The 49,702-nt window shown below is 65.4% G+C and carries 61 protein-coding genes, 41 tRNA genes and 1 other RNA gene (2 of these 103 cut by a window edge); 12 read left to right on the forward strand and 91 right to left on the reverse strand.

All coding sequences use genetic code 11. From position 1 onward, the window contains the following. The 9 genes from fliF to IDT60_RS22300 form a co-directional block, all read right to left on the reverse strand. Positions 1-305, reverse strand: the 5' end (the start) of a protein-coding gene (gene fliF, locus IDT60_RS22260; RefSeq protein ID WP_191082172.1) for a flagellar basal-body MS-ring/collar protein FliF. The gene continues 1,303 nt to the left of window position 1, outside the view; only the first 305 of its 1,608 coding nucleotides appear in the window; the start codon lies at positions 303-305; the stop codon falls past the left edge of the window. Continuing rightward, the gene (locus IDT60_RS22265) at positions 305-610 is read right to left on the reverse strand and encodes a flagellar hook-basal body complex protein FliE (protein ID WP_191082173.1); all 306 of its coding nucleotides are present in this window, start codon (positions 608-610) and stop codon (positions 305-307) included. The genes fliF and IDT60_RS22265 overlap by 1 nt, the downstream gene beginning before the upstream one ends. Further along, a complete protein-coding gene (locus IDT60_RS22270) occupies positions 610-999 on the reverse strand; it encodes a flagellar basal body rod protein FlgC (protein ID WP_191082174.1) in 390 nt (129 codons plus the stop codon). Before IDT60_RS22270 ends, IDT60_RS22265 begins: the two co-directional genes overlap by 1 nt. Further along, positions 996-1,340, reverse strand: a complete 345-nt coding sequence (locus tag IDT60_RS22275; RefSeq protein WP_191082175.1) for a flagellar basal body protein — start codon at positions 1,338-1,340, stop codon at positions 996-998. Before IDT60_RS22275 ends, IDT60_RS22270 begins: the two co-directional genes overlap by 4 nt. 214 nt (positions 1,341-1,554) lie before the next feature. Next, entirely contained in the window at positions 1,555-1,857 is a 303-nt protein-coding gene (locus IDT60_RS22280) for a hypothetical protein (protein WP_191082176.1), read from the reverse strand. Further along, positions 1,850-2,278, reverse strand: a complete 429-nt coding sequence (fliS, locus tag IDT60_RS22285; protein WP_191082177.1) for a flagellar export chaperone FliS — start codon at positions 2,276-2,278, stop codon at positions 1,850-1,852. Before fliS ends, IDT60_RS22280 begins: the two co-directional genes overlap by 8 nt. Positions 2,279-2,287: 9 nt before the next feature. Then, positions 2,288-3,688: a flagellar filament capping protein FliD gene (fliD, locus tag IDT60_RS23465; protein WP_191082178.1), complete on the reverse strand. Its 1,401-nt coding sequence runs from the start codon at positions 3,686-3,688 to the stop codon at positions 2,288-2,290. Between the two features lie 99 nt (positions 3,689-3,787). Then, entirely contained in the window at positions 3,788-4,642 is an 855-nt protein-coding gene (locus tag IDT60_RS22295) for a flagellin (RefSeq protein WP_305072171.1), read from the reverse strand. Between the two features lie 164 nt (positions 4,643-4,806). Continuing rightward, entirely contained in the window at positions 4,807-5,616 is an 810-nt protein-coding gene (locus IDT60_RS22300; protein ID WP_191082179.1) for a sigma-70 family RNA polymerase sigma factor, read from the reverse strand. A gap of 272 nt (positions 5,617-5,888) precedes the next feature. On the opposite strand from IDT60_RS22300, the gene flgN reads away from it, so the two are divergent. From flgN to IDT60_RS22320, 4 genes are read left to right on the forward strand one after another with little or no spacing between them, the layout of a single operon-like run. Further along, a complete protein-coding gene (flgN, locus tag IDT60_RS22305) occupies positions 5,889-6,377 on the forward strand; it encodes a flagellar export chaperone FlgN (RefSeq protein ID WP_191082180.1) in 489 nt (162 codons plus the stop codon). Positions 6,378-6,379: 2 nt separating this feature from the next. Continuing rightward, on the forward strand, positions 6,380-7,804 hold the full coding sequence (flgK, locus tag IDT60_RS22310; RefSeq protein WP_191082181.1) for a flagellar hook-associated protein FlgK: 1,425 nt from the start codon (positions 6,380-6,382) through the stop codon (positions 7,802-7,804). Positions 7,805-7,806: 2 nt separating this feature from the next. Continuing rightward, the gene (gene flgL / locus IDT60_RS22315; protein ID WP_191082182.1) at positions 7,807-8,691 is read left to right on the forward strand and encodes a flagellar hook-associated protein FlgL; all 885 of its coding nucleotides are present in this window, start codon (positions 7,807-7,809) and stop codon (positions 8,689-8,691) included. Beyond that, on the forward strand, positions 8,688-9,071 hold the full coding sequence (locus IDT60_RS22320) for a flagellar assembly protein FliW (protein WP_191082183.1): 384 nt from the start codon (positions 8,688-8,690) through the stop codon (positions 9,069-9,071). The genes flgL and IDT60_RS22320 overlap by 4 nt, the downstream gene beginning before the upstream one ends. A gap of 77 nt (positions 9,072-9,148) precedes the next feature. Here the strand turns inward: IDT60_RS22320 and IDT60_RS22325 are convergent, their stop codons facing one another. The 7 genes from IDT60_RS22325 to IDT60_RS22355 all read right to left on the reverse strand — a co-directional run bounded on the left by IDT60_RS22325 (position 9,149) and on the right by IDT60_RS22355 (position 13,883). Then, on the reverse strand, positions 9,149-9,964 hold the full coding sequence (locus tag IDT60_RS22325; protein ID WP_191082184.1) for a hypothetical protein: 816 nt from the start codon (positions 9,962-9,964) through the stop codon (positions 9,149-9,151). 108 nt (positions 9,965-10,072) lie between these two features. Continuing rightward, positions 10,073-10,891, reverse strand: a complete 819-nt coding sequence (locus tag IDT60_RS22330) for a hypothetical protein (RefSeq protein ID WP_191082185.1) — start codon at positions 10,889-10,891, stop codon at positions 10,073-10,075. Next, positions 10,888-11,352, reverse strand: a complete 465-nt coding sequence (locus IDT60_RS22335) for a hypothetical protein (RefSeq protein WP_191082186.1) — start codon at positions 11,350-11,352, stop codon at positions 10,888-10,890. Before IDT60_RS22335 ends, IDT60_RS22330 begins: the two co-directional genes overlap by 4 nt. Next, positions 11,349-11,852: a hypothetical protein gene (locus tag IDT60_RS22340; RefSeq protein WP_191082187.1), complete on the reverse strand. Its 504-nt coding sequence runs from the start codon at positions 11,850-11,852 to the stop codon at positions 11,349-11,351. Before IDT60_RS22340 ends, IDT60_RS22335 begins: the two co-directional genes overlap by 4 nt. Beyond that, a complete protein-coding gene (locus tag IDT60_RS22345; RefSeq protein WP_191082188.1) occupies positions 11,849-12,628 on the reverse strand; it encodes a hypothetical protein in 780 nt (259 codons plus the stop codon). The genes IDT60_RS22340 and IDT60_RS22345 overlap by 4 nt, the downstream gene beginning before the upstream one ends. Further along, positions 12,625-13,467: a hypothetical protein gene (locus IDT60_RS22350; RefSeq protein WP_191082189.1), complete on the reverse strand. Its 843-nt coding sequence runs from the start codon at positions 13,465-13,467 to the stop codon at positions 12,625-12,627. Before IDT60_RS22350 ends, IDT60_RS22345 begins: the two co-directional genes overlap by 4 nt. Positions 13,468-13,517: 50 nt before the next feature. Next, entirely contained in the window at positions 13,518-13,883 is a 366-nt protein-coding gene (locus IDT60_RS22355) for a hypothetical protein (RefSeq protein ID WP_191082190.1), read from the reverse strand. Between the two features lie 96 nt (positions 13,884-13,979). On the opposite strand from IDT60_RS22355, the gene IDT60_RS22360 reads away from it, so the two are divergent. Next, positions 13,980-14,123 (forward strand): hypothetical protein, encoded by a 144-nt coding sequence (locus tag IDT60_RS22360; RefSeq protein WP_191082191.1) that lies wholly within the window; start codon positions 13,980-13,982, stop codon positions 14,121-14,123. Positions 14,124-14,179: 56 nt separating this feature from the next. Continuing rightward, positions 14,180-14,500 carry an Lsr2 family protein gene (locus IDT60_RS22365; protein WP_191082192.1) on the forward strand — a complete coding sequence of 107 codons (321 nt, stop codon included), beginning with the start codon at positions 14,180-14,182 and terminating at the stop codon, positions 14,498-14,500. Here IDT60_RS22365 and IDT60_RS22370 read toward each other — a convergent pair. The 11 genes from IDT60_RS22370 to IDT60_RS22420 form a co-directional block, all read right to left on the reverse strand. Further along, positions 14,497-15,537: an ATP-grasp domain-containing protein gene (locus tag IDT60_RS22370; protein ID WP_191082193.1), complete on the reverse strand. Its 1,041-nt coding sequence runs from the start codon at positions 15,535-15,537 to the stop codon at positions 14,497-14,499. The two genes, IDT60_RS22365 and IDT60_RS22370, sit on opposite strands and share 4 nt — an antisense overlap. Before the next feature lie 67 nt (positions 15,538-15,604). Continuing rightward, positions 15,605-16,267 carry a hypothetical protein gene (locus IDT60_RS22375; RefSeq protein ID WP_191082194.1) on the reverse strand — a complete coding sequence of 221 codons (663 nt, stop codon included), beginning with the start codon at positions 16,265-16,267 and terminating at the stop codon, positions 15,605-15,607. A 112-nt stretch (positions 16,268-16,379) separates the two neighbouring features. After that, the gene (locus IDT60_RS22380) at positions 16,380-16,910 is read right to left on the reverse strand and encodes a hypothetical protein (RefSeq protein WP_191082195.1); all 531 of its coding nucleotides are present in this window, start codon (positions 16,908-16,910) and stop codon (positions 16,380-16,382) included. A 184-nt stretch (positions 16,911-17,094) separates the two neighbouring features. Next, complete coding sequence (locus IDT60_RS22385) at positions 17,095-17,553, reverse strand: HNH endonuclease (protein ID WP_191082196.1); 459 nt, start codon at positions 17,551-17,553, stop codon at positions 17,095-17,097. A gap of 119 nt (positions 17,554-17,672) precedes the next feature. Continuing rightward, positions 17,673-17,744 (reverse strand) — tRNA-Gln (locus tag IDT60_RS22390). 8 nt (positions 17,745-17,752) lie between these two features. Beyond that, positions 17,753-18,712: a thioredoxin-disulfide reductase gene (gene trxB, locus IDT60_RS22395; protein WP_191082197.1), complete on the reverse strand. Its 960-nt coding sequence runs from the start codon at positions 18,710-18,712 to the stop codon at positions 17,753-17,755. 66 nt (positions 18,713-18,778) lie between these two features. Beyond that, positions 18,779-19,300: a hypothetical protein gene (locus IDT60_RS22400; RefSeq protein ID WP_191082198.1), complete on the reverse strand. Its 522-nt coding sequence runs from the start codon at positions 19,298-19,300 to the stop codon at positions 18,779-18,781. Positions 19,301-19,390: 90 nt separating this feature from the next. Then, positions 19,391-19,473, reverse strand: a tRNA-Cys gene (locus IDT60_RS22405). Positions 19,474-19,512: 39 nt separating this feature from the next. Continuing rightward, positions 19,513-19,903: a transfer-messenger RNA gene (ssrA, locus tag IDT60_RS22410) on the reverse strand. 31 nt (positions 19,904-19,934) lie between these two features. Continuing rightward, a tRNA-OTHER gene (locus tag IDT60_RS22415) sits at positions 19,935-20,021 on the reverse strand. Between the two features lie 71 nt (positions 20,022-20,092). Beyond that, complete coding sequence (locus IDT60_RS22420) at positions 20,093-20,791, reverse strand: hypothetical protein (protein WP_191082199.1); 699 nt, start codon at positions 20,789-20,791, stop codon at positions 20,093-20,095. A 126-nt stretch (positions 20,792-20,917) separates the two neighbouring features. Here IDT60_RS22420 and IDT60_RS22425 point away from each other — a divergent pair, with 126 nt between their 5' ends. Next, positions 20,918-21,271 carry a hypothetical protein gene (locus IDT60_RS22425; RefSeq protein WP_191082200.1) on the forward strand — a complete coding sequence of 118 codons (354 nt, stop codon included), beginning with the start codon at positions 20,918-20,920 and terminating at the stop codon, positions 21,269-21,271. Between the two features lie 16 nt (positions 21,272-21,287). On the opposite strand, the gene IDT60_RS22430 is transcribed toward IDT60_RS22425, so the two are convergent. The 6 genes from IDT60_RS22430 to IDT60_RS22455 all read right to left on the reverse strand — a co-directional run bounded on the left by IDT60_RS22430 (position 21,288) and on the right by IDT60_RS22455 (position 25,338). Then, on the reverse strand, positions 21,288-22,751 hold the full coding sequence (locus IDT60_RS22430) for a glycosyl hydrolase (RefSeq protein WP_191082201.1): 1,464 nt from the start codon (positions 22,749-22,751) through the stop codon (positions 21,288-21,290). 185 nt (positions 22,752-22,936) lie between these two features. After that, the gene (locus IDT60_RS22435; protein ID WP_191082202.1) at positions 22,937-23,539 is read right to left on the reverse strand and encodes a hypothetical protein; all 603 of its coding nucleotides are present in this window, start codon (positions 23,537-23,539) and stop codon (positions 22,937-22,939) included. Positions 23,540-23,769: 230 nt separating this feature from the next. After that, entirely contained in the window at positions 23,770-24,852 is a 1,083-nt protein-coding gene (locus IDT60_RS22440) for a hypothetical protein (protein ID WP_223884040.1), read from the reverse strand. 84 nt (positions 24,853-24,936) lie between these two features. After that, positions 24,937-25,013: transfer RNA gene (locus IDT60_RS22445), tRNA-Thr, on the reverse strand. A 66-nt stretch (positions 25,014-25,079) separates the two neighbouring features. Beyond that, positions 25,080-25,152, reverse strand: a tRNA-Val gene (locus IDT60_RS22450). Positions 25,153-25,265: 113 nt separating this feature from the next. Beyond that, positions 25,266-25,338: transfer RNA gene (locus tag IDT60_RS22455), tRNA-Val, on the reverse strand. Between the two features lie 226 nt (positions 25,339-25,564). On the opposite strand from IDT60_RS22455, the gene IDT60_RS22460 reads away from it, so the two are divergent. After that, positions 25,565-25,852: a hypothetical protein gene (locus IDT60_RS22460; RefSeq protein ID WP_191082203.1), complete on the forward strand. Its 288-nt coding sequence runs from the start codon at positions 25,565-25,567 to the stop codon at positions 25,850-25,852. A 22-nt stretch (positions 25,853-25,874) separates the two neighbouring features. Here the strand turns inward: IDT60_RS22460 and IDT60_RS22465 are convergent. Then, positions 25,875-25,948: transfer RNA gene (locus tag IDT60_RS22465), tRNA-Leu, on the reverse strand. Positions 25,949-25,991: 43 nt separating this feature from the next. Between IDT60_RS22465 and IDT60_RS22470 the strand changes: the two genes are divergently transcribed. Further along, positions 25,992-26,399, forward strand: coding sequence for a hypothetical protein (locus IDT60_RS22470; protein WP_191082204.1), 408 nt, complete (start codon positions 25,992-25,994; stop codon positions 26,397-26,399). Positions 26,400-26,401: 2 nt separating this feature from the next. Here the strand turns inward: IDT60_RS22470 and IDT60_RS22475 are convergent. The 11 genes from IDT60_RS22475 to IDT60_RS22525 form a co-directional block, all read right to left on the reverse strand. Next, positions 26,402-26,478 (reverse strand) — tRNA-Met (locus tag IDT60_RS22475). A 12-nt stretch (positions 26,479-26,490) separates the two neighbouring features. Then, positions 26,491-26,564 (reverse strand) — tRNA-Arg (locus IDT60_RS22480). 11 nt (positions 26,565-26,575) lie between these two features. Then, positions 26,576-26,648: transfer RNA gene (locus IDT60_RS22485), tRNA-Glu, on the reverse strand. 28 nt (positions 26,649-26,676) lie between these two features. Continuing rightward, positions 26,677-26,749 (reverse strand) — tRNA-Glu (locus IDT60_RS22490). 13 nt (positions 26,750-26,762) lie between these two features. Next, positions 26,763-26,835, reverse strand: a tRNA-Arg gene (locus tag IDT60_RS22495). A gap of 10 nt (positions 26,836-26,845) precedes the next feature. Beyond that, positions 26,846-26,918, reverse strand: a tRNA-His gene (locus tag IDT60_RS22500). A 40-nt stretch (positions 26,919-26,958) separates the two neighbouring features. Then, positions 26,959-27,030: transfer RNA gene (locus tag IDT60_RS22505), tRNA-Thr, on the reverse strand. A gap of 12 nt (positions 27,031-27,042) precedes the next feature. Continuing rightward, positions 27,043-27,115: transfer RNA gene (locus tag IDT60_RS22510), tRNA-Arg, on the reverse strand. A gap of 24 nt (positions 27,116-27,139) precedes the next feature. Beyond that, positions 27,140-27,213 (reverse strand) — tRNA-Gly (locus tag IDT60_RS22515). A 13-nt stretch (positions 27,214-27,226) separates the two neighbouring features. After that, positions 27,227-27,298 (reverse strand) — tRNA-Gly (locus tag IDT60_RS22520). 179 nt (positions 27,299-27,477) lie between these two features. Next, a tRNA-Phe gene (locus IDT60_RS22525) sits at positions 27,478-27,550 on the reverse strand. A 73-nt stretch (positions 27,551-27,623) separates the two neighbouring features. Here IDT60_RS22525 and IDT60_RS22530 point away from each other — a divergent pair. After that, positions 27,624-27,776, forward strand: coding sequence for a hypothetical protein (locus tag IDT60_RS22530; protein WP_012622951.1), 153 nt, complete (start codon positions 27,624-27,626; stop codon positions 27,774-27,776). A gap of 17 nt (positions 27,777-27,793) precedes the next feature. Here IDT60_RS22530 and IDT60_RS22535 read toward each other — a convergent pair. From IDT60_RS22535 to IDT60_RS22675, 29 genes are all read right to left on the reverse strand, one after another. Beyond that, positions 27,794-27,867, reverse strand: a tRNA-Pro gene (locus tag IDT60_RS22535). 34 nt (positions 27,868-27,901) lie between these two features. Continuing rightward, complete coding sequence (locus IDT60_RS22540) at positions 27,902-28,063, reverse strand: DUF4236 domain-containing protein (RefSeq protein ID WP_191082205.1); 162 nt, start codon at positions 28,061-28,063, stop codon at positions 27,902-27,904. Between the two features lie 47 nt (positions 28,064-28,110). Further along, positions 28,111-28,197: transfer RNA gene (locus IDT60_RS22545), tRNA-Ser, on the reverse strand. A gap of 31 nt (positions 28,198-28,228) precedes the next feature. After that, a tRNA-Ser gene (locus IDT60_RS22550) sits at positions 28,229-28,317 on the reverse strand. Between the two features lie 14 nt (positions 28,318-28,331). After that, positions 28,332-28,405 (reverse strand) — tRNA-Pro (locus IDT60_RS22555). 13 nt (positions 28,406-28,418) lie between these two features. After that, positions 28,419-28,491, reverse strand: a tRNA-Thr gene (locus tag IDT60_RS22560). A gap of 28 nt (positions 28,492-28,519) precedes the next feature. Then, positions 28,520-28,594 (reverse strand) — tRNA-Asp (locus IDT60_RS22565). Between the two features lie 46 nt (positions 28,595-28,640). Beyond that, positions 28,641-28,715, reverse strand: a tRNA-Gln gene (locus tag IDT60_RS22570). A 49-nt stretch (positions 28,716-28,764) separates the two neighbouring features. Next, a tRNA-Asn gene (locus IDT60_RS22575) sits at positions 28,765-28,837 on the reverse strand. 21 nt (positions 28,838-28,858) lie between these two features. Then, positions 28,859-28,932, reverse strand: a tRNA-Ile gene (locus tag IDT60_RS22580). Between the two features lie 178 nt (positions 28,933-29,110). Beyond that, positions 29,111-29,182 (reverse strand) — tRNA-Lys (locus IDT60_RS22585). 30 nt (positions 29,183-29,212) lie between these two features. Continuing rightward, positions 29,213-29,285: transfer RNA gene (locus tag IDT60_RS22590), tRNA-Lys, on the reverse strand. Continuing rightward, positions 29,276-29,815 carry an HAD domain-containing protein gene (locus tag IDT60_RS22595; protein ID WP_191082206.1) on the reverse strand — a complete coding sequence of 180 codons (540 nt, stop codon included), beginning with the start codon at positions 29,813-29,815 and terminating at the stop codon, positions 29,276-29,278. Before IDT60_RS22595 ends, IDT60_RS22590 begins: the two co-directional genes overlap by 10 nt. 106 nt (positions 29,816-29,921) lie before the next feature. Next, positions 29,922-29,994 (reverse strand) — tRNA-Ala (locus tag IDT60_RS22600). A 49-nt stretch (positions 29,995-30,043) separates the two neighbouring features. Continuing rightward, positions 30,044-30,116, reverse strand: a tRNA-Ala gene (locus IDT60_RS22605). An 83-nt stretch (positions 30,117-30,199) separates the two neighbouring features. Continuing rightward, a tRNA-Ser gene (locus IDT60_RS22610) sits at positions 30,200-30,288 on the reverse strand. Between the two features lie 14 nt (positions 30,289-30,302). Beyond that, positions 30,303-30,393: transfer RNA gene (locus IDT60_RS22615), tRNA-Ser, on the reverse strand. Between the two features lie 21 nt (positions 30,394-30,414). Then, positions 30,415-30,497: transfer RNA gene (locus IDT60_RS22620), tRNA-Leu, on the reverse strand. A 181-nt stretch (positions 30,498-30,678) separates the two neighbouring features. Then, positions 30,679-30,762, reverse strand: a tRNA-Leu gene (locus tag IDT60_RS22625). A gap of 1 nt (position 30,763) precedes the next feature. After that, positions 30,764-30,837 (reverse strand) — tRNA-Met (locus IDT60_RS22630). Positions 30,838-30,840: 3 nt separating this feature from the next. Further along, positions 30,841-30,925, reverse strand: a tRNA-Tyr gene (locus IDT60_RS22635). A 181-nt stretch (positions 30,926-31,106) separates the two neighbouring features. Then, positions 31,107-31,179: transfer RNA gene (locus IDT60_RS22640), tRNA-Trp, on the reverse strand. A gap of 483 nt (positions 31,180-31,662) precedes the next feature. Further along, positions 31,663-31,734, reverse strand: a tRNA-OTHER gene (locus IDT60_RS22645). A 344-nt stretch (positions 31,735-32,078) separates the two neighbouring features. Then, positions 32,079-32,152: transfer RNA gene (locus IDT60_RS22650), tRNA-Asp, on the reverse strand. A gap of 230 nt (positions 32,153-32,382) precedes the next feature. Continuing rightward, positions 32,383-32,459, reverse strand: a tRNA-Phe gene (locus tag IDT60_RS22655). 210 nt (positions 32,460-32,669) lie between these two features. Next, the gene (locus tag IDT60_RS22660; protein WP_191082207.1) at positions 32,670-33,371 is read right to left on the reverse strand and encodes a hypothetical protein; all 702 of its coding nucleotides are present in this window, start codon (positions 33,369-33,371) and stop codon (positions 32,670-32,672) included. Positions 33,372-33,416: 45 nt separating this feature from the next. Next, positions 33,417-33,893, reverse strand: a complete 477-nt coding sequence (locus IDT60_RS22665) for a hypothetical protein (protein ID WP_191082208.1) — start codon at positions 33,891-33,893, stop codon at positions 33,417-33,419. A gap of 69 nt (positions 33,894-33,962) precedes the next feature. After that, a complete protein-coding gene (locus IDT60_RS22670; RefSeq protein ID WP_191082209.1) occupies positions 33,963-34,913 on the reverse strand; it encodes a hypothetical protein in 951 nt (316 codons plus the stop codon). Then, positions 34,910-35,440, reverse strand: a complete 531-nt coding sequence (locus IDT60_RS22675) for a hypothetical protein (RefSeq protein WP_191082210.1) — start codon at positions 35,438-35,440, stop codon at positions 34,910-34,912. The genes IDT60_RS22670 and IDT60_RS22675 overlap by 4 nt, the downstream gene beginning before the upstream one ends. Positions 35,441-35,499: 59 nt before the next feature. On the opposite strand from IDT60_RS22675, the gene IDT60_RS22680 reads away from it, so the two are divergent. After that, positions 35,500-36,030 (forward strand): hypothetical protein, encoded by a 531-nt coding sequence (locus IDT60_RS22680; protein WP_191082211.1) that lies wholly within the window; start codon positions 35,500-35,502, stop codon positions 36,028-36,030. A gap of 65 nt (positions 36,031-36,095) precedes the next feature. Here IDT60_RS22680 and IDT60_RS22685 read toward each other — a convergent pair whose 3' ends face one another. The 17 genes from IDT60_RS22685 to IDT60_RS22765 all read right to left on the reverse strand — a co-directional run bounded on the left by IDT60_RS22685 (position 36,096) and on the right by IDT60_RS22765 (position 49,390). After that, positions 36,096-36,722, reverse strand: a complete 627-nt coding sequence (locus tag IDT60_RS22685) for a hypothetical protein (RefSeq protein ID WP_191082212.1) — start codon at positions 36,720-36,722, stop codon at positions 36,096-36,098. A 75-nt stretch (positions 36,723-36,797) separates the two neighbouring features. Beyond that, positions 36,798-38,702: a glycosyl hydrolase family 28-related protein gene (locus IDT60_RS22690; protein WP_191082213.1), complete on the reverse strand. Its 1,905-nt coding sequence runs from the start codon at positions 38,700-38,702 to the stop codon at positions 36,798-36,800. Beyond that, positions 38,699-39,313, reverse strand: coding sequence for a hypothetical protein (locus tag IDT60_RS22695; RefSeq protein ID WP_191082214.1), 615 nt, complete (start codon positions 39,311-39,313; stop codon positions 38,699-38,701). Before IDT60_RS22695 ends, IDT60_RS22690 begins: the two co-directional genes overlap by 4 nt. Before the next feature lie 19 nt (positions 39,314-39,332). Beyond that, complete coding sequence (locus tag IDT60_RS22700; protein ID WP_191082215.1) at positions 39,333-39,752, reverse strand: hypothetical protein; 420 nt, start codon at positions 39,750-39,752, stop codon at positions 39,333-39,335. Positions 39,753-39,785: 33 nt separating this feature from the next. Next, positions 39,786-40,178, reverse strand: coding sequence for a hypothetical protein (locus IDT60_RS22705; RefSeq protein ID WP_223884041.1), 393 nt, complete (start codon positions 40,176-40,178; stop codon positions 39,786-39,788). Positions 40,179-40,326: 148 nt separating this feature from the next. After that, positions 40,327-41,208, reverse strand: a complete 882-nt coding sequence (locus IDT60_RS22710) for a hypothetical protein (RefSeq protein WP_191082217.1) — start codon at positions 41,206-41,208, stop codon at positions 40,327-40,329. A gap of 36 nt (positions 41,209-41,244) precedes the next feature. Further along, a complete protein-coding gene (locus tag IDT60_RS22715) occupies positions 41,245-41,385 on the reverse strand; it encodes a hypothetical protein (RefSeq protein ID WP_191082218.1) in 141 nt (46 codons plus the stop codon). Between the two features lie 41 nt (positions 41,386-41,426). Further along, complete coding sequence (locus IDT60_RS22720) at positions 41,427-41,852, reverse strand: hypothetical protein (RefSeq protein ID WP_191082219.1); 426 nt, start codon at positions 41,850-41,852, stop codon at positions 41,427-41,429. A gap of 73 nt (positions 41,853-41,925) precedes the next feature. Further along, entirely contained in the window at positions 41,926-42,561 is a 636-nt protein-coding gene (locus tag IDT60_RS22725) for a DUF2637 domain-containing protein (RefSeq protein WP_191082220.1), read from the reverse strand. Positions 42,562-42,571: 10 nt separating this feature from the next. After that, positions 42,572-42,961 (reverse strand): hypothetical protein, encoded by a 390-nt coding sequence (locus tag IDT60_RS22730; RefSeq protein ID WP_191082221.1) that lies wholly within the window; start codon positions 42,959-42,961, stop codon positions 42,572-42,574. Next, the gene (locus IDT60_RS22735; RefSeq protein ID WP_191082222.1) at positions 42,958-43,617 is read right to left on the reverse strand and encodes a hypothetical protein; all 660 of its coding nucleotides are present in this window, start codon (positions 43,615-43,617) and stop codon (positions 42,958-42,960) included. The genes IDT60_RS22730 and IDT60_RS22735 overlap by 4 nt, the downstream gene beginning before the upstream one ends. 52 nt (positions 43,618-43,669) lie before the next feature. After that, positions 43,670-44,674 carry a hypothetical protein gene (locus tag IDT60_RS22740; RefSeq protein ID WP_191082223.1) on the reverse strand — a complete coding sequence of 335 codons (1,005 nt, stop codon included), beginning with the start codon at positions 44,672-44,674 and terminating at the stop codon, positions 43,670-43,672. A 492-nt stretch (positions 44,675-45,166) separates the two neighbouring features. Beyond that, positions 45,167-46,156 carry a hypothetical protein gene (locus IDT60_RS22745; RefSeq protein WP_191082224.1) on the reverse strand — a complete coding sequence of 330 codons (990 nt, stop codon included), beginning with the start codon at positions 46,154-46,156 and terminating at the stop codon, positions 45,167-45,169. A gap of 137 nt (positions 46,157-46,293) precedes the next feature. Continuing rightward, entirely contained in the window at positions 46,294-47,796 is a 1,503-nt protein-coding gene (locus tag IDT60_RS22750) for a hypothetical protein (RefSeq protein ID WP_191082225.1), read from the reverse strand. Between the two features lie 39 nt (positions 47,797-47,835). Next, complete coding sequence (locus tag IDT60_RS22755) at positions 47,836-48,435, reverse strand: M50 family metallopeptidase (protein ID WP_191082226.1); 600 nt, start codon at positions 48,433-48,435, stop codon at positions 47,836-47,838. A 44-nt stretch (positions 48,436-48,479) separates the two neighbouring features. Further along, complete coding sequence (locus IDT60_RS22760; protein ID WP_191082589.1) at positions 48,480-49,028, reverse strand: dihydrofolate reductase; 549 nt, start codon at positions 49,026-49,028, stop codon at positions 48,480-48,482. Next, positions 49,028-49,390, reverse strand: coding sequence for a hypothetical protein (locus tag IDT60_RS22765; RefSeq protein WP_223884042.1), 363 nt, complete (start codon positions 49,388-49,390; stop codon positions 49,028-49,030). Before IDT60_RS22765 ends, IDT60_RS22760 begins: the two co-directional genes overlap by 1 nt. Before the next feature lie 92 nt (positions 49,391-49,482). On the opposite strand from IDT60_RS22765, the gene IDT60_RS22770 reads away from it, so the two are divergent. Further along, positions 49,483-49,702, forward strand: partial view of an AAA family ATPase gene (locus IDT60_RS22770; protein ID WP_191082228.1) — the beginning only. Its footprint extends 632 nt past the window's final position; only the first 220 of its 852 coding nucleotides appear in the window; the start codon lies at positions 49,483-49,485; its stop codon lies beyond the right edge, outside the window.

Here is a 49,702-nt window from a genome sequence, read left to right on the forward strand (position 1 = left end):
GCGGCTGCTGCCTTGAGCCGCTCGGCGTAGACCTTGTCGTCGGGGACGAGGATGGTGCTGCCGCCGTCGGTGAGGTCGTAGGCGACCCCGTCGGCCTTGAGCATGTCGGTGACCTTGGAGGCGTCTGCAGCCTGCAGGCCCGAGAACAGCGGGGTCATGGTGGGCTTGCTCAGCCAGGTGGTCAGCGCCACCCCGCCCAGGACAAGCCCGGCGACGGCCAGGATCGCGAGGGTCTTTTGTGCTGCGGAAAAGCCGGTGACGAAGGTTTTCAGGCGCGTCAAAGCTGCCTGCAGCTGTGGCGGCATCAGGCCTGCATCCTCATGATCTCGTTGATCCCGTCAACGCCCTTGTTCCTGAAGGCGGCAACCATTTCCAGGGTCACCTGCGCGCGGGTGGCTGCCAGGGTGGCTGAATGGATGTCGTTCAGGTCGCCGGTGACGGCTTTGACGGCGAGGTCGTTGGAGGTGGTCTTGAGCTGCTGGACGTTGTCCACGGCGCCTGCCAGGGCGGCCCCGAACGAGGACCCGTCGGTGGCGGCAGGGGCTTTCACGGCGGGAAGGTAGCCGGTGCCGGTCACGCCCGAAACAGGGGCGATGGCTGGGATGGTCATTATTTTCCGATCTGGAGTGCTGCTTCGTAAGTGGTCTTGGCCCGGTCCACCACGGCTGCGTTGGCCTGGTATCCGCGCTGGGCCATGATGAGCGAGCTCATCTGGGAACTCAGGTCCATGTCCGGCATCCGCACGTACCCGGCCTCGTCGGCCAGAGGGTTGGTCGGGTCGTGGACGAGCCTGCCCTGTTCATCACCGAGCGTGGTTCCGGCGACGTAGACTCCGGAATTCCCGGCACCTTCGACCGCCTGGACGTACCGGGCCTGGAAGGCAGGACCCGTGGTGGGCTTCGCCGTGTTGACGTTGGCGAGGTTGTCCGCAGTGGCGTCGAGCCATTTGCGGTGGACTGTCAGGGCGGTTCCGGCAATGCCGATGGCGTCGAATGTCATCCGTTGGTCCTCATTGCTGTCCGGACGGCCGTGAACTCATGGCCGGCGGCCTGGGTGGCGAACTGGTAGCGAAGCACCGTGTCGATATTGGACAGGGTTTCGGTGTCCAGGTTCACGTTGTTGCCGTTCAGCTGGGTCGGTTCCAGTGATTCGGCGGTTGTCGCGGTCACGCGGCCGTCCCCGGAGGCCACCGACCGGGCCAGCGCGTCCTCGAAGGCGACCCTGCGGGCCTGGTAGCCCGGGGTGTTCAGGTTCGCGATGTTGTTGGCGATGGTCCGCTGGCGCAGGGCCAGCCCGTCAAGGGCGCTGGAGAGCGCCACTGACGTCACAGAATCAAACACGGCAGCCTGCCTTTGAAAATACTGGCCGATCCGTGGCCGTACGAAGGAGCACTCCTTGCTCCACCAATACCGTCGGTGAACGACGGGCAGGTGTTAGCAGCCGGACTGGGAGTGCTCCGTCCGGACGGGCTGTATGGGTGATGGTCACAGGGTTACTATGCGGGCCGTGCCCTGACGGCCGTCCGTCCCTGGTTTTCCCGTGAAGGCGGGCCGCTCAGGCGCTGATGTCGAGGCGGCCGGCGCCGGCCGGGACCTCAACCGGAATGGAGCTGACTGCTCCCAGGTGTCGCCCGACCGTGACGAGCCGTTCGGCGAGCATCAGCTCGGCTTCACGCTGGGCGTCCAGCAGTCGCAGCGCCCGCCCGATCATCGCTTCGGGGATTGGACCGGGGTTGGCCGGGGCGGACCATTCGGGGTCTTCTCCGGCGAAGGCCAGGGCGATGGACGCTTCGATCCCGTCGAGGATGGCCTCCCACTCGGCCAGCGGGTCGCCGGGGCCGGTAGCGTCCTCAGCCAACGGCGAGCATCCCGCCCGGACGCGCAGTGGTCTGTGCCGGAAGCGTTCCTGCTGCCTCGTGCCAGGTCTGGCGGAGCGGTTCGAACAAGACGATGCACTCCTTGGTCCGCTCCACGTCGCGGTGGATGTTGGCGCCGATGAGGGCCTGCAGCCCGTAGTTGTAGATCCCGAGGAGGTCCGCGGCACCATCCCAGGCGTCGCCCTTCAGCGTGGCGGCGAGTTCGGTGACGATCGCCTGGGCATGCAGGAGGTTTTCCGTGGCAACGGTCCAGTTTTTGTTTTCCTGGGCGAACTGCGCCCGGCCCAGGTCCAGCATGAGCCGGTCGTAGAGCATGGTCAGCAGCCTGGCCGGCGGGGCCGAGAGGATCGCGTCGGTCGTGTACTGGTCGAGCTGGCTGGCGCGGAGTGCGGTGGCGGTCATCGGTGGTCCTTAGCTGTTCGAGGCGGGTGCGGTGAGGGAGGCGAGCTGGCCGGAGAGCCAGGAGGCCTGCGCCTTGAAGGTTCCGAGCAGGCTTTCCATGTTGTTGTACATGGCCCTGAGCGTCTCGCGGCGGTTGGCCAGCCGGGTGTCCCAGCTGGCGATCTGCTTGTTCAGGTCCGACACTTCGGAGTTGCGGCCCTTGACCAGCTGCGGAACCGTCCCACTAATGGAGTCGGTCATCTTCTTCGTGGCGTCAGCAACCCGGGTGGAGATGGTGCTCAGTGCGTTCTGCGTCGCGGCCGGGTCGGCTGCCATAGCGGCGGCGAACTTGTCCGCGTTGTAGGTGAAACTGCCGTCTTTTTCGATGATGATGCCGTACTCGGCCGGGGACTTGCCGTTGATGGGGGCGACCACGGCTTCGGTCACGGCGGCGCTGACGCTGCGGATGGCGTAGTTGCCCGTGAAGATTCCGCCCTTGGCGGCAGTGGTGCCGGCAGAGCTGGAGGTGGTCGCTACCGCGGCGCTGTCCGAGATGAAGCCCAGGACGTCGTTGACGGCCTTCACCAGGTCAGCGGCCTGCTTGGAGGTCCCGGCGGTGTCGCTGGTGACCGTGATGGTGGCCGGAGTGGTGGTGACGGCTGTCGCTGTGATGGAGAGGCCGGGCAGGACTTCCTTGAACGTGTTCGTGGACGAGGTGATGGTCTGCTGCGCGGCGGTGCCGGCGTACAGGACGGCGGTGGCGTCCTGCGCGGGTTTGATGACTGCGGCGGTGGGCTGGGCGAACATGTCCGGGGCGGTCCCGGCGGTGACCTCGGCTGCGGTGCCCTGGTAGGCCTTGAAGTCCCCGGCAGCCCCTGCCGTGGTGGAGGTCAGCTGGAGACGGTAGGTGCCGTTGCCGGCGGGCACCTTCATGGCGGTCGCTCCCCCGCCGGCTGCGTTGATGGCGGTGACGACGTCGTCCAGTGAGGTCGAGGACGGGGTGATCTCGGTGGCCTTGCCGGACTTGTCCACGAGGGTCAGGTGGACCGGGTTGCCGGAGGCGTCCGTGGGCCAGGAGGTGAACGCCTCGGTGACGCCGACCTTGGTGGAGGACAGCTGGGAGACCGTCAGGTCCACCGAGCCGGGGGCGGCGCTGGTGGAGGCTGTTGCCGTGAGGGCCGGGTTGTTCGTGACCACGGTGAAGAGGTTGGTGGCACCGGGTCGGGCCATGGCCGTGGCGGAGCTGTTGAGCAGGGTGAGCCGGGTGTTGAGACCCTGCAGTGCGGCGATCATCGACTGGTTCGCGGCGGCTTTGGCCTTGAGCTGCTGCTGGGGCAGCCCTTCCACGGCGATCAGCGAATCGATGATCGCGGTGGTATTCAGGCCGCTGGCGAGCCCGTCAATCGATGTTCCCACGGTGGTTTGTTCCAATCATCCTGTTGCTTGTTCAGACGCCAGTGGCGGTCAGGCGGGTATAGGGCCCGACCTGACCGCCACCGGCAGTTACTGCTTTTCTGCGACCTTCAGCGACTAGCGCAGGAGGGACAGCACGCCCTGACCGGACTGGTTCGCCTGGGACAGCATGGCGGTGCCGGCCTGGGACAGGATGTTGTTCTTGGTGAACTTCACCATTTCCTGTGCCATGTCGGTGTCGGCGATGCGGGACTGGGCAGCCTGCAGGTTTTCACCGGAGACCTGGAGGGTCTTGGTGGCGTGCTCGAGGCGGTTCTGGGTTGCACCCAGGTCTGCGCGCTGGGCGGAGACAGCCGCGATGGCCGTGTCGATCGTGTTGATCGTGGTCTGGGCCGTGGCGTTGTCCGTCACGTCGAAGCCCGCTGCACCGGCTGCGCCGGCCAGCGTACCCACCGCAGCGTCCACGTCGCCGAGGGTCACCGTGATGGTGTCGTTGGCGGTGCCACCGGTGCCGACCTGGATGTTCAGGGTTCCGCCGGCGTTGCCGGCAGCGCCCTTGAGCAGCTCGATGCCGTTGAAGTTGGTGCTCTCGGTGAGGCGGGCCAGCTCCTTGCCGAGCGCGTCGCCTTCCTTCTTGATGGCGTCGCGGGAAGCGGCGTTGTTCGTGTCGTTCGCACCCTGGACAGCGAGGTCGCGCTGGCGCTGCAGGATCGAGTGGACCTCGGTCAGGGCGCCTTCCGTGGACTGGATGACCGAGATGCCGTCCTGGGCGTTGCGGGCTGCAACGGCAGAGCCGGACACCTGGGACTTCAGGCCCTCGGAGATGGACAGGCCTGCTGCGTCGTCAGCTGCGCGGTTGATGCGCAGGCCGCTGGAGAGCTTCTCCATCGACTTGGACACGCTGTCCTGAGTCTGGCTCAGGTTGCGGTAGGCGTTGTTTGCCATGAGGTTGTTGTTGATTGCCATGCCCATGATGAATTCCTCCGTGATTGGGTCTTCGTACTTCCAGGCCGTCCGTGGCCTTCACAAAAGAGGTCGGTTAATCGGCCGGCGCGTGTCAGCAATTTCGGAAAAAGTTTTTTGGGCAGGCAATCAGCCCCTGTTTTGTGCAGACACTGTCTGCACAAATACCGTGACTAGAAGGCTCCCGCCAGTGCGGGAACGGGGCGGCGGGTGACCCCGCCAAGGGTGTTCTCTGCAACCCTTGCCAGGAAGGCGGCCCGGCGGTTCTGGGAGATGCGCCGCTGGCCCGGGGCGTCGGCCACGGTCTCGGTGTCGTAGTGGGCCTGCATGGCGTCGCGGAGAAGCCGGATTCCCTCGCTGCGGACCTGGGAGACGGCCGAGTGGGTGGACCCCAGTTCGTCGGCCAGGTCGTTGACACTGCGTTCCTCCAGGTACACCTGGGCGATGACGTAGCGGATCTTCTCGGGCAGGGATGCCACGGCGGCGTGGACGAAGGCGATCTGTTCCTGGACCAGAAGGGATTCCTCCGGTGAGGGCGACAGGGCAAGCAGCAGGTTCGCTGCGGCGTCGTCGAGAACGGTGACGGTGCGGTCCGCGTCGGCCAGGGCCGATTCCACGCTCTCCTTGTCCACCCCAAGGGCGGAGGCGATCTCGTCTTTGGAGGGGCTCCGGCCCAGCGTGTTGGTCAGGGTGTCCTGGATGGTGGTGACGTCGGTGATCCGGCGGCGGGTGGTGCGGCTTGCCCAGTCGTCGTTGCGCATTTCATCGGTGAACGCGCCGAGGATCCGGTGGCGGGCGTAGGCACTGAAGGGGACCCCGCGGGCGGGGTCGTAGGACTCGGCGCAGGTGATCAGCGCGAGGGTGCCCACAGACGCAAGGTCGTCCCGGTCAAAATGTTTGGCCTTCGCGGAAACTTGGGACACAAGGTAGCCGACGAGCGGAAGGTTCTTCAGAACGATCCGATCGCGATCAGCACGATTCAATTAGGTTGCCCCCTATAGGCGTAAAAACGGTCGCAGAACTGGTCATGCGTAGACATCCGGAAAATTGCTCACCGGCGGCACTCGTTGGCCGATCCCCCGTGGTTTTCTATGCGCACGGCGCCCCGACGGGCCGTTTGTCGGCGGGGACGGTTCACAGGCTCCGGGTGACTAACATCGGCGGCGGCGCCGACGACTGTTTTCATAGGGGCGAAAACGCGCCCTGAAGTGCGCTGTCTTTGCGCATCACAGACCTCAACCGGGGGGACCACATCATGGGGGCCGACAACCTGTCTTCCCTGCTCTGGCATGAGCGGGAACTGCTCGACATGCTGACCTTCAAGCTCGTCGAAGAGCAGCTGCTGCTCAAGGCCGGTGCCAGCAAGTGGCTGCACCACGCAAGCCTCGAAGTGGAGCAGGTCGTCAAGAAGCTCGCCCAGGCCGGGCTGGCCCGGACCGTGGCGAGCTCCGCCGTTGCCATCGAATGGGGTGTGGCCGAAGACGCCACCCTCGCCCAGCTCGCGGCAGCCGCCCCGGAGCCCTGGGATGACCTTCTGCGCTCCCACCTGGACGCGATGAGCTTGCAGACCGCCGCGATCAAGCAGCTCCGGGATGAGAACGAACAGTTCCTGCGCGCCGCAGCACGCTCAGCCCAGGAGACCGTTGCAGCCCTGCTGCCCGAAGCCGGCACCTATGACGCCCACGGCGCCGCCACCTACGCCGTCCCCGCAGGCCGGGGGCGCATCTTGGATAAGGAACTCTGAGCATGAGCACATTCGGTGCGCTGAACACCGCCTTCACCGGCCTCACTGCGGCACGGACCGCTATGGACACCGCCGGGCAGAACATCGCCAACGCCGGAACGGCCGGGTACACCCGGCAGCGGGTCGAGATCTCGTCCGCCGGCGCCCCCGCGAACGTCGGGCTGGCTGCCTCCACCCGTCCGGCCGCCGGCCAGGGCGTGAGCGTGGACTCCATCGCCCGGCTCGGGGACCTCATGGCCGACAACCGGGTCCGCTCCACCGCGGCCGAATCCGGGTACGCCTCCGTCCGCGCCGATGTGCTCTCCGCTGTCGAAGCGAACCTCGGAGAACCCGGCACCGACAACATTTCCTCCCAGCTGCACACCTTCTGGGCCAACTGGTCTGATGTCGCTAACGAGCCCAACACCGCGGCACCGGCGAACGTGCTGCTGCAGAACGCCAACGTCCTGACCGGGAAAATCGCCAGCGGGTACAAGGCCATGGACGATCAGTGGACCGCAACCCGGGCCAGTGTGGACACGATGGCTGCAGACCTGAACGCCACCGCTTCCCAGGTTGCGGTGCTCAACGGGCAGATCCGCTCCACCCTCGCCGCCGGGGGCAACGCCAACGAACTCATCGACCAGCGCAGCAAGCTGGCCACCGAGATCGCCACTCTGGCCGGGGGCACCATCCGTGACAAGGCCGACGGCACCATCGACGTCGTTGTGGGCGGCAACGCCCTGGTCTCTGGCGTGACGACCCGGACCGTTGCGGTCAGCGGCGCAGCCCGGATGTCCGGCGCTGCCGCCTCCCCGGTCACTGTCGAATGGTCTGACCAGCCGGGGCAGCCGATCAACCCCGGCGGCGGAAAGCTCGCCGGAGCTGTCTCCGTGCTGGCAGCAGCCAACGGCGGCCAGGGCGGTGCGATCGCGGAAGCGGCCGAGTCCTTCAACGCGCTGGCCCGCAGCCTCGCCGGCAGTGTGAATGCCATCCACCAGGGTGGAAACACCCCGGCCGGTAACGCGGGCGGAGAGTTCTTCAGCCTGACCGCCGGGGCGCCCGCCGCTCTGGGGCTTTCAGCGGTCCCGCAGGGCAAGGATGACCTCGCCACCGGCACCGTGGGGGCAGGGGCATACGACGGCAGCAACGCCGACCGGATCGCCGACCTCGCATCCTCCACCACCGGACCGGACAAGACCTGGTCGGACATCGTCACCACCACGGCCGTGACCGCCAAGGCAGCGATCCTGCACTCAAACCTCGCTGAAACCTCATCGGCCGCCGCCGTCAACGCCCAGGCCTCCACCTCCGGGGTGGACCTGGACGAGGAGAACGTGAATATCCTCTCCGCCCAGCACGCCTACCAGGCGGCTGCCAGGGTCATGTCGGCGATCGACCAGGCACTGGATACCCTCATCAACCGCACCGGAATCGTAGGACGCTGATCATGAGCATGCGCGTGACCAACCAGACCCTGATGGCGTCCGCCCAGCGGAACCTTCAGGCCAACAAAGCCCATCTGGCCAGCCTGCAGACGCAGGTGTCGGACCTGAAGCGGATCACTCGTCCCTCGGACGACCCGACCGGCACCGGCTCCTCCCTGCAGGTTCGGGCGCAGCAGGCTGCAGCAGCCCAGTACAGCCGCAACATCGACAACGGCCGGGGCTGGCTCACCACCGCCGACACGGCCATGACCAATTCCACGGACATTCTGCGCCGGGTCAAAGACCTCACCATCCAGGGTTCCAGCGACGTGCTGACCCCGGAGGCGAAGGAGGGCATCGCCGCGGAACTGGAGGGGCTCAAGCAGAACCTGCTCTCCCAGGCGAACGCCACCTTTATGGGCCGGAACGTCTTCGCCGGCAACTCGGACGCCGGCGTGGCTTTCACCAGCAGCTCACCCGCGGCCTACACCGGAACGGGCAGCACCGTGGACCGCCGGGTCGCCGATGGGGTCACGGTCCGGGTGGATGCCGACGGCGCCGCTATCTTCGGCACCGGGGCGGGATCTGCCTTCGACCTGATCGACAAGATCGCCGCGGACCTTCGCTCCGGCGCGAACGCCGCCTCCAATATCTCCGCCCTCGACAAGCGGATGTCCACCCTGGTCGCCGAGCACGCCGCAATCGGTGCCCGCGACGCCCAAATTCAACGAGCACAGGACGTGAACGTGACCCAACAAGGAAACCTGGAAGCCACACGAGCCGGAATCGAGGATGTGGACATGAGCAAGGCCATTCTTGACCTGCAGCTCACGTCCACCAACTACGAGGCGGCCCTGGCTGTTGCTGGCAGGATCCTGCCCCGGACCCTGATGGACTTCCTCCGGTGACCGGGCTGACATTCGCAGAGCCCCTGCCGGGACTGGGCCAGCTCATTGATTTCGAGCTGAACCCCGTGGCGGGCGCCGACGGCCTGTTCAGCCTGCACGCCCTGGACGCTCCCGAGAAGAGGTTGTACCTGCTTGACGCCGGCATGCACCTGCCCGACTACCAGCCGGTGATCAGTGACGCCCAGGCAGCCCTGATCAAGGCCGTCGGCCCTGATGAGGTCGCAACGTTCGTCGTGGCGAACCACCATGACGGGGCGCTTACCGTGAACCTGCTGGCCCCGATCGTGGTCAACACCGTCACTGACATCTGCGCCCAGGTAATCCTGGAAGGCCAGGACTACGCCATCCGGCACGAACTCAAGGTCCTCTCCCCCGCCTGATCGGCAGCGGTGCACAGCACCAGACAGAAGGCCCCTGGCACGTCGCCAGGGGCCTTCTGTCGTTCACTGTCCGGTGGTCAGCGGCGGTTGATGCCGCGCGGGTTGTAGCCGGGCTCCTTCTCGGCCCGGTCTGCGGCGTCCTTCATCATCGCCTTCCAGCGGATGTCGCCCGTTCCCTCGTCGTGGTCCTCGTCGAAGTCGTAGGCCAGGACATCCAGCTGGATGAACGGCAGCTGGAGGGGCTGGCCTTCGAGAGAGACCTCGACGTCGTCGTTGCCGCGCTGTACCAGTTCCCAGTACCGGCCGTCCTTCTCGACGTCGACGGTGATGATCCGGGTGCCGTCTTCGGCGTAGCGGACACCGAAGTCTTTGACATTCACCTCATCGCCGTACTGGAAGGTTTCCCCGTTGGGGTCCCGGCGCCAGGCCTCCTGGCATGCGGCGTCGTGGCGGGCGCTGGCCAGCAGGTCGGCGAGGACCTCGTGCTCGTTCTTTCCGGTCCCGTCGCCGGCCTGGGAGGTGAACGTCCAGGCGTCGTCCTCGTCGTCGCCGTAGCGGACCTGCGGGCTCATGGTGCCGGCGTGATGGACGGTCATGTTCCGGCCGTCGACCTCCAGGACCAGGGCGTCCAACCCGTCCTCATCCCGGTACTTCGTGTAGAGCGGCTTCACGGTTCCCTCAATGCCGGCCTCCTCCAGGAAGAAGGCTGCTTCCAGATACCGGCCCTGGTCTTCCGGGGAGTCCCACGCGATGTCGTTTTCCGCGCCGTCGATGATCGTCAGCCCGGACGGGCTTGGCTCCTGCAGGCTCACCCCGGGCTCGGCGTGGGCGGTGGCGGCGAACTGTCCGCCGGTGGGGATGCCCTCGGGCTGGCGCTTGGGGTCGGTGGTCATGATGCTCCTTCGGTGGGTCTTCCTGTCACTGGTCTGTGTGCGGCAGGCAACGGAAAAGCCCGCCCCTGCGCGAACAGAAACGGGCTTCTCCGGGAGACTCCGGCAAGGTCAGGTGCCGGGGTCGAGGTTGATGTAGAGGTCGCCGGTGGCATCGTCACAGTCGACGAAAGGGTCCAGGTGGACGTCCTGGAAGCCGTACTCCTCGAATTCGGTGAGGTCAACGTCTCCGACGTTGCGGTGGACGTCCTCCACCCGGTCCAGGGTGAACGTCAGTCCGGACTCGACGTCGGCCTTGCGGTTGACGTACAGCCGGCCGAAATCGGGGTTGACGGCCAGCAGTTTCGCGGAGATCTGCTGCACGTAGGCGGCCGTGGCTTCCCGGTTGAGCTGGGCGGCGTACTCCGACTGTGCCCGTGCCCGCTCCATGCCGGTCAGGTGCGCGAACGGGTCCGACTGCGGCTCCGGGGAGGACTGGAAGCCGTCCCAGCGGTTTTTGATCGAATCCAGGCTGAACATGTCGCTGTTGCCCGCATTGTCGTTCAGTTCGTCGCCGCCGTGGACCTCCATGTCCCAGTAGACGTTGAAGGTGTCCTCGAAGAAGACCTGGTCATCCTCGGCGACATCGAGCTCCTCACCGTCCGCCGCATACAGGCCCATGCCGGCGGTATAGCGCCCTCCGCGGTCCTGTGTGACGCCGACGTAGGCGAAGGCCGCGTCAGGGTACTTCCGCCGGACATCGGAGGCCCAGGCGTTCTGCTCGTACGCCTCGTAGCGGTCTTTCGCGGCGGTGTACTGCTGTTCGATGAGTTCGCCAACCGGGTCCCTTTCGACCACCCCCAGGGTGATGCCCGGCTCTTTGTGGCTTGTGGCAGCGAACTGGCCGCCGATGGGGATCCCTTCGGGCTGGCGGCTGGGTGTCACGGTCATGCGGTTGCTCCTTCGATCGCGCGGGCTTCACGCGCTGCCTTGTTCTGCGCCTGGTGGCGGTATTCGATGATCCAGTTCGCCTGGCGGGCGGCCTCGTACTGCCGGGTGCGGCGGGTGCGGTCATCCAGGGTGCCCTTGTCTGCCTCGTAGCCGGCGCAGAGGTCGACGTACTTGGCCCGGGCCTCGATCTCCGCCTGGCTCAACGGCAGCCCGACGCCGGCCAGGTAAGCGGCCGAGGCGTCATAGGCTTCCTGGATGCGCTCCGGGTTGCCGTACCGGTTGCGGCCGAAGCCCCGCCCGGCGGTGTAGATCGCGTTGATGGCGCCGCGTTCCAGGTGCCATTCGGCGGACTGACCTGCCCCGGAGGGCGACGTGAGGGTCACGGAGCCTTCCGGGTGGGCGACGGCGGTGAACTGGCCGCCGCTGGGCTGGCCGGCGGGTTTGTGGGCAACCGGGCTCATGCTGCCTGCTGCTTCAGGCCCTTGATTTTTTCGATGTCCAGGAACCACTCGTTCACGGCCGGGTCGAGCGCTTCCTCGTCCGGGACACGGACGGAAGCGTCCTGCCAGGGGCTCTCGTCGGCAGGCAGGTATTCGGCTGCCTCCAGCGGGGAGATGTCGGCGTCGCTGTCGTACTTCCAGCCGGTGAACTCGGTGTCATCGATCCGTTGGCCGTCCGGGGTGCGGATGCCGGTCAGCTTCATCCAGGTCGGGCGGTCCGGGTCCACGGAGAGGAAGACGCTGGACCCTTCCGGGTAGTCGCGTTCCAGGCTGGCCGAGAGCGACTCGAGGGCCGACTGTGCCATCGCGTCACGGGCGGTGGTGAACCGGCCCCAGTGTTCCTCCAGCTGGTCGCCGTAGAACCGTGCAGGAGTCACGGCCAGGGACGGAACCCCGTCCGAGTGGGTGGTGCGGGCGAACTGGCCTCCGGTGGGCTTGCCTGCGGGTTCGTGCTTCGTCATTTCCTGTCCTCCCAGGTAAGTCCTGCTGTGCGGTATTGGTGGATCCATTCGGGGCTATCGTCTTTGGCGGCGAGCACCCTGATGCTGCGTTCCATGTGCCAGGCCATCCGGCCCGACGGGGAACCCTCCGGTGCGTCCAGGTCGGAGCAGTCCGTGAGGTCTTTCAGGACCTCGTCGCGGTCCTTGTCTGAGGTCAGCTCAGAGCCGTCGTAGTAGACGCTGAGCTTCTGGCGGTCGACGTCGTAGTAGACACTCAGGTCATCGCCCGATTCGACGTCAACGAAGTCGGCGTTCAGGACGCCTCCGCCATCGTCATTGGAGCTGACCGAGACGGCCCGGAAGACGTAGTCGTCGCTGCCCTGGTTCAGGGTGAAGGCTTCGGTGGTCTGGGATTCGAAGATCAGTCCTGCGAGGTCCTCGCCGAGGTTGTCGGTGCGGGATTCGATCCGGAGTCCGTAGGCCGGGTCGTCGCTGTCTGTGCAGTCGTGGTTGTCGATGGCCCAGCCCGAGGTGCCGTCCCCGTCGAGGTGTCCGTCCTGCTGGATGTCGAAGCTCCGGCCGTCAACTGAGGTGAAGCGCAGAACGTTTCCGCGTCCGGACAGGGACCCTTTCAGGCCCTCCAGCTGGATCGATTCGACCTGGTCGGCGAAGTAGGTCGCCGCCTCCCGGTCCACGTGCAGGTCACCGCGGAGCCCGATGGCAGGGTCAGCGTGGGCGGCAGCAGCGAACTGGCCGCCGTCCGGCTGCCCGCCGGGTTTGTGGCTGACCGGGCTCATGCTTCGTCCCCTGGCGCCCAGGCAGCAGCCTTGCGGAGGTCGATGGTGAAGAGCTCGTCGCCGTAGCTACCGGTGGAGAAGGCACTTGCCCAGTGCGACTGCTCGGCGTTTGCACCCAGGGTCCTGAGCGTGTCGACGACGTAGTTGTCGTTCTCTTCCTGGTCGGTGGCTCCGTCGGTTTCGACGTACTCATAGAGCAGGTTGCCTTCGGCGTCGCTGACGCTCGCCCCGGACACGAAGTCGCCGTTGTCCCAGGAACCGACCTGGAGGTCGGCGAAGGCAGCGGTCGGGTGGTCTTCAAGGATTGCCCTGGCGGAAAGGGCAACGCTTGAAAGCTCGAGGTCTTCGTCTGCCTGGGTAGACGCCTTCAGGCTGTTGTCGCGGAACTCGTTGAGCTCCGCCGTCGTGACCTCACGCCGTTCTCCGGTGGCCTTGGCGATGACGCGGGCACGGGCGCGCTCGAAGGCGGCCCGCTGCTCCTCCCGGATCGCTCCGGCCATCGCATTGTGCTTGGTGTAAGCCCACGCCTTCGCGGCGTCGTACACGTCCTCCGGGACTGCGCTGTTCTCGAAGTCATCGGATTCGGTGTCGTGGATGTCGTCGGCCGGGTTCCAAATGTCGAAGACCTCTTCGCCGTTCACTTTCACCAGCGTGGAGATGGTTCCGCCCTCGCCAACCTGAACGTCGACTTCGGGCTCGGGCAGGCTCTCCGGCCAGCCCTCAAGCTCCGGCCGACGGGCCGGGGCAGCGAGGGAGGGCACGTTGTCGCTCTTGATCTTGGCGGCGAACTGGCCGCCGGTGGGCACACCCGCGTCAACGCGGTTCGGTTCAGTGGTCATGCCCCTCTGTGTGCGGCCGGCCGCAGAATGTGTCAGGGTGCTCACCGGCTCTACGACACGGCGTAGCGGCGGCCTGCGGACCCGGACGCCAGAAGCCCGACAGCCGCCTGGGCACCTGCGGAATATGCCCGGGGCCGGTCGTAGGGGCGCTCTGCCAGGGACTGGCCGCGCACCTTCCGGACTGTAGTGCCGACGAGGGTCCGGACCGAGGCGTAGACGCGCTGCGGAATGGCGATGACGGTGGACAGGTCCTGCCGGCGGTTCATCGCCAGGCTGATGACAGAGTCGCTGTGGCGCTCTGCGGCGAACTGGCCGCCGGACGGGACGCCCTGCACTACGCGGGAGCGTCCGTCAGCGGATCGGTAGGTACCGGCGGTAGGGGTGGCTGCCGGGTGATGGGGCTGGAAGCTACTCATGCCTGGTCAGTGTGCGGCTGCCGGCAAAAAGTGCGAGTGTCCTCTCTCACTACTGAAGAAGGCACCTGCGGATATGCCCGGCCCTAGGATTGAAGCATGGTGAAAGTTGTCGGCGTCATCCAGCCATTCGAGACCAAGGAAATCCGGGCAGAGGCCTCCGAATACGAGGAAGCCAGGACAGCACTGCAGGCTCAGGTGCCCGAGGGCTGGCGGCTGATCTCGGTCATGACGGAGCGTTGACCGGAAAAGGGGTGTCGGTCAGCATCTGCGCAGGTCAGGTCCTGTAACCTCTTCGGGTGGCTCAGAAACTCGTAGTAGAACTCATTGATGACCTTGACGGCAGCGAAGCGCACCAGACGGTGAAGTTCGCATTGGACAGCACCGCTTATGAGGTCGACCTCAGCGACACCAACGCCACCGAACTCCGCTCCATCCTGAGCCGCTTCACCGAGAAAGCCCGCCGCACTGGAGGCCGTAAGCAGGCAGCTGCCGAGACGCGCACCGCAGGGCCTGACACCAAGGCGATCCGTGCCTGGGCCCTCGTGCAGGGACTGGAGATCAACCCCCGCGGCCGGGTGCCCGAGGCCATCGTCCAGCAGTACCTGGCTGCGAACTAGGCGGACACAGCCCTCTCCCCCGCGGCCATGGCAGCGGCCACCAGCTCCGGCCGGCTGGCGTACAGGCCGGAGTTGAGCAGGCCGTTCAGCTCCACAATCAGGGGCTGGCCGTCGGCGCCCAGCGCAACGTCGATGACGTAGTCCGTCAGGGCCGGCACTTCCAGCGCCAGTGCGTCCACGGCGTCGCGGGCAAACCCTGTGAGGACGCCTGCGATGGCGGGCTCAACCTCGACGGGGGTCTTCTCCTGCCGGTTCCGACGCAGCTGGTTGTCAAACCTGTAGCCGTTGTTGTCCAGGGGTGTGAACTCCTCGATGCAGCCTGCGGCCGTGACCACGGTCTGGCCGACGACGAAGACACGGTATTCGTATTCCATGGGCACAAACTCCTGGGCGATCAGGTTCTCGGACCTGCCCTCCAGGTTCATGGCGCCGTAGTCCAGTACGTCGTCGACGGCCCTGCCTACATCACCGCGGGCGAAGCCTTCGGGGAGGTCCAGGGGGAAGGCGGCGTACTTGATCTGGGTGGTCTTCAGGAAGGCCCGCCGGATGCCGTCAGTGGCGAATCCTGCCAGGACATCGCGGAGGTCAACGGCAGCCGGGTCATCGGGCATGAATCCGCAGAGCTGGACGCGGCGTCCGGCCCGCGCCAGGAAGGCGTCGTAGAGGTAGTAATCGGCGGCCAGCCGGGCCTGCTCCATGTCCACGTCCTGATGGCGCTGGCTGGGCTGGGCGCCGTAGCGGGGCAGGTGCCCCAGGACCACTGCCGGGCGGCGCTCCCCTGTTCCGGCGTTCACCGCGGTGTCCCGGTCGGAGGACAGGTGCAGCCAGACATTGTCGGCACCGAAGGCGTTCAGGGCAGCCTGCAGCCGGACTGCCTGCTCGTAGAAGTCCTCAAAGTCGCCGTCCCCGTGGCCGGTCACCGGCCGTACGTGGCGTGACCAGAGAGCCAGCAGCTCATCCTTGCGGGCCTGCACGGCGGGCGGGGCAGGGCGGTGTACGGGGTCGGCCCGGTCAACGATGCTGACGATCCAAGGCATGGGTTCCTCCAGTGGCAGTGGTACTTTCTGCCCGTCATGTGTGCGGACAGGAGCTGCCAGGTCCCCGTCAGGCGGCGGCCGTCTCCAGAGCAAGCCGTGAGGCCGCATGGGCGCCCAGCAGGCCGGCGAGGCGTGTGATGAAGTCTTCCGGCCCGAAAGGGTGGTCCGCGACGTTGATGAGCCGGGGCACGAGCTCCAGCTGGATCGCGTCCCCGTCCTGGCTGGCCGCGAACGACCGGACCGTGCGCGGCGAGGTGGCGTTCAGCTTCCCGCCGGCCACGACCTGGTATTCGGAGAACTCGTAGACGATGGCGTCGGCCAGGTCCAGTGCTTCCTGGCTGGGGGTGGTGCCCAGCCCGATGAACATGTCTGCGCCGTAGCGGGGGCTCAGGCCGTTCAGGTCGACGATGAAGTGCCCGTCCGAGACGCCCTGGCGGACTGCCTCGCTGAAAGCGTCACGGCGTTCCTCCCAGTACTCCCATTCCGAGGCAATGCCGGCGGATGCTGCCCAGCTGCCGCCGGTGAGGTCGCCGAGGGTCTCGGCCAGGGCGCCTGTGTAGGGTTCGGCGAAGCGCCGGCGTCCGTCCTGGAGGTAGTTGGAGGCGTGCGGGGCAGTGAACATGAAGTGGCCCGGTCCGGTCCCGGAGCGCAGCGCGTCAGGATGGTCACCGTTGTAGAAGTTGCGGGCGTAGGACCGCTCCCTACCGGCATACGAATCGATCAGCGTCATGCCACTGCACATGCGTAGACATCCGCTGTGCCGTCACCAGCGGGCCGGCGCCGCGAAAGGGGCACAAAACAGCCCCGGGCGTGGTGGCCCGGGGCTGCCCGTGGAGGGTTGGCTACGGCGCAACTGTGAGGGATGCGACCGGCTGCAGGATCGGGTTGGTGATGCTGACCTTGATCGGGCCGGGTGCGACGTCGAAGTTGACGAATCCGCGGTTCTTGTCGCCCACGGCGACCGGGCTGGAGCCGATGATGCCGTCACCGGCGATGCTCAGGTCAGCCTTGCGGCCCTCTGCGTCCTTGGCGTCGAAGTACATCGGGTTGGAGCTGGTGGTGCCCTTCTCGGTCTCCCAGAGGACGTCCAGCTGCAGGTACTTGCCGTTCTTGGCCGGCGGAGCGAACTGGTTGGTGCTGACCGCGTCAACGAACTGGGCCGAGACGATGGTGATCTTGGCGACGTTACCCTGGCCCATGTCAGCAGTGAACGGGGTACCAACGGTCGGCTCAGCAGCCTTGGGTTCCGCAGCAGCGGCAGCAGCCGGGGCTGCCGACCCGTCGGCGGCCGGGGCCGAGGAAGTGGTGGAGCCGCCGCAGCCGGCGAGCAGGGGAACGGCGATGAGGGCAACGAGAGCGAGGTTTTTCTTCATGATGTCTTTCTTTCCGCGGGTGATGATGGCGGCACACCACTTAGAAGTGTCCCCCAACAGGGGTGAGCATACATGCTTCCCACCAGTCACACAGCTACCATCCAGGAACGGAGTCAGAACGCTGTCACAATGGGCTGCCCGGACCCACGAACAAGAGGAGGCCCCGGGGTGTCGGGGCCTCCTCTCAGGACAGCTCGGCGAAGTCGAACGCGGGCAATACCGGCGGCCGGTCCTTGGGTGCGTAGGGCGTCAGCAGCAGCTTCATGCCCGCCTCTGCGGGCGTGCGGTCGGCCTTGTACTGGTTGCACTTGAAGCAGCAGCCCACGAGGTTCAGCCAGGTGTTCTGCCCGCCGCGGGACTGCGGGACCACGTGGTCAACCGTTTCCGCCTTGCCCTTCGTGCAGTAGGCGCAGCGGCCGTCACGGCGCTTGACCGCCTCCTTCGTGCAGGTGGCCCGGGTCCGCCAGGTCATCTTCACGTACCGGATCAGGCGCAGCACAACCGGGCGGGCGAAGGGGCCGAACAGCTCACCGTCGTCCTTGAGGACCTCGGCCACACCCCGGTGGACCATCCTGATGGCGTGCTTCAGCGACACCCGGTGCAGGGGTTCGTACCCTGCGTTGAGAACCAGAACGCTCTCCATGACATCCGCGCCCTTTCCTGTGCGTGTTCGCGGCTCCTTGCTTCCATCCCGCCGAAGCGGGACACCTATATGTGTGCGGATTCCAAGCGAACGTGAAGGGGTCAAGCGGTGGTGCCAAGCTCCGCGCAGAAGATTCGAACTTCTACCATCCGGATCCAAAGGCCGGCGTGCTGCCATTACACCAGCGCGGAACGGCCGGTCAGGCCGTGGCTGCCTCCAGTACGGCGGCAGACGTGGTCGCCAGGAAGTGTTCGGCGTCCTGGGCAGCGATGCATCCCGAGGCGGCGGCGGTGATGGCCTGCCGGTAGCGCGGATCCACGACGTCGCCGGCGGCGAAGACGCCCCGTTCGCTGGTCTGTGACGAACGGCCCATCACCTTGATGCAGCCGCTGAAGCGGTCCAGCTCCAGCTGTCCGGCCACCAGGGAGGTGCGCGGGTCGTTGCCGATGGCGACAAACAGTCCGCTGAGGCTCATGCGGCTGGCCAGGTCGGCCCCGACGCAGACTGTGACACCGTCCAGCTTGTCCCCTCCATGCAGCGCGGTGACCTGCGCTTCGTAGAGCACGTGGATCTTCTCGTTCGACCGGACGCGGTCTGCCATGATCTTCGATGCACGCATCTGCTTGCCGCGGACGATGAGGTAGACCTTGGACGCGAACTTGGTCAGGAAGAGGGCCTCTTCTGCTGCCGAGTCTCCCCCGCCGACGACCGCGACCTCGACGTCCTTGAAGAACGATCCGTCGCAGGTGGCGCAGTAGGAGACGCCGCGGCCGGAGAGCCGTTCCTCGTGCTCGAGGCCGAGCTTGCGGTGGCCTGATCCTGTGGCGACGATGACCGAGTGCGCCAGGTGGATTTCGCCGTCGGCGGTCACCTTTTTGACTGGTCCCACCAGCTCCAGCTCGGTTGCGTTTTCGAACAGGATTTCCGCGCCGAAACGCTCTGCCTGGGCTTCGAAGCCGGCCATGAGCTCGGGGCCCATGATGCCTTCGGGGAAGCCGGGGTAGTTTTCGACCTCGGTGGTCTTCATCAGCTCGCCGCCTGGTTCTTCTTCGCCGGCCAGGACGAGGACGTCGAGGTTGGCCCGCCCCGTGTAGATGGCTGCGGTGTAACCGGCGGGGCCGGAGCCGACGATGATGACGTCGCGGATCTTCTGGGTCATGGGGTCTTTCTTTCGTGATGGCGCGGGCTGACAGTCCTGACGGCCCGCGTGGGTGGCTTGGTCAGGTCAGCACCACTGCACGGCACGCCCGCGTGAGGCGGCGAAGTTTGCCACTTCCCGCAGGGCTTCGAGGTGGTCCTCGGAGTAGCCCTCGCGGCGGCCGCAGTGGATCATTTCCGGGCTCCCTGCGTTCTTGCTGGACGTCGCTGGGACACCCGCGTCGGCAGGATTGACCGCCAGGGCGACCAGGACGCGGCCGAGGAAGTTCTCGGCGGTGTCGGAACCGCCGACGACGGAGGTCTCGTGCCCGTAGCCCAGGAGGTCGAGCAGGTGGCGGGCGTTGTGGTAGCTCACCCGGACGGCCGGGGACGGGTCCTCCTCGACGGCCTCGATGGACATCAGCATGGCCTCGCAGAACTCGTCGCCGCATTCGGCGAGGTGGCCGGTGCCGCCGTGTTCATCCTTTTCGGCCTGCAGGAAGGTCTGGGCCTTGATGAAGGTGTCGAAGTGGTGCTTGGTCGCGCCGTGGACGCACTTCAGGGTAAAGCCCTTGATGGGACCAATCTCGGCGCTGAACGTGGCTGACATGATGACCCTTCCGGTTCCTGGAGTGCCAGGGGTTCCCGGCAGAACCCATGTGTGCGGATCACGGCGCAGGTCTCCCCGCACCCAGCATCGAAGCGTTGACGGGACTTGAACCCGCAATTGCCCGAAGGCGCAGTTTTGCAGACTGCCGGCTCTACCAATTCGCCCACAACGCCATGTGAAAGCCGGGACGCCCCTTGGGACACCCCGGTCATTCGTGGAGGTGGAGGGGATCGAACCCTCGTGTACCCCCTGCTTCCGAACTCTTCTACGGGTGTAGTCCACCTTGGTGCTTATCGACCCGGCCGGTCCATGGCGGACAACGGACCGTCCCGGTCTAGCTGCTGGTACGGATGCCGGCGCGCAGCGCTGCCGTCATCCAGGTCTCCTTTGGCTGATGCCTAAACCGCGGCCGAGAACCAGCTGCCTGATGCGGTTTGAGACAGACCCCGGTTTGGTCTCCGGCCGGCTAAGCGGCGAGAGCGAGGTCAGAGCGAGTTGCGTTGGCATCTCTTGGTTGCCCGGACTGTTTAGCCAGATGACCGTGCGTTTCTGGACCCGCTTCTTTTCGGAATGATCAGGTGGTATCGAAACCAAATCACCCCCGTTGGTAGGGCCGCCGAAGCGGCTTTTCCCGTGGGGCCCGGTGGACTCGAACCTACCGACACAGTCAGCTAAAGGGCGCCCTCGCTGACCGTTGCTCTGCCATCTGAGCTAGAGCCCCCAAACGCCGGACCCTTGGGGTGCCCGACGAAGCTTATGTGTGCGGCGGCTCCCGGAACTCTCACCGCCTGATCAAAGACTTTCCTTTGGTGCCAACACGTACTTCTCCGTGCCGTCGCCTTCCAGCGTCTGCAGCGTCGTCGTGGTGATGCTGCGGATGCCGTCGGCAGTGACGATCCGCTGGTGGCTGACCAGGGCGCCGAGCTCTTCGCCTTCCTCGGTGAAGACTGCCCGGCCAACATGCTGGGCTCCAAAACTCAGTGCAAGCATGGGGCGGACCGGGAAGGTGAACTTCTTGCGCTGGTGGTCCAGGCCGGGGGCGCATACCTGGCAGGTGACGTAGCTGTTCAGTGCCTCGACTTCCTGGCGTGAGAGCACGTGGGGCATCCGGTAGACCATGCCGAGGTCAGCCGGCCGGAGGGTTTCGTAGCCTTGCAGCACCATGTCCCAGGCCTCTGTCCGGTCCACCGTGTGCCGGACGTGCCAGCAGCCTGGCCGGTGGACCCGGCGGGCGCCGCTGGCGGTGATCACGAAGACGTCCTCGCCGGACCGAAGCCGCGAGTCCACTGCTTCCTGCTCCCGCTTGATCTGGGCCCTGATTTCCTCCAGCGACGGCTTGGGCTGGGAGTAGTCCGACGCCGGCCAGTAAGGGTCATCCATCGGCGTCCGTTCGGGAACCAGACCGGAACCGCGGCCGGCTGCAATCTCATCGATCAGGCTGACCAGCTCGTCGGTGCTCAGCCGCTCCGGGCCATCGTTGTGCTCGGCCATGGCCGTCCTTCTCTCGTGTCCGCTTCTCGACGCCCATCATCTCAACAGCGGGCAAATCGGACGGCCACACCGCGGCTTCAGCGCGTCTGTCACTGAAGACGCAGCCCGTGGCGATAACGTCGTCGCATGAGCTCGTTCAGGATCCCTGCCGACAAGAAGATCGACCCGTCCAAGCTGGACGCCTGGATCCACATGAACTCCGTCATCAACGCCAACCCCTCTCCCGGGCTACCCTTCATCTACGTCCAGGACCTGGATGAGGGCTTGCCCCCGGGCCCTGTCGACCCGGTGGCTCTCCAGGAGCTCATCGACTCGGCGACAGTCAGGGATGGTGATCCGGCGGAAGGACGCCCCTACGTTTACCTGGACGATCTGATGATGGGTTTCGGCGGCAGCCGACTCGAACCCGATGAGGTCATCCGGGCAGCAGCCATGGAGCGGCTCCGGCAGGAAGAGATCCGCCGGCAGCAGCGGCAGTAGCGCCGCTGCTGCGTCGTCAGCGGGCTGCCAGGGCGTTTTTCATGGCTGTGTAGTTTTCTGGCTTGTTGTCCAGACGCCATGGGGCTTCTTTGTTGATGTTGAACCAGTTGAAGGCAACGACGCGGATCGCCTTACCGTCACCCCAGTGGTTGAGGTAGTAGACAAGGTCAGCGATCCATACGGCTTTGCTGTTGGCGCCCTCGGACTCGGCCGACGATGTCTCGGTCACCATGATGTTCTTATCGGGTGCCACGTACTGCAGGGCGCCAAGGCCCGATCCGAAGAGGTCCCAGGGGCGTGTCCACGTGGACCAGCCCTGTGTGGTGCCCCAGTTGAACGCGTCCAGTCCGGTGTAGTCGACGTAGGCGGATCCCGGGTACAGGCCGGCCAGTTTCGTCGTGGTGGAGCTGGGTACATTCGGTGCCCAGACCCAGTCCATGTTGGCAACACCCCTGGTGGCGAACAGATCATGGACGTGTCTCCAGGCAAGCACGTAGTCCCCCGCCTGGTTGCCGTTGACCTGCTCGGACCACGGATACCAGTTTCCGTTCATCTCGTGGGCGAACCGGAGGAATATATGCGGGCTGCCCGCGGCCAGCAGCTGGTCCGCTACCGAATTCAGGTACGTGTCCTGCCCGCCGGCGGCGATGTTGCTCAGCTTGAAGTTTGGCTGGTTGGTTCCGCCGGGATTGGCGAACCAGGGCTCCAGCGTCACCATCGGGGTGACGCCCTTGCTGATGACCTTGTTCAGTGACGCCATGTCCAGCGGGGCACTGAAGTCCCTGTAGTACATGGCGATGGACGGATACTCGTTCACTTCACGGGCTACCTTGTCCAGGTCGTCAGTGCCGAACATCGCCTCTGCCACACCGAACCGCATTGGCTTGGCGCTTATGGGCGGGACGGGGAAGTACGAGGCCGCAGCAGCCCGGTTTCCCGGGGTGATGGTGGATCCGGTGAACGCCGCTTCCGATCCCGTCGTGACCAAAGCCAGGACCAGGACCACCGGAACTACTGCCCAGGATGCCACTTTGCTGAAGACACCCCGGCGGCTGTCCTCCCGCGGCCCGTCACCGGTCAGGACATCCTGGCCGGCACGCTTCGCAGCAGCTTCCCTGGCCCGGTCGTCACGGACGACGAGCATGGCAAGGACGGTCACCGCCACGAATAACGCCACGGGGACATATTGGCCGGTGCGAAGTGCCTGTACCGGCAAGCCTGCCGCCGGTACCCGTAGGACTTCGATGCCGCGGACGGCCTCTGGCGAAAGCGGTACCGGATCAGGCTGGGCGTTAGCATCGCCCTTCATGACCAGCCTGCCGTCGGGAAGGACCTGGGTGACCCGGTGGGTGTACAAGGTCCCCGGTTTCAGAGGGTTGTCGGCCAGGAGAACCATGCCCGTCTTGACCTGGTCCGCTACCTCGTGGCCCGAGAGGGGCTTTGCGGCGACAACGTCCCCTGTCTGGACGGTGGGCTCCATGGAGCCTGATGTCACTACCGTGACGTGCCACAGAAAGAATGACGGGAGCAACGCGCAGGCGGCAAGGCTCACGACCATGCCGAGGTAGAAGTGTGCCAGAACGGCGGCGGTTCCGCGCGCGAGAGCAGTCCACCGCCGCTCTGGCCGGGGCCGCCCGTGTTCCTCAGAGGCCCGCAGGTGTTTCACTAGCTGCGGTTGATCCAGCCGAAGTCCATGGACGCCGACCCGCTCTGCTGCGCATTCCCCGTGCTGGTGGGCAAGGAGACAGTGATCATGAACTGCTGCGCGCCGCCGTTTGCGGGCATTGGCTTGGTGATGGGGATGGCCGTCGCGGCGGAACCGTTGGTCGCGCCCAGCGCTGCCAGCGTGCCGTTGAAGACACTCTGCTCGGAGGTGAAGCCCGTGCAGGCAGTGGAGCCGTCCACGCCGCCGGAGCCCGTTGCTACCGTGACCTGCAGGTTCTCAGCCAGCTGGTTCACGTTGCTCTTTTGCGTGCCGTAGAACGACAGCGCTGTCTGAAGGGAGGCGTTCGAGGTCACGGTAATGCAGTGAGACTCGGTGTAGCCCGGGGCGATGTTGCTGGCCGTGAAGGCAGCAGTGGCTTTGCTTCCGGTGAGCGATACGCTGCCGGCAGTCCACGAGTTGCCTTGGTTCTCGTAGGACCCGGTGAAAGCCGCGGACGAGGCTCCCATGACGATCCCTGCCGTGAGCAGGGGGCCAAGGACAAGCGCCGAGGCTTTCAAAGTGGCCAGGGATATGCCCTTGCCAAGGATGGATGGCTTCTTCAATTTCGTCTTTCGGTTGTTGGGGAACAGGGCAGCGGCAAGCCCCTCCCAATGCCAAAGCATGAAGATGCCTGCCGCTGCCCCAGCGTCTTTCGGTGGGGTCCCCGAAGACGTACAAGGCTATGTGTGCGGCATAAATGCGAACTGTCGACGGCGCCCAACCTGGCAACTAAGGAGACCTCAAATGGCCTGCAGGCAATCCCCGCAGGCCACTTGAGGGACCTACGCCTCCCCTAAATGGTCAGCTTGTTGGAGCATCCCGAGGCGTCGCAGATTTCGTAGGTGGTCAAGCCGCTTCCCTTCACCCGGTACACGTAGCTGCCGGTGTTCAGGATGTTCTTGCTGACCCCGTTGACCTTCAGCTTCACCGTGGCTCCCTCGGCACCGGTCCACTGCAAGGTGCTGCTCGCCTTGCCGCCCTTGGTGACGGACGTTCCGGTCAGGCTGATGGGGCTTTCCGTGACGGTCGGCGCCGGCACTGCGGTGGTGCCGGACGGAGCAGTTGCGGTGCCGGCCGGAGTGAAGCTGAAGTCCTGCAGGGTGACGCTTTCAGGCTTGACGTGCGCTGCGTCCCCTCCGCCTCCGCCGGTTACCCAGAGGTTGAAGTGGATTTGCTCTTTGGCCGGGACGGGGACGGTTGATCCCTCCAGGACCGTGCGCTTCAGCAGGGAACCCGTGAATCCGGCGCCGTCGTACGTTTCGAAGGTCAGCTTGCCTGGCTCCCAGACCATCTTGTGGGTCGTGACGCTGCTGGCCGGCGCCAGGAAGTTCACCGTGTTGTTCCCCTGGCCGGCGGGCTTGCTGGCGTCGAACCAGTACCCGTGGCCCTGCTCCACCGGCCACGACTCTCCATAGGCTGCGCCGCCGCCCCATGCCGATGCCTCGCAGAGGTCGATCTCGTTGTATCCGGGGGTGGCGTTCGGGTCGTAGGTGAACAGGCAGCCCCAGACAACTTCCTTCTGGAGGGCGCTGACGTTCTTCTGGACCGTTGTGCTGTAGGTTCCGTACCCGAAGCCCTCGCGGGTCGACTGGAACTCTGCCGCGACCGGTGCTGAGCCTGTCGGGTTGGTGATAGACAGCTTCACGTAGCCGTTGGCGTCAGGGTTCGACACGTTGGCCGCGTCGAAATCCTTGTTGTAGTGCGGGGCCCCGTCCCAGAACCGCTTCTGCCAGTTGAAGCCCTTCCAGGAGAAGCTTCCTGCCGGCCCGGGGTTGGGGTCCATCGGGGTGGTGTCCGCTGCCACGGCTGCGCTGACCGAGGTCAGCATGAGCACGCCGGTGATGGCTGCAGCGGAGAGGTGTTTCAGTGCGCGCAAGGGTCATTCCTTCGATCTGTGCCTGCCATCGCGGGCCTCGAAGGCGTACATGCGTAGACTTTTCGGCCTGTGAACCCGCCGAGATGGAGCCCCCTGCCGGATTCGAACCGGCGACCCTCGTATTACAAGTACGATGCTCTGGCCATCTGAGCTAAGGGGGCGCAGACACCCGTGGCGTCCGGGGCCAGCCGCTAACTGGCTGCGACCCTGGACAACTTCGGTGCAAGTGCTTGCGCAGGGACTCGAACCCCGGACAACCCGCATGTCGAGCGGGCGCTCTACCAACTGAGCTACACAAGCATGGAGGACCCACAGCCGCTGCGTGACCGTGGATCCTCCCGCCGTGTCGTGGCGTTACCCCGTCCGCAATTTTCGGCACTGCCCGTTGCCGGGGCCTAGGTTTACGGATTCCGTGCCTGCACAGGGACTTGAACCCCGGACTTCCTCCATGTGAAAGAGGCGCTCTACCAACTGAGCTATACAAGCGCAGACCTGCGTTTTATCCCGCCGGCGTTGACCGGCCGGGCCGCCAGCGGGACTTGGACCACCAGCCCCATGCGGGCTCTAAGACTGCGCGCAGGCCTGCGCAGCGGTATCCAACTTCTTCAATGTGTGCGGCATTGCCGCATTCCCTCACCGTTGAACGGCCGATGTAGGCTCTACCCGGCGCTGCCCTGGAGTGGGCCAGGCCCTCAAGGAATGAGGAAGCGATATGGGCTTGTGGGACAAGCTGAGGCAGATCAAAGTGAACCGGGCCGGCGTTAGTCACGACCAGGACGTAGAAGGTGCCGATACCTCTGATCCGATGGAGGGCTACACGGAGATCGTCGCCAGCGAGATCGTCGATGAGAAAACCTGTGGGCGCTGTGCCGGCAACGACGAGCACGAGTACACCTCCATGGCCGAAGCCAGGGACGACTACCCGGACGGAGGCTACCGGCACTGCGAAAACCCGTCGGGTTGTCGAGGGACGTTGGTGCTGATGAAGGACGGCAACTGAACCTCTCCCCCCGATCCTTAAGTGCCCGCCCCCGGACTCGAACCGGGAACACCCGCATTTTGGGTGCGGTGCCTCTGCCGATTGGGCCAGGCGGGCCGGAGGTGCTTTATGGTTCATAGAGAACAAATTGGGGGATCGAATGAAGAACGCTGCGCGCATGAAGACACTCGCCGTCCTTGCTGTCATCGCCACCCTGGTGGGCGGCTGCTCCAGGGAACCAAGCAGGGTTGATATGGACATTCCCAGCGGCGGGGCAGCACTACAGGCATGGGCGGACAAGGCCGCTGAGGACAACGGAGTCAAGGGCGACTACAGCGCATCCTCCATGGCCCCGACAATCTGCCAAGACCTCATCCCGAAAAACGAAGACCTCACTCAGGTTGCGATCGAACTGGGGAAATGGCGAAGTGTGAGGGTCTGGGATACCAGCGTCCTCCTGGCCATATCCATCTACGGCTACTGTCCGCAATACAAGTCCCGGTGGGAAAGCAACCCTACATTCAAAAACTCGAAGGTCAGAGGGGTTACCCCGATCTTCGTGAAGTGACCTGGTACCTGTAACTGGACTCGAACCAGCGACCTAAGAATTATGAGTTCTTCGCTCTGACCAACTGAGCTATACAGGCAGGCAAATCGAGTGCGCCCAGAGAGACTCGAACTCCCGGCCTCCGGTTCCGTAGACCGGCGCTCTATCCAACTGAGCTATGGGCGCGTGGTACTGGGTGACCCCAACGGGATTCGAACCCGTGGTTCCGCCGTGAGAGGGCGGTGTCGTAGGCCGCTAGACCATGGGGCCAGGTAATACTGCTGGACTGTTTCGTGTGTACCCCCAACGGGATTCGAACCCGTGCTGCCGACGTGAAAGGCCGGAGTCCTGGGCCACTAGACGATGGGGGCCAGGTGATGATTGTGCCCGCGAAAGGATTCGAACCTTCGACCTCCTGCTCCGGAGGCAGGCGCTCTATCCCCTGAGCTACGCGGGCGTGTAACCGGGGTGAGTGACGGGGTTCGAACCCGCGACCTCCTGGACCACAACCAGGCGCTCTGCCAACTGAGCTACACCCACCATGCTGCGCACACTGCACTTTTTGTGCGGCGGCGCATCGAGCCCGATGCCGGAATCGAACCGGCGACCTCGTTCTTACCAAGAACGTGCTCTGCCACTGAGCCAATCGGGCGGGTCCTGCAAGTGCCCCCGGCGGGATTCAAACCCGCGACACGCGGATTAGAAGGCCGCTGCTCTATTCGCTGAGCTACGGAGGCGCGACGGCGCACGGGGCGTCTTCGAGCGGGAGACGGGATTCGAACCCGCGACGTTCACTTTGGAAGAGTGACGCTCTGGCCATCTGAGCTACTCCCGCATTTGGTACTTCGAGCTGGCGACGGGCCTCGAACCCGCGACGGCAGACTGGCAGACTGCTGTGTTTCCTTCTACACCACGCCGGCAATACAGGGTTAGGGCCTTAGCGGGGCCCGACACCTGCCCGGACTCTCGTGCCCGTGGACGACCGCATGCCTTGGCAGGTTTTCCCTCATCGGTATTGGGACGCCGTTTATTCGCACCGGCGCAGCACGACCGCTGTTTCGACTCATCGCGGCGAACAAGAAGGGACGCTACTCCCCCGTGGCTACTCCCAGGATCGAACTGGGGACCTCACGATTTTCAGTCGTGCTCTCTACCAACTGAGCTAAGAAGCCGAAACCGGCGATGCCGGGTAATGCTGGCCGTTGAAGGCTAAGATCGATGGATTGTCGATTGATGGGGGCTGGAATGGTAAAGGCAGTAGGGACACTGATCGCCGCGATCTTTGTAGGGACGGCAGCGCACTTCCTGAAGGACGCCTGGGATGACGCCAAGGAACAGGCCGAGGAGGCCGCCAACCCGCGTGAACGGTGGACCGACAAGAACCGCTGGGAAGACTGACAACCCATTCCAATCCGTCGGGATGACAGGATTTGAACCTGCGACCCCCTGACCCCCAGTCAGGTGCGCTACCAAGCTGCGCTACATCCCGTTAGCCGTCACGGGGACCGTGCCGGCTTTGGCGCTTAGAGGCGCCAGGTAAGCCCCTTGCCCAGGCGGATGGTGATCCGGCCACGGCTGTTCACCGTCACCGGCCCTGCCTTCCGCGAGGCGGTGATCCCCGACTTGGAAACGTTCAGTCGGGTCTTCTTGCCGAGCTTGATGGTCTTGCGGAAACTGAGGCCCACGGGTCTGCCTTTCGGTAGCTGGTACTGCTGAGTGAACCTCATGTGTGCGGCGGGAAAGGGATTCGAACCCCTGGTCCGGTTGCCCGGACGGCTGTTTTCAAGGCAGCTGCGTTTGGCCGCTCCGCCACCCCGCCAATACCAGCCCGATCGGCTGGGTCCTGCAAGCGGCGGGAGGGAGATTTGAACTCCCGGCCCGGTTTCACCCGGGCAACTGTTTTCGAGGCAGTCACGTTAGGCCGCTCCGCCATCCCGCCATTTTTGTACTGCGTCGGGGTAACAGGATTTGAACCTGCGACCTCATCGTCCCGAACGACGCGCGCTACCAAACTGCGCCATACCCCGAGGTGTTGCGGCGAGCCCTCTGCCAGGATCGAACTGGCGACCTTCTGATTACGAAACAAACGCTCTACCAACTGAGCTAAGAGGGCCTGGTACTGGAGGAAGCACCGCTTCCCGCGGAATAGACGGGATTCGAACCCGCGGTCTCCCGCGTGACAGGCGGGTGCTCTAGGCCATCTGAGCCACTACTCCATTCCGGGCTCTTACCGGAGGACCGCCGAGGGTCCTGCTTGCTTCGCTGCGCCGCCTGGACTCGAACCAGGAACAACCCCGCTCCAGAGGCGGGTGGGTCTGCCAATTCCCCCACGGCGCACTATCCGGGCTCTTACCGTCCAGCCCCATCAGGGGCGAGCTTGCTTCCGCTCCGACACCTGGGCTCGAACCAGGGACACCTCGATTAACAGTCGAGTGCTCTGCCAACTGAGCTATGCCGGATCAAGCGGGCAATGCCCGCAGTGGCCCTAGCTGGACTTGAACCAGCGACCCCTTCGTTATCAGCGAAGTGCTCTAACCATCTGAGCTATAGGACCGTGTACGCCCCGCCGGCGGTGCATCCGGGTCAGGGTACGAGCCTGCCCGGCGCCGGCTGGGCGCCTCCGCTTTTGCCCCATGCACTGGGGCGGGGAGCGGATCCCACGTTTGGAGTGCAATACAACCTGCCAGCGATCCTCGAGGTACATCCCGCTTGGCGACTCGTACTGCACTTCGTGCCCCCGGAGAATTTCGAAATCCCGACCCGCGCATTAAGAGTGCGCTGCTCTACCTCTGAGCTACGGAAGCCTTCACCGTCTTTCCGGCTGTCATGATGCGTGGGCCCGGCGGGGCTCGAACCCGCGACATCTCGATTAAAAGTCGAAAGCTCTACCAGCTGAGCTACAGGCCCGTGTCCTGGACGATGAACGCCTCGATCTCGTCCAGGTGGTCCCTGGTGAGTCCGTGTTCGGTCCGTGGGCAGATCACCAGGACGGGGATGTCCAGCTCCTTTACCCAGGCCAGGGAGGCCGGGTCGAAGTTGATGTCGTCATCCAGCCAAACGATGCGATCCGGGCGGCTGCGGGCGACGTCCTCGCGGATCTTCGCCAGCTTCCACCAGTTCCAGTTGGCCAGGTCATCCTCGGCCACGCCCGGGATCATTTCCCAGTCGGTGCCGTTGAGTCCGATGGTCGGCGCCAACAGGGTTGGTGCGCCTTCCTCCCAGGCCGTCAGCCATTTGACGGTGACGTCGGGGTGTCCGGCGACCCGGTTCATTGCTTCGACCACGTCCTGTGACCAGTACCCGGGGAACGATCCAGGGATCGTCACGGGATGCCAGGGCCCCGTCCATCCCGTCTGCTCGGCAGGCGGGGCGGTGAAGCGGTGGTCGGACCAGGCAACGTAGATGCCGTCCGCGTCGGAGTACAAGGTGGTACCCATCGTGCTCCTCGGTGGTGGTGGTGGTTGGATGCCGGGCGGCTGGCGGTCGGCGTGCAGGCCCTTCTCAGGGTTGTTCCTGGACCCAACCGCTGCCCTGCCGCGGCCGTGGAGCTAAGGGGACTTGAACCCCTAACCTTCGCCTTGCAAAAGCGCTGCGCTACCAATTGCGCCATAGCCCCGAACTGGAGCCCGCCGTGAAGCGGGCTCCTCGGCCCCATTGGGACCTCGTGGAGATAAGGGGGTTCGAACCCCTGACCTCTTGCATGCCATGCAAGCGCGCTACCAGCTGCGCCATATCCCCATTCCCGGCCCAGCTCTCGCCGCCCGGTATTGGATTCGTCGTTCAGGAGCCTATGTGTACGGCGCCGTGAACAACTCTCTCCGCGGAGGGCACGGGGTTCGAACCCGTAAAACGGTGTCACCCGTCCTAGCCGATCAGCAGTCGGCCTGCTCCCCAACTTCGCTTACCCTCCATTGGTCCTGCTCGCGGAAGGGACGAGGTTCGAACTCGCACACGGACCAGGTCCGTCAACTGCGCTCCAGGCAGCGGCCGTCGCCATCAGTCGGCTGGCCCCTCCAATCACTCCCCTAGGGAGCAGTGCCCATCCCCGGATTTGAACCGGGACGTCCTTTCGGACACCTGCCTCTCAGACAGGCGCGTCTGCCGTTTCGCCAGACGGGCCGGGGCGCCAGGCGCTGAGCGGGCTCCCGGGCGGTGACTAGCCGCCGTTCTTCCGTTTCAGCCTTGTGGACAGTGCCACCTGGCGGAGGGTCTTTGTTTTACATCACCCCGTCACGCGACCCGCCGGTCAAGGCGCTGTCGGTCGTGTGCGGCGTTTGGGCCACCCATCCTATGGCCATCGTGCCCATCTCCGGGGTCGAACCGGAACGTCCCGAGGGACACCAGCTCCTGAGGCTGGCGCGTCTGCCATTTCCGCCAGACGGGCGTTGCAGAGGCGGGATTTGAACCCGCGACCTCCTGGGTATGAACCAGGCGAGCTGCCGAGCTGCTCTACTCTGCGGAGTGGGAGATGAGGGACTTGAACCCCCGGGGCCCGAAGGCACCTGGTTTACAGCCAGGGACGCTAGCCATCTACGCTCTAATCTCCCGAGAAATTCCCGGACCGGCCATTCAGGATAAACCTGCGCGCCGGCCCGGGAATTGTTTTTGAGCGCGGAGAAGTAGCATTACCGGAATTGGCGTTCCGGTAATTTCTCCGTCTCTTACTTCACGTTCACTATGGAATTCTCAATCAACAATTGCATCTCCGAAGAGTGCGGTTGTACTGCGCGGGGCGGACAGGGCTCGAACCTGCGGCCTGCGGTTTTGGAGACCGCTGCTCTACCAACTGAGCTACCTCCCCAGTTCCCGGCCGTCCCGGGTGGAGGCGGCTTTCGGGCAAAAGAAAGACCGCCTCGGGGCTGGACTTACCCGAAGCGGCCTGTGTACGACTCCCCTGGAGTCAGTGCTCAGTCAGCGCTTCGGTGCCTTTTCTCGTAACCCCATGCCTGGGTCAGGTGCTGTCCGGAGGCATTGGTATCTGCGAGAAGTGCCGATGGCTTGATGGTGGGCAGGACAAAGCTGCGGCCGCAAACGGCCTGCGTGCGGTTCATCGTAAATGAGCGCATTGTCCTGCCTTTCTGAAGTCTGGTGCAAAGCCCTCGTGGCCTTGCTCGAATGACATTACGTGATAGATGGGAATTCCGCATCTTTTCACAAGAACTTTTTTGGAAAACTTTTCAGCCGGTTGTTTTCGGCTGTGAAAGGGGCCTGAATCGGGTGAATCAGGTTCTCTCGGGCTTTCTTAATTGCATGTGTACGGCAACGTTGAAAAGCGTCACCATCGCTCCCGCGCCTGGAATCGAACCAGGGACCTCCCGGCCGGAGGACGGGCACTCTTCCAACTGAGCTTCTGGGGAACCGCCGGGCTTGCGCCGGGCAGTATTGGGCTCCCCGCGCCGTCTTGGGGTCGGCACAGGGATCCGGTTCGGCCGACTACCCCGTCACGGGTAGCCGGCCTTGCCGAAGTCGTCCACCACCGTCGTTCCGTCGCCCTGGGCTGCTCACGCGGTACCGGCGGCCGTGACGGGCCGTCCTACCGCTTGCAGCGTGTCGCTAGGGTGTCCGGTGAAGGACTGTCGTCGCCAAGAGGGAGGCTGTCCACGGGCTGTTAGCAGTGCGGAGATCAACCCGCACCCAACCCGCTTCGTCTGTTGAGACAACGGCATCACAGGCCGGTGAACGCCACCGCCTGGTGTTGCGCGGCTCTGACGGGACTTGAACCCGCGACCTCCGCCGTGACAGGGCGGCGCGCTAACCATCTGCGCTACAGAACCAATGGGTCGTAAGTTGGCCGGAATCGAACCGGCGTCTGACACCACCCGTCCGGCTGTCCCGGAGAGCTACTCCAGAACGCTGCCGTTCAGCGTGGTGCCCGCATTTGCCGCCTGGACGTACCTCGGGATGCCAGGGCGCTTGTGCTACAACCTACTAAGACGCGGCCGGGACCATCCGGCGTTGCCCTGTGGACTCCGGCAGGGAATGGTCGTCCCTGTCAGAGCTGTCCGCGGATCAGCAGGAGTCGAACCTGCGTCTGGGAGCGTTTCGGTCTCCCCGCTCTGTGCCACATTGAGCTATAACCCGGGGCCTCCGCCTGAACGGAAACCCTGCTGCCACCGCAATGCCACCCCGTTTGCCTGCAGTCCGGCCGGCATTGAATCCGGCATCCATGGGCGAGATCCCTGCTCTGCTTGAGCTACGAATCCGCAGGCCCGCGGGGTGACGCGGGGTACCAACAAACCACATGTGTACGGCGCCGGGAAACTCTCTCCCCGCGACAAAGGACTGTCAGTGTCAGGGCTTCTCGCCGGCCATCTCCTGGATGGTCTCGAAGATGCCCTCCACGTCGGGCACACCCATCCGGTGGCGCCAGTTCTCCCCGTAGGACGGGGTGCAGCAGATACCGTCCGGCAGGTGGCAGCCGCACTGGCGATCGTGCTGCTCCCGTGCCAGGTAGTCCTCGACCTCGGCGGCGGTGAACCCGCCCAGGACGGGGGCCGGCGGTGCGGGCGCGCTGAAGCGGTGGTCCAGGTTGACGACCAGCGCGCCCGTCTCGTCCTCGTAGCGGAAGCCTTCCGCCCCGTTGTAGAACAGGCTTTGCTGGACGGCATCGAGGTGGCTGCAGAGGTAGGACCCGTCGCCAGGGCTGGAGTAGATCCAGGATGTTCCCTCGCTCAGGACGTTCCCGTCCCGGTCCCGCACGGCCCTGGCGGTCATGCCGGAGGATGAGGTGAAGTCCAGTTCGAGCCCGGCGGCGTCGGGGAAGTCTTTGCGGACGATGGCCACCGCGGCATCGAGATGCATGCGGGACAGCTTCCGCTTGGCCTCCTCAACACGGGCGGTATCGGCCCTGATCGCGGCGTTCAGCTCCGCATGGGCCTCGGCATCGAACCGGGACTCCACGGTCAGCGAAAGCGCGGGTTCTGCATGGCTGGTCGCGGCGAACTGACCGCCTTCGGGGATGCCGGCGGGCTTGTGGGCTGGTTTATGCGTCATGACCTTCTGTGTGCGGCGCCTCTTCCCGGTCGCGCTGCCACGCGATCAGAGCAGCCGGTACGCAGACCGGGCCAGCTCAAGCATGTCCACTCCTTCGTCTTTGATGTGCGGGTACTTGAGGCCTCCGGGGTGGACGGACATCAACTCCTTGATCCTCGCGGCGGACACTTCCCGGGCACGGAACGGCTCGAAGGTGACCGGGTCAAGGGCCAGGAACAGCACGGCATCGAACCCGCCGCCCTCCAGCCCCCTGTACCTGCGAATGGACGGGTTGGTGCTAAAAGCCCGGGTCTTCACCTGGATCCGCAGTCCTGAGGCGTCAGCGACGTCGTAGCCCGGGGTACCCGGAGCTGCCCGCTCCACGTTGTACATGGCGGCAGCGAGGTACTCCCCAATATCGCCGGTAACGTTTCGTCCCCGAATGATTCCCCGCCTTCGCAGCTCCTCAAGGACCTCGTGGGGGACGCGCAGCAGGTCGTGGACGCTCAGGCCCGACAGCGCCGGCAGGATGGGTTCGCTCATGCACCAAGCTTCCCAGTCTGCGGGCCCCGTGGGTCGCGGACGCGTCAGTCCGGCACAGTCTCTTCCTATTCACCTCGCGGGAACGTACCGCGGCACCGGCTCCTTCCGGCTGTACTTCCAGGCCTGATGCCGGGTCACCCTGGCGTTAGGGCGGACCTCCTCGTGGCGATAGGGGTCCCATTGGAAGGGCTTGGCGATCTGCCTGGTGACACTGCCGTCCTCCGCGTATTCGATCAGCGCCGGCTTGCCGACCGGCGAATCGAGCAGGACGCCCTGGTAGCGGTAAACCTCCTTGCAGATGGTGCCGTTGTCCCGGTAGCGCCGCTCCGACGGATCCCCGTAATCGGAGTCCCAGCCGTAGCCGCCGAAGCGGCGGATCTCCGCCGTCAGGTTGCCCGCCGGGCCGTAGTGGTGTTCGCTGGGGGTGCCGTCGGGCAGGTCGGCAAGTTCTCCGAACGGGGCGAGCTGTTCGATGCGGGTGCCGTCGGTTCGGACCTCCACCCGGGCCGGGGTGCGGGGCGCCGGGTTCTGCAACCGGCCGTCGGCGTAGTAGCCGGTGATGACGTGGCCTTCGGCGCTGGTCTTCACGGAGGCGGGCTGGCCGTCCGGTGAGTCCTGCTGGACGGTGTGCCCATGGTGCGGCCGCCGGAAGCCGCGGACCAGTTCGGTCCGGCCCGAAGGCCAAGTCCGGCGTTCGGTCGGCTTGTCGCCGGAGCCGTCGTGCAGGATGCCATCGGTGTAGAACACTTCACGGGTGCAGCCTGCGGGGTCAGTCGAATAGTGGATGATCGCTGCTGTGCCGTCGGCGGCGTCGTTGGGGCGTCCGTTTTCCATCCGGACCTGCAGGACCAGGCTTCCGTCCTCATCTAGGCGGTCCGTGTAGCCGGCAGCCGCCGAGCCAAGGGCCGGCATGGTGTTGCGGGGCCGCGGGGCGATCGACAGCGAGACGCCGGGTTCTGCATGGTGGGCTGCTGCGAACTGGCCGCCGATGGGGATGCCCTCGGGCTGTCGGTTGATCATCGTTCCCGCCACCGCCGGTACTCGGCGTCAGAGGCGAAACCGTCCGGGGACTGCCTCGCGTCAGCAGCGGCTTCGGTGGCGCCACCTTCCATGTCCAGGATGGTGTCTGCGATCTCCTTCACCGCATCTTCGGGGCCGGTCCAGCTTTCCGGGTGCAGGTCCCTGGGCGTGGTGTCGGGGCCGTGGTCGTCATGGCGGGTGATGCGGGCCGTGCCGTCGACAGCCTTGATTGTGTAGGCGACGCCTTCATCGGCGCTGGGGTGGCGGGTGTAGATGTAAATGCCGCCGTCGTCATCGGGCTCCGACTCGAACTCCTGGTTGACCGTGCCTCCCGAGTACCAGTCCTTGCCTTTGATCCTGCCCTTGAGGCTGGCGTCGATGTCCGCCGCGAACTCCTCGCTGATCATGGATGAGAACCGGTCGTCGGCTGCCGGCTCCAGGGCGACGGCTGGTTCGGCATGGCTGGTGGCTGCGAATTGTCCGCCTTCGGGTGTGCCGGCGGGCTTGTGAACTGGTGTCTTCGTCATGCCCGTCTGTGTGCGGCGCCGTGAGTACATGGCGGAGCACCGCCGTACACATGGTGGGCATGAGCCGTATCCCGAAGAAGACGTGGATCATCCTGGCAGCGGTCGCCGCCGTGGTCCTCCTGGTCGTTGCCTTTGCCAGTTGCAGCGCTCCCCGCAAGGACGCAGGCGATGACGACTCCCCGGAGGTGTCTCAGGCGTCTGCGGTTGGCTGCTATCCGCCGCTGGCCTGCGGGCCGCACTACGCGGGCTACATCCCGCCGTACTACGCCCTCCACCCGTCGTTCCTGTACCTGAGCCCGTACCGTTCGCTGTACTCCCCTGTGCTCGTCGGCAAGAAGTACTCAGTGGCCCGCACCCCTGTAGGACGGGCCCCGGTGAGCAGGCACCCTGCGATGCCATACCCGGAGGGCTACAGGCCGGTCCCGGGCGATTTCCAGCCGCCGACCGCACCCAGGCCGACCGCGCCTGCTCAGACGGCACCCGATATGAAGCCACCGGCCCAGAAAGCACCTGAGGTGAAAGTCCCGGAGCAGAAGACTCCTGAGTCCAAGTCCAAGTCGAGTAAGTCAAGGACATACCGACGCAGATAGCTGCCGGCTCTCAGGGTGGTCAGACAAAACAGGCCCGCTCCCATGTTCGGGGCGGGCCTGCTCTGTTATCGCTCGTTGTAGCGTTCGCTGATGTCGTCCTGCAGCCGCTGGCGGAACAGCGGGTCGGAGAAGTCTGCATAGCCGGACATCCAGGAGGCGAAGTCCTCCGGATCGATGTGGCCTGGCACCGACTCGTGGTACTCGAAGCTGAGGTTGCCTTCCTGGTCCAGGGCTGCCGTGTCTTCGGGCAGAGCGCTGGCCGGCCGGGCGTAATCCCGTGTGCTGAGGCCCAGGTGCTCCTCGACCGCGGACAGGGCAGCTGAACGCGCTCCGCGGCGGGACCAGTCATCGAATTCGTAGAGCTCGGCAATGTTCGCCTCCTCCGGGAGCGTCACCGCCAGGGTGATCCGGCTTTTCGGGGTCGGCGCCGTGGCGGCCGGCTCCAGGAACAGCACAGCGGCCCGGGGCGCGTCGTGCCCGTGATTGGTGAGGGTGATCGTGTCGATTCCCTCCAGCCCGTGCGTTGCCGGGGTCAGCGTGCGGCTCTGCCCCGGCGCCAGAGTGGACAGATCGAGAGCTTCCTTCAGGGTCTGCGGCACCTCCAGTTCCGGGACCTTGTCGCTCTTGGTCATGGCGGCGAACTGCCCGCCGGCAGGGATGCCTTCGGGCTGGCGGTGGAGTGTAGTCGTCATGCCCCTGATGTGTGCGGCGGAGAACGTTTATGAACACCTCACCCTTCGTCCGCACGGGGTTACGGATCTATAGAGCTAGGCGGAGGGGAAATCTGCACGTGACTGCTCCACCCAGTAGGTGCCGTCGAAGCCCAGGGTGATTGAGTCCCTGGCCGCATCCAGGGTGAAGGGGGAGGTTGTTCGGATGTTTCCCGTCCCCGCTATCGCAACGTCCCGAGCGTTGGCAAAGGTTCGGAGGGTAATGATTTGACCCTTTGCCCCGCCGATGATTCGCGTCAGACTGTCACTCGGCGCCCGCGCTTCCGTGTCTACGACTACATACCTGGCCAAGGGAGTGACGGTGACTTCATCGGAAGAAATGACGCTGTAGACATATCCCGGATCGTCCCCGATTGAAGAGGCAAGGTCCGTTACCGAGACCGATGTTGCCCCGTCTATTCCCTTGTTGTGAGCGGCCGAAACACCGCTGGCGTTGATTATGAGCAGCGCGTAGCTGCCACCGGACCTGATCGCCGTGTTGCCTATGGCCGTGACGCCCCGTTCTGGTCCCCCAATGGCCGAGGCGCTTCCGATGACCACCCCGCTGCCACCGGTATCAGCTACCACATTGTGGGAGACGTTGATGTATTCATATCGGGCCTTGGTTCCACGGCCGCCCGATCTGACCTGTATGCCAGCCCCGCCGCTGCCGCAGACCTCATTGCCGGTCACGCTGATTCTTCCGGGCAGGTCCGATTCATTGTGCACGCTGATACCAGTGGACACAGCGCTGCTCACCTTGTTGCCCACGATGTGTCCGGAACGTGCTTCGAAGTTGATGCCCTGGCCGGAGGAGCTGAGGACAGCATTGTGCTCGATCCAGATGTCTTCAGCTGCTGTGTGGGTGTCGATTGCGTCACCGCCGCCCATTGAGCCGCCGAGCGCTCTGGAGGTGCTGCGCACTGTGTTGTGGCTGAAGAGGATCCGCCGTGGAATCCCGGGCCAGGCAGTTTCGTTGTTCGTCGTGAAGCCGTGGCGGACGTAGTCAATATCGTTGAACCGCGCCCCGCAGTCCTGTGAGGCATTGGCCACCGAGATCCCGTACCCCATGGTGCTATCGATGGCCCAGCTCAGCCTGCAGTGTTCCACCCATGCGTTAGTGCAGTCGGAGAAGTAGACATGCCGGCGGTCAACGTTCTCGATCTTCAACCCTGAAATGAGGACGTCCTTGCCCATGAGAACATCGATGCCGTACTGGCCCAGTGCCGGCGACCGAAGCCCACGGATAGTACCGGGGCCGAGGATGTTGATGTTGGAGACGGGCGTTATTTTCTGAACGTAGGCCGTGTCTGAGACAGCGTAGGAAGCGCCTGAGATAGGGGCTGCTGTTGAAATAACATCGCCGCTGACTGCCTGGGCAACGCAGAGTTCTCCGTACTTCGAGTCTGTGGAGAAGGCATCAAAGGAAGCCTCTGAAGCCAGCCGGAAGGTGTCGCCGGCGATGAGACCGTGGCCTGGAGCAGTGACCTCTGATGATCCTCGGTTTGAAGCCTCGGTCAGCACGGTCCTGCGTGCGTCCTGGATGCCACTGGCCTTGAAGACGGCGCCTTTGGTTGTGTGGAGTACTACGGCTCCGGCGTCAATGATCAGGGTCGTGTTGCTCGGGAGGGTGAGCTGGTTGACTTTGTAGGTCCCCGGGGTCAGGCGTACGACGCCGCCGGCTGAGGTGGTGATGGCTTCCTGGCAGGCTGCCGTATCGTCAGCCATTCCATCGCCCACGGCACCGAAATCCTTGACGGTGGTGGAAGCGCACGGAAAATCCCGGGTTGGATTCTCCGCCGTGGTTTCGGCGCGCGCCGCGGGTGCTGTTATTGCAGAAGTTCCGGTCAGCATTGTCGCAAGTGCCCCGACCTTCAGCAGCCAGCGACGTTCAACCGCGCCCCGGGGTTTGGGGTCCCCGAGCCTGTGCGCCGCGCTGATAGGCGGCGTGTTCGGACTCATGCAGTGAGCCCGGGGTGCCACGCGGCGGCTTCAGTGAGGTTGACGGGGCCTTCGTCGACGAAGCGGCTGAGCTGCCGGGAGCTGTATTCGCTCACCAGCTGCTGGGCGATGTTGCGGGCCTCTTCGTCGTCGAGCTCCTGGCCGTCGCTGTCTTTGACGGATTCGACGTAGATTGCCAGGTTTCCCTCGTCGTAGTCGCGGGCGAGGGTCATGGATGCTGCGTCCGGGTATTCGCTGCGAAGGCTGTAGGAGATGTTGCGCAGGTTTGCCCGGGCCGCCTTCTCCAGCAGGGCGTAGGCTTCGTTCTCCATCTTCTCGGCATACTCGTCGTTTTCGCGGCGCCATTTGCGTTCAAAGAGGCTGGTGCGGGCGGCCAGCCATTCGGCGCGGATTTTCTCGGCTTCGGCCTCATCCTCCGGTGAGGGGTCCGGTGACAGGAGAGGCTTCATGGCCGCTGAAGTTGCCCTGTCCAACTCGAAGATGTCATCGATACCGGCGAACCTGTTGGCAGGTGCGGCCAGGGCCGGGACGGCGTCGGAGTGGGCGGTCGCGGCGAAGGTCCCGTCGCCGGCGCGGGGGTGGAGGGCGGCGTTGAATGGTTGGTTGCTCATGTCCGTCTGTGTGCGGCGCTCAGGCATATGCGGTGGCCAGGTGGAGGTCTTCCTTGCGGAGCTGTTCGATGTCGCGGCGCACGGCGTCAGGGTCCCCGTACCAGGCGGTGGTGTCGCCGTTCTGCGACAGGTAGCGCTGGTATTCAGCCGGGGTGTAGCCGTTGGCCAGCTCGTAGGCGTCCTCGGCGGCGCGGCGGGCCGTGCTCGAGGACGGGTCCCCGGTTTCCTGCACACGGGTGCGGACGGCGTGCAGGATCTCCGGGGTCATCTCAATGGGAGGCAGGTCGGTGCCGGGGGTGTTGACCAGCAGGGTCAGGATGCCGTCGTCGTACCGGGTCGCCAGGTTCAGCTGGCTCTCAGGATGCTCGACGGCCTTCCATTGGCCATTGGTGGGGATGCCGGGGGTCTGGACGCGGGGCTGGGCTGGGTTGAATGCCATGCCCGTCTGTGTGCGGCTACCCCCGGACTGCAGCTAGGCGGCTGCGCCCAGGACCCGGTCGAGGTACCCGGGGTGCTTCGGGTCGGTTTCCTCGTAGGCCAGCGGGTCGGTGGCGGTCCGTGCCTGGCGGGTGGCGCGGTAGGCGCCGAGCTGCTTGACCGACTCGGCCTCGATGGCATCTTCCACCAGCTGTTCCGCCAGGAACTTGCCAAGGTAGGGCAGCTGCTCCGGGCTGAGCTCGCCGATGGTGTTTAGGGCGGCGAGGACTTTCGCGTCGTCCTTGGCAGCGTATTCGACCAGCTGCTGGTCGCCTTCGCCGCGGAGTTCTTCGAAGGTTTCAGGGCAGGTGGCGATCGCCTGGCGTCCGGCTTCTGCGCGGTCGGCGTCGGTGGTGGCTGTGGGTGCGGCGGCTGCTGTGGTGGTCATGCCCGATATGTGTGCGGCATGCGGGGAAACCTGCACCGCGTCCGCGCCATGGTGGTGCCGCCGCTTCCAGCGGAGTGCCCTCATGGGCCTATTGTCCACCGCTGGCGCCCGCGCCGGTAGGGGCGCGGGCCCAGGTTGGGGGCTGCTTTTAGCTGCCTGTCTCGATGGGGGTGTGGCGCCATGCGGCGAGCCGTTTCCGGGCCAGGATTTTGATGTTCTCGGTGCCGAAGCCGGCGCCTTCCATGCTGGCCAGGTACCGCAGGTTTTCTTCGCAGGTCGGGTCGCCGCGATGGGCGATGAGGCCGTCGATGCGCGATTCCAGGGCGCTGACCGGGTGGGAGGTGAAGTTGGGGTTCTCTTCCTCGCCGACGGTGGGTCGCTCGGCTGCGAAGGCAGCGGCGGCCTCGTTGATGGTGGCCGCCTTGGACAGCTCCCTGCGCTGCCAGTCTTCGGGCTGCAGCTCGTGGTTACGCATCAGGGCATCCATCCACTGGGAACCGAGGTACGGGAGGGCCTCCTTGACTGCCTTCCGGTACTCCTCGGGGCTGTCCTTGATGTGGGAGGCTGCGGCGTGGAAGGTGTCCTCGGCGGTCGGGACGTAGTGCTTTTCGACGGCGAGGCGCTTCTTCCTGGTCTCGGCCAGGTCCCGGGCGAGGGCGTCGCCGAGATGGTGCGGGGTCGACCATTCCTTCTCCAGGGAGCGGTCCAGGGAGTCATCCCGCTCAGCCTCCTCCCGGATGCCTGCCTTGTCCTCCTCGGAGAAGACGACGTTGAAGTCGTCCCCCTCCAGGACCTGCTCGATGACTTTGCGTCCGTAGTGGCGCCGTTCCTCGTTGGAGGGCCGGTCGTTATAGATCAGGTCATGCAGCGAGGGCTGGGACGGGATCCGGATGATGGGGCCGGCGCCAAGAGACGGGACTTCTTCGGAGTGGGCGACGGCGGTGAACTGCCCGCCTTCGGGAATGCCTGCCGGCTTGTGGGCCTGCTTGGTCTTTGCCCGGCCAGCCGGGCTTTTCTGCGATGCGCTCATGCTCCACCTGTGTGCGGCAGGCAGGGAGATTGCGCGTCAGGCGGCGGCCGGCTCCACGGCGAGGCCGCTCAGCTCGCACAGGGCGCAGACCGTGTAGGCGCCGTTGCGGTCGGCAGCACCGCCGCTGCAGATGATGCAGAGCAGCGTCTTGACGTTCGCGTCCTTCTTCTTTGCCATGGCCAGAATGTGTACGGACGCGGCGGAATCGGTGCACGCCATCAGGACACCGGGACGGTTCCGGCTGCGGCCACACGTGCCATGGCCGCGGCAGCTTCCTTCAGCCCCGGCCCCTCCTTGGAGGCGACGGCGGAGAGCTGGAGCTGGAGGAGGCTGACGCGGAGCATGTCGGCACCTGGGTCGATGTCGGCGTGGGCCAGGTCGATGATGAAGGCGGTGAGGACGCTGTCCAGCCGGGCCAGCCGGCAGCAGACGCCGATCCGGCCCCGTCCAAGGGCGGACAGGGCCAGACGGTTCGTGTGCAGGATGAGGGCGCCGGCCATGTCGCCGAGGACGGCCCGGCGGGCAGTGCACGGTTCGTCGTCGTGGACGATGATGGCGGCGAACATGTCCGAGGCGAGGGTGGTCGCATCACTGCGGGTGTGGAGCTCCTCCGCGAGCTGGGTGCGCAGTGACCGCGATGCCATGATCGGTTCCCCTCGAAGTCCGGCCTGAACGTGTTTCCGGTGTCTTCTATGCGCTCTGTGTCCCGACGGGCCGTTAGGCGCTCACCAGCTCGCGTTCGTGGTGCCGTTCCGGCTGCGGTGCGTGGACTGGGCGGTCGTCGCGGACGGCCGCGACCTCCGTGTCGAACGACGGTTCGGGGGCGGGGACCGGCTCCGACGCAGGCGAGGATACTGCGGCCCTGCGGGTGCCTGCTGCGCGGGCTGGCTTCTTCTTGGGCGCAGGGGCCGGGGCGGCCTTCTGGACAAGGATGACGGTCAGGTGTGTGATCGCCAGCAGGACCAGGGGCGGCATGGCAGCGACCACGGCAGAAACCGCTGGAGGTACTCCCCCATGGTTCTGGTCCACCGTGATGATGGCGTGGACGGAGTTCGCCGCGGTGGAAACGACGGCGCCCAGGAACAGCAGCGCCCACGGGTAGGCGAGGGTGCGGCGGTCATGTCCGGCGAGGGCGACGATGGCCACGGTGGCGGCAACGATGAGCCCGTCAATGATGATGGGCCAGATCCAGGCGAGGGACGGGTAGATGCCGGCACGTGCGGCCAGGTCGGTCAGGGACGCGAAGGACAGGACGAACGCCCCGGCGGCGATCAGGACCGTCGTGGCGATGCCGGTGGCAACGATGGGGCGTGACAGGGGTGCGCCGGTCCTGCGGGGAGGCGTGGATGTCATGGTGATCCTTTCAGGCGGTTTCGTACTGGCGGGCCAGGGCGGTGATTGGCTGCGATGCCACGGCGGGGCGTGCCCGTGTCAGTTCTTCGGTTGTCTTCCGGTGGCGGGGTCCGACGGCACGTGCGGGTCGTTCACCGCGCAGGGTCCGGAAGAGGTTCAGGCGTTCGGTGGTGCGGGGGTCGGCGGCGAAGACTGCGCCGTCGGCGGTTCCCAGGAAGTGGACGAGGGCGCTTTCCAGCGCCTTCGCCCGGCGGGGTGACAGGATGGCGATGCGCCGGTCTGCGAGGCGGAGGGCCAGCCGCGCGCGGCGGCGCGTGTTGGCGCTCCTGATTGCCACGGTGACCAGCATGGACGCCGCCGGGGCGAGGATGGCTGCCTCCAGGGCGAGGTAGTCGTTCACGGCTCGACGCCGTCTTTCTCGTGGGCGATCTGGGCTGCGGTGTGCAGGACGAGCCGGACCGTGGCGGCCAGGGTTTCCTGGTTCAGCTCCGGGTGCCCGTCGCTGATGCGGGAGGTGATGGTGCGGACATCGACGGACAGGCGCTGGATGCGGTTTGCATCATCTGCCTGGGTGGCGAGGATGAGGGCGTTCTCGGCGGCGGTGTTGCCGATGATGCCGCCGTTGCCGTCCGGGGCGAGTCCGGCCGCGTCGATCCTCTGCCCTTGCTGGCGGGGTCCCTGCGGGGCGCGTCCGGCGGCGGCGAGGGCTTCTTCGGCGACCTTGGCCATGGCCCGGTCCACGCAGCCGACATGGGTCTCGGCGTTGAAGGCCTTCTCGTACAGGTGGGCCCGCGCGGGTACCTGGTGGAGGTAGTCGTAGAGCTCGTGGGAATGCTCGAAGCCGAACTTGGTGGTCAGCACGTCGTAGGCGTCCAGGACACCGGACTTGGCGGCGTGGGTCAGCCTGCGGATCACGCCGTCGATGCTGCGGGCGGATTCCATGATCCGGTACGCGTCGGACTCGTGGCGGTCGTTCTTGGCAACCTGGCCGAGCCTGGTGAGGGCGGCGGTCAGGTCTCCGTCGGTGGCGAGGGGTTCAGGGGTTGTCTCAGGCATGGGCGTCATGTGTGCGGCGCCTGCTGCCCTCCTCCCCGTCTGCCCCTGGCGGTCAGGCTGCCTGCGGGACTCCGAGCGGACGGCCGGAGCGCCGGTGGGCCAGGGCTGCCAGCAGGGTCCGTGCCTGGTTGTCTGCGACCCGGCGGGTGGTTTCATCGAAGGCGAGCCGGTAGGCGGCGTCGTACGCGGCGAAGATCCTGTCGTCTCCGGCGGGGCCCAGGTGCGGTGCCGGTTCGAGCAGCAGGGCGAGACGTTCCGGGGACGGTCTGCGGGCGGCTTTGATGCCGGTGGCGGGAACGGTGTCCCAGGCGGGGCCGGCCGGGGTGATGGCGGTCTTGCCGCCGGGTCCGGTGCTGAACGTGGCGTGGGTCAGGCTGGCGGAGAGGGGGCCTGCGGGGGTGATCAGGGTGTGGACCGGGACAAGTCCGTGCCGCGGTGCCGAGAACGGGCCGCCGAGCAGGAGCCGCTGGGAGGGGGTGTACGGGTATTCGCGCAGCGGGACGGGGTTCGGTCCGGCGATCGCACCGAGAACCTTCGCGTAGGAGGCGGTGTCCATGAACGGGGCACCCTTGACCTCGAGCCAGGTCTGGTGGTCGGGGAGGTAGAAGTCCGGCAGGTAGTACAGGTCAGGACCGATCTCGTAGTGACAGGGTTCGTAGTCCCAGTTCACGCCGAGCAGGTCGAGGAACACCGCCCAGCGGGCCTCCAGCCGGGACCGGAAAACCTTGCCCGAGTAGAGCACTTCGATGGCCTTGGGCTTGGGTGCCCGGGACGCCTTCCGGCGGGGTGCCGAGGTGGTGTTGCCGGCGCGCTTGGCGGCCGTTTTTGGAGTGGCCCCCGTCCTGGTCCTGGACGTCGTCTTGGGAGTCGTCTTGAGCTTGCCGGCTGCCGTGGTTTTTGTGCCGGCCTTGGCGGCCCTGGTCTGAGCCGGGGAGGTCTTGGTGGCGGCTGGTTTTGCTGCCCGTGACGCGGATGTCGTCTTGCGGGCTGCGGTGGTTCGTGTGGTTCGCTTGGCGGCAGTCTTCCTGGCGGCCGGCGCGGTCTGTGCGGGCATCATTCCTCCTGCCACTGAACATGCGCAGATCCTGCCGGGCGGGGGTGCCGGCCAGAAACGGGCCGAAGGAGGCAAAAGGGCGTGACCGATCAAATGGCGACCATGGCGACCAGATGGCGACCACCTGGTCGCCCATAAAAATCCGCGCCAGCACTGGGAAGCAGGGCCCTTTATATATATATGACCGATCAAACCGATCACTTAACTACTACTACATATAGGGATCCTCGTTGTTTCCCGTTACTCACCTTCTCTCCTATAGGCATACCTCCCGCTGGTCGGTTTGGTCGCCCATCGCCCAAATTCCGCGCCAGCACTGGGAAGCAGGGGTGGTCATTGGGTCGGTCACTGGTCGGTCAGGTTGGTCATAAACCGGCTTTCAGGACCCAAAAACGGCGAAAAACGTCTCTTTCGTCATTTTCGACCGACGACGGGATGACCTGCCGGACGCACTTCGGGATGTTCAGCGCACGGCCGGCAAGTCGGTCAGACAGCTCAGACCCAGGAGGTTTTGGGTGCTCCGTCACCTCCGTAGGCGGATTTCACCAGTCCGCAGACGTCGTCCCAGGAGTATCCGTCGCCGGAATCATCGAGGTACACACGGCCTGTCTGGGGCACTTCGGGGCCGTCCTCGGTGGGCTTGGCAAGGGTCCTTTTGAGGGGTGTCGGGAGGACGGTGTCGTAGCCCTGGCCGTTCCATTTATCGATCAGCAGGAGGTGCGGTTTGGCGAATTCCAGGACCCTTTCCTTGCCCGCTTCGGGGTCGCTGTCGGAGCGTGTGGAGGGCACGACATCGGCCACGTCGGAGTAGAAAATCACGTCCAGCTGGACACCTTCATGCCAGTCGTATGGGCCTTCCGTGACGAGGTCATCTATGGCCTCCTTGACACCCTCCGCGGAGGTGTCCACACCGGCCTCTTTCAGGACGTCCTCGATGACCTTCTGCCGGGCCTGGAGGCCTCCGTCGTCCAGGTGCCGGCCGGAGGCCAAGCGGGGGTCCTGGAGGCGCCCTGTGGGCTGTCCCAGGGAGGTGCGCATCAGCTGGGGGCGGGTGTTGCGCAGCAGGTCCTTCACGGGATCCGAATCGTCGCGCTCTTCGACGGCATAGCGGACGGCGTCCTGCTCATCGGTGTCCAGTTCATCCCACTCCCGGTCGAAGCGGCCTTCCTGGACGGCGGTCTCCAGCTCCTCGGTGGCGATGCGGACGGTTTCGTCGTAGGCGGAGTCGGAGAACCTCTCGTCGACGTCGTTCTCGGCGTCGTTCCACTGTCCGGAGAGGATCATGCCGATCTGCTCTTTGGTGAGCTGGTCGTCGTACTGGACGAAACGCAGGCTGACCGGATCGGTGCCGGCAGCGACGATGCCTGCGGCGTCTGCCGACTGGTTGGTCCCGGCCAAGGCGACATCGGGCTCGGAGTGGGTATCGGGGGCGAACTGGCCGCCCGTGGGAATGCCCTCAGGCTGGCGGTTTGGTTTTCTGCTCATGCCCTTCTGTGTGCGGCTGCAGCCCCGTGACACAAGAAAGACCCCGCAGACGTGGGGGACGCCGACGGGGTCTTACTGGCTCAACCTTTACACCAACAAAGTGCTTCCGCAAACTCTGCTGATGATGATTGGCAGGGTTATTGCTTGGCCGCTGAAAGCCGCTTCAGAACCTCCTGGGTGACGGCGTCCTGGAGCTTGGCGAGGTCCTCGTTGCTCAGCGTCCCGATCTCGGCTGCGGGGCCGGTGGGAGTTTCCCCGGCGTCGCTGCTGCCGGTGGTCTGCGTGCCGTCGGTACCGGCTGACTTGCCGTCTTTGTCGATGCAGCGGATCTTCTCGCCGTCGGCATTGGCGAGGCAGGACGAGCCGTCGGCCTTGACCTGCACCCGGTAGACCACGTTCTGGTTCAGGCCGATGGAGGCAGCCCACTCGTCGTGGGAGACCGGGATGACTTCCTGGACCGACAGGCCGGTGGCCCAGCCGTTCAGGGAAGAGTAGTCGGCCTTGATCTTGTCGGCGGTGGCGGCGTTGGACTGCCGCGGGACCTCCAGGTGATAGAGGGTCACGCTCGGGGACTCACCCGCCTTGACATGGCCGGATTCGAGCAGTGCGACGTCTTCGATGGAGCGGGACGAGGCGCGGGACGTGAACGGTGAGGCGTACACGGAACCGGGTGCGTCCTTGTAGGCGAGGGAGAAGGCACTGTGATTGCCCTGGTTCGGGTCGTTGGCGTCTTTCACTTCGTCGGTCAGGCCGGACTGTCCCTGAACCATGGACCACCAGCCGCCGTTGTGGGTGGCGAGGGAATCGTTGACGCGCTGGACGTAGGACAGGGCGACGGCCGGCCCGGGCAGGTCGCCTGCCCTGACCTCATCCCGGATCTCAACGTTGCCGGTGCGCCCATCGTAGATGGCAACCCCTGCCGGGCGGTGGACCGGGTTGATCCACCCGTTCAGCTTCGTGACCGGGACAACAATCTTCGGGGTGTCACCGTCGCAGTAGCCCCAGGCGTCGTCCTTCTTGGCGATCAGCAGGGAATCCTTGGCAGCGATCGCCCGGGTCAGGGAGTTGTGAAACCAGCCATCCATCCGCCGGTGCGCGTTCTTCTCATCGAAGAGGCAGGGCTTGCCGGAGGCCTGACCGGTCAACTGAATGGTCTGGTTGATGATGGCCGCGTAGCCGGGGTTGAAGTTTCCTTTCCTGTCCACAATGGTGCTGTAGTGGTTTGAGTCCGCGAGGTAGTCGGTGCCGCCGATCTGGCCGTTGATGCCGGAGAGGTTGGAGCTGGCCTGGCGCTCAGCGACCAGGAACGGGGCGCGCTCCTTCAGCCCGGGCATCGGGTCGTTGGATATGTGGACGGTGGAGGCGTATTCGAGCTTGGTGTTGTAGTCCCGGGCATTCGCGTAGAAGATGAGTCCTCCGATGCCCAGAATGCCGATGAGGATCGTGGCACCGGTCTTCTTCATGGCGAGTGCGGCAAGCACGGCCACGCCAATGATGACGATGAGGAGCAGCGGGAATCCCCAGATGATGACCCAATCGTTGATGAAGCGCGCGCGGGTCAAGGGGTCAAGCAGCGGCAGGCCGAGGATGGCGAGGACGCCGAGGGTTCCGGCGACGCCGGCTTTCGTAGATGTTTGCATGCGCCTCATGTGTGCGGAGGACGACGGTGCTCTCCCCTGTCATACGGCGGCAGCGGGCTCCAGATCCGCGGTCACCGGGAATACTCCGGTGCAGGCCGGGCATGGGCCCGAGGGGCGGCACGCAAGCGCCGGGTTGCCGCCCAGTCCCAGCCGAATAAAGGCCCACAGGCGGTGCCCGTCGAACGGTTTGACCGGCAGGAGGTTCCCGGCTCCGTTCACCATGGCCAGGAAGCCTGCGGCGCCCACGGGATCGGCCCAGGATGATCCGCCGGCAACCCACATCGCCGTGCCCGCAATGATCTCGATGACGGGCCCGGCGGCAATGGCTGCGGCCCGGCGCCAGGCGGTGGTGTCACCGCTGGTGGCCGCCACGCCTGACATCCCGAATTCGAGACGTTCGACTGTCCGTCCGGTGAGCCGTGCAGCGACCGCGTGCCCTGTCTCATGCAGGACGAGCGCGGCCAGGGCGAGGGTTCCGGCCAACAGGGCCTCGTGCCAGCCCACCTGCAGCCGCCCTTCCGCAGGGAACCGGGCCTGGGCCATCAACACCCCGCCCGCCAGTGTGAGGCTGGTGAACAGTGCCAGGAGGCCCGGTTTGAGAACGACAGGCCAGGGGGTACGAAGGACGGTAAGTGGCATGGACCCCATGTGTCCGGACAGGAGGAAGGGACTCACCCCGTCAGCTACTGTGCGGGGCGACCGCTCTGAGAACGCGTCCAGGTTTCGATCCGGTACCGCGTACCGTTCTTCGCCACCGCCCACCCCGCGGTAGGGGCACAGGCTCCGAGCGACCAGTCCGAGCCAAGCTCGGGGGCGAACGTATCGCCCTCGACGTCGGCGTCAATGCGGGTGATGACTGCCGTGTCGGCAATCTGCGCAGCAAGGGCCGTGCGGTACAGCGTGCCTCCGCCGATGATCCAGATTGGACCGGGGTCCGGCTGGCCGAGGGCGGCGACGACAGCGTAATGGATCGAGCCGGCGCGAATGGCGCCGGCGGCATTCCAGCCGGGGTCCCTGGTGACGACGATGTTGGTCCGGGCGGGCAGCGGGCGGAACCGTTCGGGAAGGGAGTCCCAGGTCCGCCGGCCCATGATGACGGGGTGGCCTTCGGTGGTGCGGCGGAAGTGCTCGAAGTCTTCGGGCAGGTGCCATGGCATAGTGCCGTCGCACCCGATCACACCGTTGGCTGCCTGGGCCCAGATCAATCCGATCCTGGCCTCGGGTCGATGCATCACTGGATCGGGTTTCCGTCCAGGTCGACGTCGGTCAGGCCTTCCTTTTCGAAGATGGCCTGGCGGGTTTCGTCAGTGAACCCGGTCATTGCCTGAGCGCCGGAAACGCCATCCCGGTAGCCCCTCAACTCAGCCGCCTCAATCGCGGCAGCGAATACTTCCTCGATGGCTGCGGCAGCCTTGGCCATCCGTACCTGGCGGACCGCCTCTTGGCCTTCCTGGAAGCGCCCATTGTCGCGGTAGGCAGCTGCTTCATCGGCTGGCCACCCTGAAATCTCCAAGCAGCGGTCACGGAGGATCTCGGTCAGGGGCTCAACGAGCTCGGGTCGGACTGGGGGCAGCGCTTTTGTCTTCTTAGGCATGTCCGGCATGTGTGCGGACGTCGCTCTGTCCGTCCACGTTCAAGACGCTGCGGGAACGGCCGTGGTCCGGCTGTCTGCGCATGTTCAGTGGCATGCCTATCCTCCAGAAGCTCCGCACCATGGTCTCCAAAGCAGGCGTCGCACCAGCCACGCCGGCCGAGTTCGGCTTCGTCATCGGCGCCCGCATACACCCAGCTGATGAGGTGTTCGATGTGGAGCTGGTCGAGGAGCAAGTCACCTACGCCCCTGCCACCGATGGGCACCTGCTGCTGACAGGAGGCCCCGGCACCGGAAAGACGCTGATGCTCACCG

It is taken from the genome of Pseudarthrobacter sp. BIM B-2242, from assembly GCF_014764445.1.
GTDB classification, from domain to species: domain Bacteria; phylum Actinomycetota; class Actinomycetes; order Actinomycetales; family Micrococcaceae; genus Arthrobacter; species Arthrobacter luteus_A.

Bases quoted from the DNA above. Each gene is read 5' to 3' on its own strand.
- IDT60_RS22265 (WP_191082173.1), bottom strand. From the start codon at position 610: ATGACCATCCCAGCCATCGCCCCTGTTTCGGGCGTGACCGGCACCGGC.
- IDT60_RS22270 (WP_191082174.1), bottom strand. From the start codon at position 999: ATGACATTCGACGCCATCGGCATTGCCGGAACCGCCCTGACAGTCCAC.
- fliS (WP_191082177.1), bottom strand. From the start codon at position 2,278: ATGACCGCCACCGCACTCCGCGCCAGCCAGCTCGACCAGTACACGACC.
- IDT60_RS22295 (WP_305072171.1), bottom strand. From the start codon at position 4,642: ATGGGCATGGCAATCAACAACAACCTCATGGCAAACAACGCCTACCGC.
- flgN (WP_191082180.1), top strand. From the start codon at position 5,889: ATGGGGGCCGACAACCTGTCTTCCCTGCTCTGGCATGAGCGGGAACTG.
- flgK (WP_191082181.1), top strand. From the start codon at position 6,380: ATGAGCACATTCGGTGCGCTGAACACCGCCTTCACCGGCCTCACTGCG.
- flgL (WP_191082182.1), top strand. From the start codon at position 7,807: ATGAGCATGCGCGTGACCAACCAGACCCTGATGGCGTCCGCCCAGCGG.
- IDT60_RS22325 (WP_191082184.1), bottom strand. From the start codon at position 9,964: ATGACCACCGACCCCAAGCGCCAGCCCGAGGGCATCCCCACCGGCGGA.
- IDT60_RS22330 (WP_191082185.1), bottom strand. From the start codon at position 10,891: ATGACCGTGACACCCAGCCGCCAGCCCGAAGGGATCCCCATCGGCGGC.
- IDT60_RS22335 (WP_191082186.1), bottom strand. From the start codon at position 11,352: ATGAGCCCGGTTGCCCACAAACCCGCCGGCCAGCCCAGCGGCGGCCAG.
- IDT60_RS22340 (WP_191082187.1), bottom strand. From the start codon at position 11,852: ATGACGAAGCACGAACCCGCAGGCAAGCCCACCGGAGGCCAGTTCGCC.
- IDT60_RS22345 (WP_191082188.1), bottom strand. From the start codon at position 12,628: ATGAGCCCGGTCAGCCACAAACCCGGCGGGCAGCCGGACGGCGGCCAG.
- IDT60_RS22350 (WP_191082189.1), bottom strand. From the start codon at position 13,467: ATGACCACTGAACCGAACCGCGTTGACGCGGGTGTGCCCACCGGCGGC.
- IDT60_RS22355 (WP_191082190.1), bottom strand. From the start codon at position 13,883: ATGAGTAGCTTCCAGCCCCATCACCCGGCAGCCACCCCTACCGCCGGT.
- IDT60_RS22360 (WP_191082191.1), top strand. From the start codon at position 13,980: ATGGTGAAAGTTGTCGGCGTCATCCAGCCATTCGAGACCAAGGAAATC.
- IDT60_RS22370 (WP_191082193.1), bottom strand. From the start codon at position 15,537: ATGCCTTGGATCGTCAGCATCGTTGACCGGGCCGACCCCGTACACCGC.
- IDT60_RS22375 (WP_191082194.1), bottom strand. From the start codon at position 16,267: ATGACGCTGATCGATTCGTATGCCGGTAGGGAGCGGTCCTACGCCCGC.
- IDT60_RS22380 (WP_191082195.1), bottom strand. From the start codon at position 16,910: ATGAAGAAAAACCTCGCTCTCGTTGCCCTCATCGCCGTTCCCCTGCTC.
- IDT60_RS22385 (WP_191082196.1), bottom strand. From the start codon at position 17,553: ATGGAGAGCGTTCTGGTTCTCAACGCAGGGTACGAACCCCTGCACCGG.
- trxB (WP_191082197.1), bottom strand. From the start codon at position 18,712: ATGACCCAGAAGATCCGCGACGTCATCATCGTCGGCTCCGGCCCCGCC.
- IDT60_RS22400 (WP_191082198.1), bottom strand. From the start codon at position 19,300: ATGTCAGCCACGTTCAGCGCCGAGATTGGTCCCATCAAGGGCTTTACC.
- IDT60_RS22420 (WP_191082199.1), bottom strand. From the start codon at position 20,791: ATGGCCGAGCACAACGATGGCCCGGAGCGGCTGAGCACCGACGAGCTG.
- IDT60_RS22425 (WP_191082200.1), top strand. From the start codon at position 20,918: ATGAGCTCGTTCAGGATCCCTGCCGACAAGAAGATCGACCCGTCCAAG.
- IDT60_RS22430 (WP_191082201.1), bottom strand. From the start codon at position 22,751: ATGGAGCCCACCGTCCAGACAGGGGACGTTGTCGCCGCAAAGCCCCTC.
- IDT60_RS22460 (WP_191082203.1), top strand. From the start codon at position 25,565: ATGGGCTTGTGGGACAAGCTGAGGCAGATCAAAGTGAACCGGGCCGGC.
- IDT60_RS22470 (WP_191082204.1), top strand. From the start codon at position 25,992: ATGAAGAACGCTGCGCGCATGAAGACACTCGCCGTCCTTGCTGTCATC.
- IDT60_RS22530 (WP_012622951.1), top strand. From the start codon at position 27,624: ATGGTAAAGGCAGTAGGGACACTGATCGCCGCGATCTTTGTAGGGACG.
- IDT60_RS22595 (WP_191082206.1), bottom strand. From the start codon at position 29,815: ATGGGTACCACCTTGTACTCCGACGCGGACGGCATCTACGTTGCCTGG.
- IDT60_RS22660 (WP_191082207.1), bottom strand. From the start codon at position 33,371: ATGACGCATAAACCAGCCCACAAGCCCGCCGGCATCCCCGAAGGCGGT.
- IDT60_RS22665 (WP_191082208.1), bottom strand. From the start codon at position 33,893: ATGAGCGAACCCATCCTGCCGGCGCTGTCGGGCCTGAGCGTCCACGAC.
- IDT60_RS22670 (WP_191082209.1), bottom strand. From the start codon at position 34,913: ATGATCAACCGACAGCCCGAGGGCATCCCCATCGGCGGCCAGTTCGCA.
- IDT60_RS22675 (WP_191082210.1), bottom strand. From the start codon at position 35,440: ATGACGAAGACACCAGTTCACAAGCCCGCCGGCACACCCGAAGGCGGA.
- IDT60_RS22680 (WP_191082211.1), top strand. From the start codon at position 35,500: ATGAGCCGTATCCCGAAGAAGACGTGGATCATCCTGGCAGCGGTCGCC.
- IDT60_RS22685 (WP_191082212.1), bottom strand. From the start codon at position 36,722: ATGACGACTACACTCCACCGCCAGCCCGAAGGCATCCCTGCCGGCGGG.
- IDT60_RS22690 (WP_191082213.1), bottom strand. From the start codon at position 38,702: ATGAGTCCGAACACGCCGCCTATCAGCGCGGCGCACAGGCTCGGGGAC.
- IDT60_RS22695 (WP_191082214.1), bottom strand. From the start codon at position 39,313: ATGAGCAACCAACCATTCAACGCCGCCCTCCACCCCCGCGCCGGCGAC.
- IDT60_RS22700 (WP_191082215.1), bottom strand. From the start codon at position 39,752: ATGGCATTCAACCCAGCCCAGCCCCGCGTCCAGACCCCCGGCATCCCC.
- IDT60_RS22705 (WP_223884041.1), bottom strand. From the start codon at position 40,178: ATGACCACCACAGCAGCCGCCGCACCCACAGCCACCACCGACGCCGAC.
- IDT60_RS22710 (WP_191082217.1), bottom strand. From the start codon at position 41,208: ATGAGCGCATCGCAGAAAAGCCCGGCTGGCCGGGCAAAGACCAAGCAG.
- IDT60_RS22715 (WP_191082218.1), bottom strand. From the start codon at position 41,385: ATGGCAAAGAAGAAGGACGCGAACGTCAAGACGCTGCTCTGCATCATC.
- IDT60_RS22720 (WP_191082219.1), bottom strand. From the start codon at position 41,852: ATGGCATCGCGGTCACTGCGCACCCAGCTCGCGGAGGAGCTCCACACC.
- IDT60_RS22725 (WP_191082220.1), bottom strand. From the start codon at position 42,561: ATGACATCCACGCCTCCCCGCAGGACCGGCGCACCCCTGTCACGCCCC.
- IDT60_RS22735 (WP_191082222.1), bottom strand. From the start codon at position 43,617: ATGCCTGAGACAACCCCTGAACCCCTCGCCACCGACGGAGACCTGACC.
- IDT60_RS22740 (WP_191082223.1), bottom strand. From the start codon at position 44,674: ATGATGCCCGCACAGACCGCGCCGGCCGCCAGGAAGACTGCCGCCAAG.
- IDT60_RS22745 (WP_191082224.1), bottom strand. From the start codon at position 46,156: ATGAGCAGAAAACCAAACCGCCAGCCTGAGGGCATTCCCACGGGCGGC.
- IDT60_RS22750 (WP_191082225.1), bottom strand. From the start codon at position 47,796: ATGCAAACATCTACGAAAGCCGGCGTCGCCGGAACCCTCGGCGTCCTC.
- IDT60_RS22755 (WP_191082226.1), bottom strand. From the start codon at position 48,435: ATGCCACTTACCGTCCTTCGTACCCCCTGGCCTGTCGTTCTCAAACCG.
- IDT60_RS22760 (WP_191082589.1), bottom strand. From the start codon at position 49,028: ATGCATCGACCCGAGGCCAGGATCGGATTGATCTGGGCCCAGGCAGCC.
- IDT60_RS22765 (WP_223884042.1), bottom strand. From the start codon at position 49,390: ATGCCTAAGAAGACAAAAGCGCTGCCCCCAGTCCGACCCGAGCTCGTT.